The organism is Catenulispora subtropica (assembly GCF_039531675.1).
In the GTDB taxonomy this organism is placed as follows: Bacteria; Actinomycetota; Actinomycetes; order Streptomycetales; family Catenulisporaceae; genus Catenulispora; species Catenulispora subtropica.
The window spans coordinates 1-48,284 of record NZ_BAAAQM010000075.1 but is presented as its reverse complement, the minus strand read 5'-3'; the positions used below and the strand labels follow the sequence as shown (position 1 = coordinate 48,284).

At 72.3% G+C, this 48,284-nt stretch carries 43 protein-coding genes and 2 pseudogenes; 10 read left to right on the top strand and 35 right to left on the bottom strand.

Annotation, left to right across the window (positions count from 1 at the left end):
* Nucleotides 1–94 precede the first annotated feature (94 nt).
* From ABD466_RS40100 to ABD466_RS40080, 5 genes and pseudogenes are all read right to left on the bottom strand, one after another.
* Nucleotides 95–1,339: an IS256 family transposase gene (locus ABD466_RS40100; protein ID WP_344662533.1), complete on the bottom strand. Its 1,245-nt coding sequence runs from the start codon at nt 1,337–1,339 to the stop codon at nt 95–97.
* Between the two features lie 345 nt (nt 1,340–1,684).
* A complete protein-coding gene (locus tag ABD466_RS40095; RefSeq protein WP_344662532.1) occupies nt 1,685–4,222 on the bottom strand; it encodes a putative bifunctional diguanylate cyclase/phosphodiesterase in 2,538 nt (845 codons plus the stop codon).
* A 25-nt stretch (nt 4,223–4,247) separates the two neighbouring features.
* On the bottom strand, nt 4,248–5,081 hold the full coding sequence (locus ABD466_RS40090; RefSeq protein ID WP_344662531.1) for an SAM-dependent methyltransferase: 834 nt from the start codon (nt 5,079–5,081) through the stop codon (nt 4,248–4,250).
* A gap of 45 nt (nt 5,082–5,126) precedes the next feature.
* Nucleotides 5,127–6,530 (bottom strand): dihydrolipoyl dehydrogenase, encoded by a 1,404-nt coding sequence (lpdA, locus tag ABD466_RS40085; protein WP_344662530.1) that lies wholly within the window; start codon nt 6,528–6,530, stop codon nt 5,127–5,129.
* A gap of 130 nt (nt 6,531–6,660) precedes the next feature.
* Nucleotides 6,661–6,933: pseudogene (locus ABD466_RS40080) on the bottom strand (NADPH-dependent FMN reductase family protein); the annotation flags it as partial.
* Here ABD466_RS40080 and ABD466_RS40075 point away from each other — a divergent pair.
* From ABD466_RS40075 to ABD466_RS40065, 3 genes are all read left to right on the top strand, one after another.
* Nucleotides 6,932–7,219 carry a sigma-70 family RNA polymerase sigma factor family protein gene (locus ABD466_RS40075; RefSeq protein ID WP_344662529.1) on the top strand — a complete coding sequence of 96 codons (288 nt, stop codon included), beginning with the start codon at nt 6,932–6,934 and terminating at the stop codon, nt 7,217–7,219. The pseudogene ABD466_RS40080 and the gene ABD466_RS40075 sit on opposite strands and share 2 nt — an antisense overlap.
* 123 nt (nt 7,220–7,342) lie before the next feature.
* On the top strand, nt 7,343–7,978 hold the full coding sequence (locus ABD466_RS40070) for an alpha/beta hydrolase family protein (protein WP_344662528.1): 636 nt from the start codon (nt 7,343–7,345) through the stop codon (nt 7,976–7,978).
* Nucleotides 7,979–8,000: 22 nt separating this feature from the next.
* On the top strand, nt 8,001–8,699 hold the full coding sequence (locus tag ABD466_RS40065; RefSeq protein WP_344662527.1) for an HAD family hydrolase: 699 nt from the start codon (nt 8,001–8,003) through the stop codon (nt 8,697–8,699).
* On the opposite strand, the gene ABD466_RS40060 is transcribed toward ABD466_RS40065, so the two are convergent.
* From ABD466_RS40060 to ABD466_RS40035, 6 genes are all read right to left on the bottom strand, one after another.
* Nucleotides 8,686–10,905, bottom strand: coding sequence for a (Fe-S)-binding protein (locus ABD466_RS40060; protein WP_344662526.1), 2,220 nt, complete (start codon nt 10,903–10,905; stop codon nt 8,686–8,688). The two genes, ABD466_RS40065 and ABD466_RS40060, sit on opposite strands and share 14 nt — an antisense overlap.
* Nucleotides 10,906–10,925: 20 nt before the next feature.
* The gene (locus ABD466_RS40055) at nt 10,926–11,975 is read right to left on the bottom strand and encodes an electron transfer flavoprotein subunit alpha/FixB family protein (protein WP_344662525.1); all 1,050 of its coding nucleotides are present in this window, start codon (nt 11,973–11,975) and stop codon (nt 10,926–10,928) included.
* 31 nt (nt 11,976–12,006) lie between these two features.
* Nucleotides 12,007–12,786: an electron transfer flavoprotein subunit beta/FixA family protein gene (locus tag ABD466_RS40050; RefSeq protein ID WP_344662524.1), complete on the bottom strand. Its 780-nt coding sequence runs from the start codon at nt 12,784–12,786 to the stop codon at nt 12,007–12,009.
* Nucleotides 12,787–12,923: 137 nt separating this feature from the next.
* Nucleotides 12,924–13,253: a heavy-metal-associated domain-containing protein gene (locus tag ABD466_RS40045; protein ID WP_344662523.1), complete on the bottom strand. Its 330-nt coding sequence runs from the start codon at nt 13,251–13,253 to the stop codon at nt 12,924–12,926.
* Nucleotides 13,254–13,368: 115 nt separating this feature from the next.
* Nucleotides 13,369–14,304, bottom strand: a complete 936-nt coding sequence (locus ABD466_RS40040; RefSeq protein WP_344662522.1) for a hypothetical protein — start codon at nt 14,302–14,304, stop codon at nt 13,369–13,371.
* 51 nt (nt 14,305–14,355) lie between these two features.
* Nucleotides 14,356–14,835 carry a hypothetical protein gene (locus tag ABD466_RS40035; RefSeq protein ID WP_344662521.1) on the bottom strand — a complete coding sequence of 160 codons (480 nt, stop codon included), beginning with the start codon at nt 14,833–14,835 and terminating at the stop codon, nt 14,356–14,358.
* Nucleotides 14,836–14,921: 86 nt separating this feature from the next.
* Between ABD466_RS40035 and ABD466_RS40030 the strand changes: the two genes are divergently transcribed.
* Nucleotides 14,922–16,199 carry a permease gene (locus ABD466_RS40030; RefSeq protein WP_344662536.1) on the top strand — a complete coding sequence of 426 codons (1,278 nt, stop codon included), beginning with the start codon at nt 14,922–14,924 and terminating at the stop codon, nt 16,197–16,199.
* Between the two features lie 4 nt (nt 16,200–16,203).
* Here ABD466_RS40030 and ABD466_RS40025 read toward each other — a convergent pair whose 3' ends face one another.
* The 4 genes from ABD466_RS40025 to ABD466_RS40010 are packed head-to-tail and all read right to left on the bottom strand — an operon-like array spanning nt 16,204 to nt 19,861.
* Complete coding sequence (locus tag ABD466_RS40025; RefSeq protein WP_344662520.1) at nt 16,204–16,902, bottom strand: response regulator; 699 nt, start codon at nt 16,900–16,902, stop codon at nt 16,204–16,206.
* The gene (locus ABD466_RS40020; RefSeq protein ID WP_344662519.1) at nt 16,899–18,146 is read right to left on the bottom strand and encodes a sensor histidine kinase; all 1,248 of its coding nucleotides are present in this window, start codon (nt 18,144–18,146) and stop codon (nt 16,899–16,901) included. Before ABD466_RS40020 ends, ABD466_RS40025 begins: the two co-directional genes overlap by 4 nt.
* 30 nt (nt 18,147–18,176) lie before the next feature.
* Nucleotides 18,177–19,025: an ABC transporter permease subunit gene (locus ABD466_RS40015; RefSeq protein WP_344662518.1), complete on the bottom strand. Its 849-nt coding sequence runs from the start codon at nt 19,023–19,025 to the stop codon at nt 18,177–18,179.
* Complete coding sequence (locus ABD466_RS40010; RefSeq protein WP_425558859.1) at nt 19,022–19,861, bottom strand: ABC transporter ATP-binding protein; 840 nt, start codon at nt 19,859–19,861, stop codon at nt 19,022–19,024. The genes ABD466_RS40015 and ABD466_RS40010 overlap by 4 nt, the downstream gene beginning before the upstream one ends.
* Nucleotides 19,862–19,945: 84 nt before the next feature.
* On the opposite strand from ABD466_RS40010, the gene ABD466_RS40005 reads away from it, so the two are divergent.
* Nucleotides 19,946–21,007: a lactonase family protein gene (locus tag ABD466_RS40005; RefSeq protein ID WP_344662517.1), complete on the top strand. Its 1,062-nt coding sequence runs from the start codon at nt 19,946–19,948 to the stop codon at nt 21,005–21,007.
* A 208-nt stretch (nt 21,008–21,215) separates the two neighbouring features.
* On the opposite strand, the gene ABD466_RS40000 is transcribed toward ABD466_RS40005, so the two are convergent.
* The gene (locus tag ABD466_RS40000; protein ID WP_344662516.1) at nt 21,216–21,791 is read right to left on the bottom strand and encodes a DUF4352 domain-containing protein; all 576 of its coding nucleotides are present in this window, start codon (nt 21,789–21,791) and stop codon (nt 21,216–21,218) included.
* A gap of 131 nt (nt 21,792–21,922) precedes the next feature.
* Here ABD466_RS40000 and ABD466_RS39995 point away from each other — a divergent pair, with 131 nt between their 5' ends.
* The 3 genes from ABD466_RS39995 (at nt 21,923) to ABD466_RS39985 (ending at nt 25,732) form a co-directional block, all read left to right on the top strand.
* Nucleotides 21,923–23,905: an N-6 DNA methylase gene (locus tag ABD466_RS39995; protein WP_344662515.1), complete on the top strand. Its 1,983-nt coding sequence runs from the start codon at nt 21,923–21,925 to the stop codon at nt 23,903–23,905.
* A gap of 124 nt (nt 23,906–24,029) precedes the next feature.
* On the top strand, nt 24,030–24,491 hold the full coding sequence (locus tag ABD466_RS39990; RefSeq protein WP_344662514.1) for a hypothetical protein: 462 nt from the start codon (nt 24,030–24,032) through the stop codon (nt 24,489–24,491).
* On the top strand, nt 24,488–25,732 hold the full coding sequence (locus tag ABD466_RS39985; RefSeq protein ID WP_344662513.1) for a serine/threonine-protein kinase: 1,245 nt from the start codon (nt 24,488–24,490) through the stop codon (nt 25,730–25,732). Before ABD466_RS39990 ends, ABD466_RS39985 begins: the two co-directional genes overlap by 4 nt.
* Nucleotides 25,733–25,741: 9 nt before the next feature.
* Here the strand turns inward: ABD466_RS39985 and ABD466_RS39980 are convergent, their stop codons facing one another.
* The 7 genes from ABD466_RS39980 to ABD466_RS39950 form a co-directional block, all read right to left on the bottom strand.
* Nucleotides 25,742–26,761 carry an NAD-dependent epimerase/dehydratase family protein gene (locus ABD466_RS39980; RefSeq protein WP_344662512.1) on the bottom strand — a complete coding sequence of 340 codons (1,020 nt, stop codon included), beginning with the start codon at nt 26,759–26,761 and terminating at the stop codon, nt 25,742–25,744.
* Between the two features lie 61 nt (nt 26,762–26,822).
* On the bottom strand, nt 26,823–28,109 hold the full coding sequence (locus ABD466_RS39975) for a DUF445 domain-containing protein (protein ID WP_344662511.1): 1,287 nt from the start codon (nt 28,107–28,109) through the stop codon (nt 26,823–26,825).
* A complete protein-coding gene (locus tag ABD466_RS39970; protein ID WP_344662510.1) occupies nt 28,078–30,822 on the bottom strand; it encodes an AAA family ATPase in 2,745 nt (914 codons plus the stop codon). Before ABD466_RS39970 ends, ABD466_RS39975 begins: the two co-directional genes overlap by 32 nt.
* The gene (locus ABD466_RS39965) at nt 30,819–31,958 is read right to left on the bottom strand and encodes a metallophosphoesterase family protein (protein WP_344662509.1); all 1,140 of its coding nucleotides are present in this window, start codon (nt 31,956–31,958) and stop codon (nt 30,819–30,821) included. Before ABD466_RS39965 ends, ABD466_RS39970 begins: the two co-directional genes overlap by 4 nt.
* A 154-nt stretch (nt 31,959–32,112) precedes the next feature.
* On the bottom strand, nt 32,113–33,198 hold the full coding sequence (locus ABD466_RS39960; protein WP_344662508.1) for a prephenate dehydrogenase: 1,086 nt from the start codon (nt 33,196–33,198) through the stop codon (nt 32,113–32,115).
* A gap of 9 nt (nt 33,199–33,207) precedes the next feature.
* Complete coding sequence (aroH, locus tag ABD466_RS39955) at nt 33,208–33,570, bottom strand: chorismate mutase (protein WP_344662507.1); 363 nt, start codon at nt 33,568–33,570, stop codon at nt 33,208–33,210.
* A gap of 111 nt (nt 33,571–33,681) precedes the next feature.
* Nucleotides 33,682–34,662: a helix-turn-helix transcriptional regulator gene (locus tag ABD466_RS39950; RefSeq protein WP_425558861.1), complete on the bottom strand. Its 981-nt coding sequence runs from the start codon at nt 34,660–34,662 to the stop codon at nt 33,682–33,684.
* 108 nt (nt 34,663–34,770) lie between these two features.
* On the opposite strand from ABD466_RS39950, the gene ABD466_RS39945 reads away from it, so the two are divergent.
* Complete coding sequence (locus ABD466_RS39945) at nt 34,771–36,327, top strand: MFS transporter (RefSeq protein ID WP_344662505.1); 1,557 nt, start codon at nt 34,771–34,773, stop codon at nt 36,325–36,327.
* A gap of 72 nt (nt 36,328–36,399) precedes the next feature.
* On the opposite strand, the gene ABD466_RS39940 is transcribed toward ABD466_RS39945, so the two are convergent.
* The 6 genes from ABD466_RS39940 to xerD form a co-directional block, all read right to left on the bottom strand.
* A complete protein-coding gene (locus tag ABD466_RS39940) occupies nt 36,400–37,263 on the bottom strand; it encodes a pseudouridine synthase (RefSeq protein ID WP_344662504.1) in 864 nt (287 codons plus the stop codon).
* Nucleotides 37,264–37,309: 46 nt separating this feature from the next.
* Nucleotides 37,310–38,152, bottom strand: a complete 843-nt coding sequence (gene scpB, locus ABD466_RS39935; RefSeq protein WP_425558858.1) for an SMC-Scp complex subunit ScpB — start codon at nt 38,150–38,152, stop codon at nt 37,310–37,312.
* A complete protein-coding gene (locus tag ABD466_RS39930) occupies nt 38,149–39,096 on the bottom strand; it encodes a segregation and condensation protein A (RefSeq protein WP_344662503.1) in 948 nt (315 codons plus the stop codon). Before ABD466_RS39930 ends, scpB begins: the two co-directional genes overlap by 4 nt.
* A 79-nt stretch (nt 39,097–39,175) precedes the next feature.
* Nucleotides 39,176–39,751: a hypothetical protein gene (locus tag ABD466_RS39925; RefSeq protein WP_425558860.1), complete on the bottom strand. Its 576-nt coding sequence runs from the start codon at nt 39,749–39,751 to the stop codon at nt 39,176–39,178.
* Nucleotides 39,748–40,767: a ParA family protein gene (locus ABD466_RS39920; protein WP_344662501.1), complete on the bottom strand. Its 1,020-nt coding sequence runs from the start codon at nt 40,765–40,767 to the stop codon at nt 39,748–39,750. Before ABD466_RS39920 ends, ABD466_RS39925 begins: the two co-directional genes overlap by 4 nt.
* A gap of 364 nt (nt 40,768–41,131) precedes the next feature.
* The gene (xerD, locus tag ABD466_RS39915) at nt 41,132–42,052 is read right to left on the bottom strand and encodes a site-specific tyrosine recombinase XerD (protein ID WP_344662500.1); all 921 of its coding nucleotides are present in this window, start codon (nt 42,050–42,052) and stop codon (nt 41,132–41,134) included.
* A 201-nt stretch (nt 42,053–42,253) separates the two neighbouring features.
* Between xerD and ABD466_RS39910 the strand changes: the two genes are divergently transcribed.
* Nucleotides 42,254–42,805 carry a hypothetical protein gene (locus ABD466_RS39910; protein WP_344662499.1) on the top strand — a complete coding sequence of 184 codons (552 nt, stop codon included), beginning with the start codon at nt 42,254–42,256 and terminating at the stop codon, nt 42,803–42,805.
* Between the two features lie 79 nt (nt 42,806–42,884).
* Here ABD466_RS39910 and ald read toward each other — a convergent pair whose 3' ends face one another.
* The 6 genes and pseudogenes from ald to ABD466_RS39880 all read right to left on the bottom strand — a co-directional run.
* Nucleotides 42,885–44,000 (bottom strand): alanine dehydrogenase, encoded by a 1,116-nt coding sequence (gene ald / locus ABD466_RS39905; protein ID WP_344662498.1) that lies wholly within the window; start codon nt 43,998–44,000, stop codon nt 42,885–42,887.
* A 292-nt stretch (nt 44,001–44,292) separates the two neighbouring features.
* Nucleotides 44,293–45,501: an RtcB family protein gene (locus ABD466_RS39900; RefSeq protein WP_344662497.1), complete on the bottom strand. Its 1,209-nt coding sequence runs from the start codon at nt 45,499–45,501 to the stop codon at nt 44,293–44,295.
* 91 nt (nt 45,502–45,592) lie between these two features.
* On the bottom strand, nt 45,593–46,123 hold the full coding sequence (locus tag ABD466_RS39895; protein WP_344662534.1) for a GTP-binding protein: 531 nt from the start codon (nt 46,121–46,123) through the stop codon (nt 45,593–45,595).
* Between the two features lie 52 nt (nt 46,124–46,175).
* Nucleotides 46,176–46,592 (bottom strand): DUF742 domain-containing protein, encoded by a 417-nt coding sequence (locus ABD466_RS39890; protein WP_344662496.1) that lies wholly within the window; start codon nt 46,590–46,592, stop codon nt 46,176–46,178.
* A complete protein-coding gene (locus tag ABD466_RS39885) occupies nt 46,589–47,086 on the bottom strand; it encodes a roadblock/LC7 domain-containing protein (RefSeq protein ID WP_344662495.1) in 498 nt (165 codons plus the stop codon). Before ABD466_RS39885 ends, ABD466_RS39890 begins: the two co-directional genes overlap by 4 nt.
* A gap of 12 nt (nt 47,087–47,098) precedes the next feature.
* A pseudogene (locus tag ABD466_RS39880) lies at nt 47,099–48,284 on the bottom strand (hypothetical protein); the annotation flags it as partial.

Below are 48,284 nucleotides of genomic sequence, written 5' to 3'. Positions count from 1 at the left end.
ACCGCCGAGACGGGCTGACCACCTCACCGACCGGCAGCCGAAGAGACCCCAGGCGGGGGATGGCGTCCACTGGAGTGGTGTAAAAGTTCTCTGATCAGGCCGTCTTCTTGCCTCGTGGCAGTGCGGTCGGTCCGGTGATGACGGCGGTGGTGCCGGTGCCCAGCAGCTCGGCCATGGAGCTCTCGGATAGGTAGCGGCGGTCGGTGACCTGCCACTCGTCGTGGAGTTCGGCCAGGACGGCGCCGGTCAGCCGGGCTAGTGCGGCCGGGTTGGGGAAGACCTGGACGACGTCGGCTCGGCGTTTGACCTCACGGTTGAGGCGTTCCAGCGGGTTGGTGGACCAGATTTTGGTCCAGTGGGCTCTGGGGAAGGTGGCGTAGGCGGTGATGTCGGTCTCGGCGGCGATGAGCATGTCTTTGACCGGCGGGAACTGCGCGGCCAGTAGATCAGCGACGAGGTGTAGCTGGCTGTGGACGGTAGCGGCGTCGGGCTGGGCGAAGATGGTGCGGATGGTCGCGGCGACCATCTCGCCGGAACCGGGCTCGATCTTGGCCAGGACATCGCGGACGAAGTGAACGCGGCAGCGCTGCCAGGCCGCGCCGAGGAAGACCTGCGCGACCGCTGCGACCAGGCCGGCGTGGGCGTCGGAAATCACCAGCTGCACCCCGGTCAGACCGCGGGCCCGCAGGGAGCGCAGGAACTCCTTCCAGAACGCCTCGGTCTCGTTGTCGCCGACGGCGAACCCCAGCACCTCGCGGTTTCCGTCGGCGTTGACGCCGGTGGCGATGACCACGGCCTGGGAGACGATGCGGTGGTTGACCCGGGCCTTGCAGTAGGTCGCGTCCAAGAAGATGTAAGGGAACGGGCTGTGATCCAGCGGCCGGTCGCGGAACGCGGTGATCTCGCCGTCCAGGCCTGCGCAGATCTTCGACACCTGGCTCTTGGAGATCCCGGAATCGGCGCCGAGTGCCTTGACCAGATCGTCGACTGAACGCGTGGAGACGCCGTGGACGTAGGCCTCCATGATGACCGCGAACAGCGCCTGGTCGATGCGACGCCTGCGCTCCAGCAGGGATGGGAAGAAGGAGCCGGTACGCAGCTTGGGGATGTGCAACTCCACGTCGCCGGCGGCGGTGGTCAGGCCGCGGTCGCGGTGCCCGTTGCGCACACCGGTGCGCTCTGAGGTGCGCTGATACGGTGCTGCGCCGATCGCGGCGGTGGCCTCGGCCTCGATGAGTTCTTGCAGGATCCGCTCCAACACGGTGCGGACCATGTCGGTGTTGTCGGAAGAACGCAGTGACGCCAGCAGGTCCAACAGTTCAGACTGGGAGAGAGCCATCGCAGGGCCGCCCTTCGGGAAAATGAGCCTTCCCTTTGAAGGTCCTGCGATGGCTCCCTACGCGCTAGAGCCCAACTCAAGGTCAGTTACACCACTCCAGTGGACGTGACCAGGCGGGGCGGGGTCGTGAACACCACAACCGCCAGCCGAACCACCCACCCACCAGCCCGGACCCCGCACCATCAACACCCTGGCCGAAGGTCGTAATAAGCCCTTGATTGTAAAACCACAGACCAACCGCAGCGGAGCCCGGCCCTGCGCCCTCGCCCTCCGCCCTCGCCCCTGCTCCCCTCGCCCCTGCATCCAGCCGTCTTCAAGCCTTGCTCGAACCCTTAGTCGAGCGCTTTATCCGAGCCCTGAGTCACCCGGGCTCCCCGTGGCGACCGCCAGCCGCTCCAGCACCGCCGGGATCTCCTCGGCCGGGACCGGCGGCGAGTAGTGGAAGCCCTGCGCGTAGTCCACGCCCAGGGCTGCCAGTCGGCGGGCCTGGGCGGCGTTCTCCACGCCCTCGGCGGTGACCGTCATGCCGCTGGCGTGGGCCAGGGCGACCAGGCTGGTGATCACCGACTCGGCGAAGCGGTCGCCTTCGGGATCGCCGAGGTCGGCGACGAAGGAGGCGTCGATCTTCAGGGCGGTGGCCGGCAGGTGGCGCAGGCGGGCGAGGTTGGAGTAGCCGGTGCCGAAGTCGTCGACGGCGATGCCGATGCCGCGGGCGGCCAGGGCGCGCAGGGTGCCGGGGCCGGGGAGGCGGTCGTCCTCGGCGTCCATCAGCGCGGTCTCGGTGATCTCCAGGCACAGGCGCTCGGGCGGCAGGCCGGAGGCGGCCAGTGCGGCCGCCACGTCGTGGACCAGGCCGGTGTCCCGGACCTGGCGCACGGCCACGTTCACCGCGACCGCCGGGCCCTGCGGCCACGCCGCGGCGTCGCGGACGGCGCGCTCCAGCACCCAGCGGCCGAGTTCGACGATCGCGCCGGTCTCCTCGGCGACCGGGATGAACTCGGCCGGCCGGAGCAGGCCGCGCTCCGGGTGGCGCCAGCGGACCAGGGCCTCGACGAGGGGTGGGCGGCCGCCGGCCAGGCTGACGATCGGCTGGTAGTCCAGGAACATCTCGCCGGTCTCCAGCGCCGCCGGCAGCGCCTGGGCCAGGGCGTAGCGGTGCACTTCGCGGGCGTTGCGGTCCTCGTCGAACAACGCGTAGTCGGCCTTGCCCGCGGACTTCGCCCAGTAGAGCGTGATGTCGGCGGCGCGCAGCAGCTCGGTGGCGGAGGCCGCTTCGGCGGGCCGCTCCACGAGCCCGGCGCTGGCGGTGACGGTGACGCTGTGGCCGTCCAGCACGATCGGCCGGCGGACCTCGGCCAGGATCCGCTCCAGCACCGGGAACACCGACTCCGGGCCCTGGGTGCGGCGGAACAGGATCACGAACTCGTCGCCGCCCATCCGGGCCACCACGTGCCGGCGCGGGTCGGTGGCGGCCGACAGGCGGGCCGCGACCTCGGTCAGCAGCCGGTCGCCGGCGTGGTGGCCGAGGGTGTCGTTGACGCCCTTGAAGCCGTCCAGGTCCAGGAACGCCAGCCCGAGGCGGTCGTCGGGGCCGGCCGAGCGCAGCAGCTCGCCGACCGCGTCCAGCAGCCGCACCCGGTTCGGCAGGCCGGTCAGCGCGTCGTGGGTGGCCTGGTGCCGCAGCTGGTCGGTGGCCAGGCGGCGGGCGGTGACGTCCTCGTGCAGGCCGATCAGCAGCGCGACCTCGCCGTCGTCGTCGCGCACCGCGGTGGTGCGCACGTGCGTCCACACCTCGCCGCCGTCGGCGCGCCGGATCCGGGTGTCGGACTCGGTCTCCACCGCGCGCCCGGCCAGCAGGGCGTCGTACCCGTGCCAGTACTCGACCGGGTCGGCCGGGGTGATCAGGTTCCGGATCGGGCGGCCGCGCGCGCCGTAGGCGTCGACGCCGAGCATCTCGGCCAGCGCCGGGTTCACCTCCAGCACCTGGCCGTGCCGGTCGGTGATGACGATGCCCAGCGCGGCGTTGCTGAAGACGGTGCGGAACCGGGCCTCGCCGGCGCGGTAGGCGGTGAGTACGGCCTCGTGGATCGAGGCCTGTTCGGCGCGGGTGCGCTCGCGCAGGCCCTCGGCGAACGCGGCGGCCAGGCCGGCGCGCAGCGCGGTGCGGGTGGCCGGGCGCAGGAACGGCGGCAGGTGCCGGTCCAGCACCTCGACGGTGGCCGCGACGCACGCGCCCTGGAAGCAGTGCGCGTCGATGAGGACGCCGGCGGCCTGCTCGCCGATCTTGCGGGTCAGCTCGGGATCGTCCGGGGCGGCGACGACCTGCTCGGCCAGCGGGGTGACGACGCGCAGCGCGTGGTCGTAGCCCATTGGTGTGGCCGCGGCGGCGGCCAGGGCGGCGGCCCAGGCCTGGGCGAAGGCGACGGCCGGGCCGGGACCCGCGTCGGAGTCCGGGCCGGGGTCTGGATCGTGGTTCGGATCGTGGTTCGGATCGTGGTTCGGCTCACGGTTCTGGTGGTGGCCACCGGACCCGGGATGAAGAGCCTTGGCAGCGCTCGAAGCCGCCTTCTGTGCCGGCGGCGGCGTGGATATTCGTGGCGGATGGCCGTGTTCGCCGTTCGGTTCGGGGACCACGTGGGCGCGATGGTCGGCGGCGGCTTCGAACCCCGGCCCCGGATGCCGGCGGCCATGGTGCTCACCGGATTCGAAGGCCGCCTGGGCCGCGTGCGGATTGCTGCCGGCGCCGACCGTGATCCCCACGCCGACGGCCGTCGCGCCCTGCTGCGTTCCCCCACGGCCCCATAAGTCCGCCTCGCCGATGGCGGCCACGCCCGTTCCGGGCTCGGTGCCACCGATCCCGGCTTCCGCGCTGTGCGTCGTCACGTCGTGCCGCCTCTCGCCGACTCCGTCAGCCGGATGCGCCGGGCTTGACGGCCACGGCGGCGTAGGAAGCGTACCGGTCGGAGTGTTGCGCGGCCCGCTCGGCCTCCTCGGGCAGGGGCCGCCACAACGGCATCGGCACCACACCCGGCGTCAGCGGTGTGAAGCCGTCCAGGAGCGCCTCGATCTCGCCGGCGGTGCGCCAGGTCATCGGTTCCGGGGACTTCGCGTTCCACATCTCCAGCATGGCGATGGTCTCGCGCGGCTGGCCGTCGTGCGAGGCGTGCTGCAGGATCAGGAAGCTGCCGGGGGCGAGGGCGTCGCGCAGGGTGGCCACGATGCCGGCCGGGTCGTCCGCGTCGGCGACGAAGTGCAGCAGACTGCACAGCAGCACCGCCACCGGGCGGTCGAAGTCGATCAGGGCCCGCACCCGCGGGTCGTCGAGGATCGCGCGCGGGGAGCGGGCGTCGGCCTGGACGAACGCGGCGTCCGGGTCGCCGGCGAGCATCGCCACACCGTGCGCGACCGCCACCGGGTCGTGGTCGACGTAGACGACGCGGGCCCCCGGGCGGGTCTCGCGGGCGACCTCGTGCACCGGGCCCATGGTCGGGACGCCGGCGCCGATGTCCAGGTACTGGTCGACGCCGGCCGCGGCGGCGGTGCGGACCGCGCGGTGCAGGAACATCCGCACCTGGCGGGCCAGCTCCGGCATGTCCGGTTTGAACGCGATCGCGGCCTCGGCCACCTCCCGATCGACCGCGAAGTTGTGGGAACCGCCCAGGAAGTAGTCCCAGACCCGGGCCGAGCTGGGCTGGTCCACATTGATCGAAGCAGGCGCCCAGTCCCGTCTGCCGTCGGTCATGTCCGGTCCTTCCTCCGGGTCGGTTCCCCCCATCAACATACTGATCTACATGTTAATCATGTGTCCGGCAAGACCGTGGACGGCTTCCTTGACGGCCTCGCCGAGCGTCGGGTGCGCGTGGATGTTGCGGGCCACCTCGTGCACCGTGAGGTCCCACTGCTGCGCGAGGGTGAGCTCCGGCAGCAGCTCGGTCACCTCAGGGCCGATGAGGTGCGCGCCCAGCAGTTCGCCGTACTTGGCGTCGCTGATCACCTTCACGAAGCCGACCGCGTCGCCCAGGCCCGCGGCCTTGCCGTTGGCGCTGAACGGGAACTTCACGGTCTTGACGTCGAAGCCCTCCAGCCGGGCCTGCTCCTCGGTCCAGCCGAAGCTGGCGATCTGCGGCTGGCAGTAGGTGGCGCGCGGCACCATGACGAAGTCGATCTCCATGGTCTCGACGCCGCCGATGGTCTCGGCCGCCACGATGCCCTGGGTCTCGGCCACGTGCGCCAGCATCACCTTGGCGGTGACGTCGCCGATGGCGAAGATGTGCGGGACGTTGGTGCGACCGCGGCCGTCCACCGCAATCGCGCCGCGCTCGGTGAGCGCCACCCCGGTCTTGTCCAGGCCGTAGCCGTCGACGTTGGGCGCGAAGCCGATGGCCTGCAGCACCTTGTCGGTCTCCAGCACCTGCTGGGCGCCGTCCTTGCCGGTGACGGTGACCCGCACCTTGGGGCCGGAGTCGTCGATGGCGTCGACCCGGGTGCCGGTGAGCACGTCGACGCCGAGCTTGCGGTACTGGCGGGCCAGCTCCTTGGACACCTCGGCGTCCTCCAGCGGCACCATGCGGTCGAGGAACTCGACGATGGTGACCTTGACGCCGTAGCTGTTGAGCACGTAGGCGAACTCCACGCCGATCGCCCCGGCCCCGGCGATCACGATGCTCTCCGGCAGCGTGGCGCTGAGGATCTGCTCCTCATAGGTGACCACACGCTCGGACAGCGAGGTGCCGGGCAGCAGCCGGGTGCGGGTGCCGGTGGCGATGATGCAGTTGTCGAACGTGACGGTCTCGCTGGAGCCGTCGGACTTGGCGACGCTGAGCGTGCGGGAGTCCAGGAAGGTGCCGCGTCCGTCGTACTCTGTGATGTTGTTCTTGCGCATCAGGTAGTGGACGCCCTTGACCCGGCCGTCGGCGACCTGGCGGCTGCGCTGGTAGGCGGCGCCGTAGTCGAAGGTGATCGGGCCGTTCGAGGAGATGCCGAAGGTCTTCGCCTCGTGCTGGACGGTGTGCGCCAGTTCGGCGTTGCGCAGCAGGGCCTTGGACGGGATGCACCCCACGTTCAGGCAGACGCCGCCCCAGTAGCGCTCCTCCACGACCGCGACCCGCTTGCCGAGCTGGGCGGCCCGGACCGCCGCGGTGTATCCGCCGGGGCCGGCGCCCAGGACGACGACATCGAAATGCGTGCTCATGGCTTCGACTCTAACCGGCGGAACCAGGGGCACGCCTGGTGGGCGGTGGAGTTCGGGGTCCCGACGGGCGAAAGCCCCTGACCTGGGATAGAGTCCGGCCCCGCCGCCCGCCCCGGGGACCGGCCGGAGATCAGCCGGCGGCCCGGCCCGCCTTCAGCGCGGCCGCGGTGTCGACGCAGCGCCGGGCCTGGTGGCGGGCCGCTTCCAGGGCCACGTCGCCGGGGGCGCCGCCGCCGGCCACGTGCGAGGTGCCGTAGGGGTTGCCGGACTGGAACTGGATCGGATCGGTGTAGCCGGGCGGCACGATGATTCCACCCCAGTGATAAAAGGTGTCGGCGAGCGCCAGGATGGTCGTCTCCTGGCCGCCGTGCAGCGTGTCGGAGGCCGTGAACGCCGTCCGGATGACGTGGGAGGCGCAGGACATCGGGGCTCTGCTCGGGGTGCTCGCACCGGACGCGGTGGCGACCGGGGACGGCGGCGGGCTCGGGCACGCGGCACCGGAACCGATCGTCGGCGCCGCGGCGGTGGCGCGGTTCTTCGCCGAGCGCGGCGGGACGCCGGGGCCGGAGTTCGTGGAGTGCACCGTCAGCGCCCGGCCCGGGCTCGCGGCGCGGATCCACGGGGTCACCGCTTCGGTGCTGGCGTTCGCGATCGCCGGGACCGGATCACGCGGGTGTGGGCGGTGCTGAATCCGGAGAAGCTGCGGCTCTGGCTGGATGCGGGCTGAGGACTGGGCCGTGGGCTTCGCGAGGACGCACGACCCGGGCGCGTCCGCCGCGCTGGAGCCGCGTCCGGCGGCTACCCTCGCTTGCGTGCAAGAGCTGATCCCCACCCCGGCCGGTGACGCGCGGATCACCCGCTTCCCGGCGCCGGCGCGGAAGCGGCGGGCGGTGCTGGCGCTCGGGCACGGTGCCGGCGGCGGCATCGCGGCGCCGGATCTCCAGGCGCTGGCCGCGGGCCTGCCGGGCGCCGGCATCGACGTGGTGCTCGTCGAGCAGCCGTGGGTGGTCGCGGGCAAGAGGCTGGCGCCGGCGCCGAAGACGCTGGACGCCGGGTGGCTGCCGGTGGCCGAGGCCGTGCGCGAGGGTGCGCGCAGGACGCCGTTCCTGGTCGGCGGGCGCAGTGCCGGGGCGCGAGTGGCATGCCGCACCGGGGCCGAGAGCGGCGCGGCCGGCGTGGTGGCGCTGGCGTTCCCGCTGCATCCGCCGGGCAAGCCGGAGAAGTCGCGCGCCGACGAGCTCGTCGACAGCGGCCTGCCGACGCTGGTCGTGCAGGGCGCCACCGATCCGTTCGGGACGCCCGCCGAGTTCCCGCAGCTGCCGCGCACGCACCGCCTGGTGGCGCTGCCGGCGGGGGACCACGGCTTCAAGGTCAAGAAGACTGAGGAGCCGGTGCTGGACGCTTTGGTGGCTGCGGTCGTGGAGTGGATCGCCGCGCTGCCGCGGTAAGGAGTCCTCTACAGTCGGAGCCATGGACCATCCCCGCGCAATGCTCTTCGATTTCTCCGGCACCCTGATGCGCATCGAACCGGCGGAGCGGTGGGTGCGCGCCGTCACCGACGCGGCTGGGCTGGGCCTGGACGACGCCACCGTCGCGCACCGGGCCGCGGCCCTGATCGACGCCGGAGCCTGGTACGGCGCCTATCCGACCCGCATCCCCGAGCACCTGGCTGAGATATACGCGACGCGCGACCTTGACGAACCGCACCACCGCGCCTGCTACACGGGCCTGATCCGGGAGTCGGGGTGGCCGTGGGAGGAACTGGTCGACCCGCTCTACGAGCGCAGCTACGCCCCCGAGGCCTGGCTGCCGTACCCGGACGCGCTCGAGACGCTGAGCGAGGCGAAGGACCGCGGCCTGGCGACCGCGGTGATCAGCAACATCTCCTTCGACATCCGGCCGCACCTGGAGCGCTCCGGCCTGCTGGAACTGCTGGACGCGGTGGTGCTGAGCTACGAGGTCGGGCTGATCAAGCCGGATCCGGCGATCTTCCAGCTGGCCTGCGACAAGCTGGAGGTGGACCCGGCGTCGGCCGTCATGGTCGGCGACCACGAGGCCGACGGCGGCGGGTCCGCCCTCGGCATCGCCACCTACTTCGTGGACCTGGTCCCGGTCGAGGAACGGCCCGACGCGCTGATCAGCGTGCTGCGGGAGGTCACGGCGTCGTAGCGGCGCCGGAGTCGGGGGCGGCGCCAGGGGCGGGAACGGCACCGGGGCCAGGGGCGGGATCGGCACCGGAGCCGGGGTCGGCCGCCTCGGGCTTGCGCACCGACCGCAGCAGCACCTCCGACACGTCCGCGACCCGCACCGCCTCGTCCGCCTTCCCCTGCTGCTTGCGCGTGGCGACTCCGTCGGTCAGCATCACGATGCAGTAGGGGCAGGCGGCCGTCACCAGGTCCGGCGAGGTCCCCAGCGCCTCGTCGGTGCGGGTCTCGTTGATCCGCGTGCCGATCGTCTCCTCCATCCACATCCGCGCGCCGCCGGCCCCGCAGCAGAACGACTTCTCGCGGTTGCGCGGCATCTCGTTCAGCTTCACGCCGGGCACCGCGCCGAGGATGTCGCGCGGCGCGTCGAAGACCCGGTTGTGCCGGCCGAGGTAGCAGGGGTCGTGGTAGGTGACCGCGACGTCCACCTCGCCGGCCGGCCGGAGCCGGCCGTCCTTGATCAGGCGGGCCAGCAGCTCGGTGTGGTGCACGACCTCGTAGTGGCCGCCGAGCTGCGGGTACTCGTTGGCCAGGGTGTTGAAGCAGTGCGCACAGGTGACCACGACCTTCTTGGCGCCGGCGGCGTTGAGCGTCTCCACGTTCTGCGTCGCCAGCTCGTGGAACAGGAACTCCTGACCGAGACGGCGCGCGGCGTCACCTGTGCAGGTCTCGCCGGAGCCCAGGATCATGAACTCGACCCCGGCCTCGTGCAGCAGCTCGGCGACGTTGCGCGAGGTCTTCTTCGCGTTGTCGTCCAGCGACCCGGCACAGCCGACCCAGAACAGGTACTCGACGTCGTCCGGGATGCGCTCCTCGCCGTTCGCGCCGAGGACGCGGACCTCGAACGGCAGGCCGGCCGTCCACTCCAGGCGGGCCTTGGCGCCGCGGCCCCACGGGTCGCCGTTCTTCTCCAGGTTGCGGAGCATGGTGCCGGCCTCGCGCGGGAACTCGGCCTCGATCAGGACCTGGTAGCGGCGCATGTCGACGATGTGGTCGACGTGCTCGATGTCCACCGGGCACTGCTCGACGCAGGCGCCGCAGGTCACGCAGGACCACAGCACGTCGGGGTCGATCACGCCCCCGACGTCGGCGCCGCCGACCAGCGGGCGCTGGGCTTCCTGGAAGACGTCGACCGCGCTGGTCTCCAGGGCCGCCTTGGCCTCGTCGCTGCCGGCCAGCAGATACGGGGCCTTGGCCAGAGCGTGGTCGCGCAGGCTCATGATGAGCAGCTTCGGGCTCAGCGGCTTCTCGGTGTTCCACGCCGGGCACTGCGACTGGCAGCGTCCGCACTCGGTGCAGGTGGCGAAGTCCAGCAGGCCCTTCCACGTGAAGTCCTCGATCGCGCCGCGGCCGATCTTGTCGTCCTCGCCCGGGTCCTCGAAGTCCACCTTCTGACCGCCGGAGTAGACCGGGAGCAGCGGGCCGAGCGCGCGGGGGCGGCGGGAGAAGGCGACGTTGAACGGCGCGAGGAAGATGTGCAGGTGCTTGGAGTGGACGACCAGCACCAGGAAGCTCAGGACCACGCCGAGCGAGCCGAGGACGCCGACGGTCTCGAAGACGTCGTTGGCGGTCTTGCCGGCGCCGTGCAGCACGTGGCCGGCGGCCTGGCTGGCGAACGCGCCGTGCGGGAAGGGGAAGTTGCCGGTGTTGATCTGGGCGCCGCGGTAGAGCAGGAGCGTCCACATCACGTTGAAGATCATGAACAGCACGAACCAGGCGGCGGTGGTGTGCGAGCCGAAGAACCGCGATGTGCGGCCCGCCTTCTCCGGGTCCTGCCGCAGCCGGATCACCGCGAACCCGGCGAGGCCGGCGAGGACCGCGCAGATGAAGAAGTCCTCCAGGAAGCCCAGCCAGGTGGCGGTGCCGATCAGCGGGATGTGGAAGTCGCGGTCGAACAGGGCGCCGAAGCCCTCGACGATGGTGGCGCCGAGGATGACGAAGCCCCAGAACACGGCGAAGTGCGCCAGGCCCGGACCGGACCAGCGCAGGAGCTTGCGCTGGCCGAACACCTCCGTGATCACGGCCCACAGCCGCACACCCGGACTGTCGGCGCGCCCGGGCTCCACCGGCTGCATCGAGCGGCCCAGGCGATAGAGCATCAGCACCCGGCGTCCGGCCAACGCGAACGCCGTGAGCGTGATCGCCGCGCCGATGATGAGTCGTACAGCCACAGGGGCCTCCGTTCGGTCGGTTACGGGACGTCGTTCGCCTTGCGGGCCCGGATCTCCGCGAGGAGCGCGGGCAGGATCGTCTGCGCGTCGCCGACCACCCCGAGGTCGGCGAGCTTGAAGATCGGCGCGGCCGGATCGTCGCCGATCACGACCACGGTCTTCGCCCCCTGCATCCCGGCCCGGTGCCGCACCGACCCGGACAGGCCGCAGGCGAGGTAGAGCCGCGGGTGCACCGTCTTGCCGGTGAGGCCCACGCACGCCTCACGCGGCACCCACCCCAGGTCGGCGGCGGTGTGCGAGCCGGCCACGGCCGCCCCGAGCTCGTCGGCGACCTCGGCCAGGACGGCGAACGCGGCGCGCGAGCCGATGCCCCGCCCGCCGGCGACGACGATGTCGGCCCGGTCCAGCGGCGGACGGTCCCGCGGCGGCTCGGGGGTGGCGGTGATACGGGGGGCGGGTATCGGCGACGGTTCGACCGCCGCGGTGTGGACGACGGGTTCGGCCTGGTGCGGCTCGGGCACCGCCGCCTCGGGCCGGACGGTGATGACCGGCACGCCGCGCACGACGCTCGACTCGACGAGGTAGGAGTCGGCGAGGCAGCGCTGGATGGCGACCGGCTCGCCGTCGGTGCCGGGCAGGACGTCGATCGCGTTGGTGATGATGCCGGCGTCCAGGCGGACCGCCAGGCGGGCGGCGGTTTCCTGGCCGTGGTACGTCGCGGGGATGAGGATGGCGGCCGGATCGAGGCGGTCCGCCAGGTGGTGGAGGAGGTCGGCGTCGCTGGCGCGGGCCGGGGCGGTCGGGGTGGTCGGGGTGGCCGGAACAGCTGGCGTGACCGGCGTGACCGGCGTGGCCGGCTTGGCCGGCGCCGCCGGGCTGTCGGCCAGGCACCAGATCTCGGTGGCCCCGAAGCGGGCCAGGGTCTTGATCGCGTCATCGTCGGGGCGGTCGCCTCCGACCACCGCGACCGGCTCCCCCAGCCGTCGCGCCAACGTCAGCAGCGCACAGGCCGAACGCCGCACCGAGCCGTCGCGCGCGTCACGGTCGACGAGCGCCAACACTTTCGCCATCGGGCCTCCTTGCCTCGATGTCCGGAGGTGCTCAGAGGAACTGTCGTTCCGACAGGAAGTCGGCGATGCGGGTGGCGGCCGCGGTGGGATCGGTGCCCGGGACCGTGGCGGGTCGGGGGCCGGGTCGGGTGGCGCGGTGGACGGCGGTGGCGGCTGCGGCGAGGCCGACGCGAGCCGGATCGACGCCGAGGTCGGTGAGGGTCCAGGTGCGGACCAGCTTGTGACGGGCTTCGGCGACGGCTTCGAAGCGCGGGTAGCGGGGCTCGCCGCTGCGGTCGGTCACGGAGAGGACGGCGGGCATGCTGGCGACGAGGTCCTCGACGACGGTGCCGTCGTGGCGGCGGGCGAAGACCTCGTCCTCGTCGGTGTGGAGCCGGTCGCAGTAACAGAGGGCGGGGACGGCCAGGCGCTCGGCGAGCATGGCCGGGACGACGGACATGGCGCCGTCGGCGGAGGCGGTGCCGCAGAGCACGAGATCGAAGCCGAGGCGGCGGCAGGCGGCGGCGAGCACGAGGGAGGTGGCCGGGGCGTCGCAGCCGTGCAGGGCGTCGTCGAGCACGTGCACGCCCTCGTCGGCTCCCAGCGCGAGCGCGGACCGCAGGGCGGCCACCGCGCCGGCCGGGCCCATGGTGAGAGCCGTGACCTGCACGTCGAGCCGCCGGGCGGCGATCCGCACGGCCTGCTCCACCGCGTACTCGTCGGAATCCGCCAGCCGGCAGCGCACCGCCGACCGGTTCACCGTCAGGTCCTCCGCGTAGGACACCTCCCCTATCGCCTGCGGGACGTGCTTGGTCAAAACGACGATCTTCATCCCACACCTCGCAACTGAGGCGGGAGTGTAGAGGCCTGATGACCATACGAGAAGACCTCGGGACATGTTTCAGGCCCCACCTGCAGAGCGGGTGGGGCCTGAAGAGGCTGTCAGGGCTCGTGACAAGCCCGGAACCGTCAGTGCACGAGCACGTACCCGGCCTCGTCCACGGCGGCCTCGACGTCCTTCTCGGCCAGCGGCGCGGTGCTGGTGACCGTGACCTTGCCGCTGGCGAGGTCGACGTCGACCGCGGTGACGCCGGCGATCGCGCTCACTTCCTCGGTCACAGACTTGACGCAGTGGCCGCAGGTCATCCCGGAGACGGTGTAGACGGCGGTGGTCGCGTTCTCGGACACGGTGGTCTCCTTCGGCTCGGTGGCCGCGACGGCATCGGCGGACGGGGCGGCACAGCAAGAACAGCCGGCGGCGGACGCCGCATCGTTGTCGATCACAGTCAGCTCGGTCATGGCGTTTACTATACCCCCCTAGGGTATGTATGCCGAAGGGCGGGCCTGTGATCTCGCTCACAGCCCGCCCCCCCGCACAGCCCCAGGGGTCGGCAGCGTCCCGCCGCCCGCCAGGTCAGCCGACGTTCAGCGTCACCGCCGCCGTGTGGAGCGTCCCGCCAGTCTGGAACTGCAGGAACATCCGCCACTGCCCGGCCTTCGGCAGCGTGGCCTCGAAGTCCAGGTCAGGCCCACCGTTCGCGGTGGTCGCGGGCCCGCCCTCGGGGTGCAGGTGCGCCATCGCCATGTCGCCGGCGTGGAAGCCGGTCAAATGAGCATACGTCTCCAGATACGGCTCCAGGTCCGTCACCGGCTTCCCGTCCTTGGCGATCGACACCTTCAGCGGCATCGCCATGCCGGCCATCAGCTTCGAGGCGTCGACGGTGACGGTGTAGCCGTCGACCTCGGCCGTCGCCGAGGCGGCCGGCAGCGGAGCGTCGGCCGCCGTGCCCGGCGAGGTGACCTGCTTGGACAACGTCAGCGCCACCGGCTTGCCGTCGGCGCCCTTGGCGATGAAGGAGGCGTAGGCCCGATACGTCCCCGGCCCGGCGGCCTTGATCGGCGCGGTCCAGGTCCCGTCCGCGGCCATCGTCGGGTGGACGTGCTGGAAGCCGGTCAGGTCCGAGCGCACCAGGTAGAAGTGCATGAGCTTGGTCTGCTCCGGCTCGAAGGCGGTGACCGGCGCACCGTCCGGTCCCACGATCCGGAAACCGAAGCCGTCGGCCGCGACCGAGTCGGCGGTCGGCGCGAAGGTGTAGCCCTGGTCGCTGGTGGCCAGGCCCTCGCCCATGTACATGGGCTCGTCGCCGTGGTCCATGCCGGACATCGAGTGGGAGTGGTCGGAGGACATCGGAGACTCCTGAGGTGTGGACGAAGGGGACGAGGCCGGGGACTTCATGTCCATGCCGGCCATGGACGAGTGGCTCCGGGAGGAGCCGCAGGCGGTGAGAACGAGGGCGCTCGCGACCGCGGGGATCAGCGCCAGGGTGCGGGCACGCTTGAAAGAGCGCATGGGTGATGAGACCTTCCGGTTGATGTGGCAGGTGGCTGAGGAAGCCCTCTGTCACGTCCGGGAGATGCTCAGCTGGTGCAGGACCTGGACGCCGGTTCGAGGTGGACCGTGCGGCCAATGGGGACGAACGAGCTTGGTGCCATGCGGCAGGCGAGGCCGCCATGCGGTGATGGCGATGAGGAACGCCAGCAGGAACAGGCCCGCCCAGCTTTCGGGGCGCAGGGGGACGCAGGTTTCCCCCGCCTGCGCGTGGCCCGGCTTCGGCTGCGCGGGCACCAGCATCGCGGGTTCGTCGTGGATGGCGGAGTGCATGGGTGCGCCATGGGCAGACCCAGTCAATCCAGCCGATCCCGACCAAGTCGAGCCAGCCGGCCCGGGCCACATGGGCGACCCGGCCGACGTCATCGCCATCGCCGCCGGGGACATGCCGTGGCAGCCGGTGCCGCCGCCGGTGATCCCGTGCATCAGGAACAGCCCGGCCAGCACCGAGAACAGCACAAGCACGCGCTGCTTCCCGGCCACTCCGGTCATGATTCCCTCTCGCGCTCGATACGGGCTACCGGTATAGGGTAGCGCCATTGATCATCGATGACCACGGGGGCGGGGAGGCAGCAGTGGTGGGTGCGGTGGCACACGCGTTGAAGATCACGGGCTCGATGACGTGGGAGATCACCTGGGCCCTGATCCTGGGGTTCGCGTTGTCGGCCGTGGTCCAGGCAGTGGTGCGCAAGGGCACGATCGTGCGACTGCTGGGCGACGACCGGCCGCGGACACTGGCGGTGGCGTCGCTGCTGGGCGCGGCGTCGTCGTCATGTTCCTACGCGGCCGTCGCGCTGGCGCGGTCGCTGTTCCGCAAGGGCGCGAACTTCACGGCCGCGATGGCCTTCCAGTTCGGGTCCACCAACCTGGTCCTGGAACTGGGCGTGATCCTCTGGCTGCTGATGGGCTGGCAGTTCACCCTCGCCGAGTTCATCGGCGGCCCGATCATGATCGCGGTCCTGGCGCTGCTGTTCCGCAGATTCCTGAGCACCCGCCTGCTGAGCGAGGCCCGCGACCAGGCCGACCGCGGCGTCGCCGGCTCCATGGAGGGACACGCGGCGATGGACATGTCCGTGGCCGGAGAGGGGTCGTTCCTGAAGCGGCTGCTGTCCCGCGCGGGGTTCACGTCGGTATCGCACGTCTTCGTGATGGAGTGGGCCGCGATCCTCCGCGACCTGGTGATCGGCCTACTGGTCGCGGGCGCGATCGCGGCCTGGGTACCGGACTCCTTCTGGGAACACTTCTTCCTGTCCGGCCACCCGGTCCTGGCCGGCATCTGGGGCCCACTCGTCGGCCCGCTGGTCGCGGTCCTGAGCTTCGTGTGCTCGATCGGCAACGCGCCACTGGCCCTGGTCCTGTGGAAGGGCGGGATCAGCTTCGGCGGCGTGACGTCGTTCATCTTCGCGGACCTGATCATCCTGCCGATCCTGAACATCTACAAGAAGTACTACGGCAAGCGCGCCGCGTGGTTCCTGCTGTGGACGTTCTTCATCGCGATGGCCGGCGCGGGCTACGCCGTCGAGTTGCTGTTCAACCTGTTCGGCTGGATCCCGGACCGGGATGGCATGACGGTGATGAGCGAGGGTGTGCATTGGAACTACACGACGTTCTTGAACATCGCGTTTCTGGTGCTGGCGGCTGTGCTGTTGGTGCGGTTCTTCCGGACCGGGGGGATGGCGATGATGCGGATGATGGGTGGGGGGCCGGATGACATGGCGGGGCATGAGGGGCATGGCGGCCACGACAGCCATGACAGCCATGGGCATGACGGCCATGGCCATGACAGCCATGACAGCCATGACAGCCATGACAGCCATGACAGCCATGACAGCCATGAGCATCATGACCACCACTAGGAGCTCAGGACATCTTCTCCGAAGACTCGCCGGGTCGTACCATCCCGGTCTCGTAGCCGAAGACCACGGCGGCGACGCGGGTAGGTAGGCCGAGCTTGTCGAGGGCGTGGCCGAGGTGAGTCTTCACCGTTGTCTCGGCCACGGTGAGCTCCGCTGCGATCTCGGTGTTGGAGCGGCCGCGGACCACGAGATCGAAGACGTCGCGTTCGCGGGCGGTCAGGCGGTCCAGTTCGCGGGGCGGCTTCGTGGGGCGCTGGCGGCGCGTCGTGAACTCGGCGATCAGGCGGGCCGTGACCGGTGGGGACAGCAGGGCTCCCCCGTCGGCCGCGGCCCGGATGCCGAGGAGCAGTTCCTCCGGCGGTGCGTGCTTGAGCAGGAAACCGCAGGAGCCGGCGCGCAGGGCTTCGTAGACGTATTCGTCGAGGTCGTATGTCGTCAGCACGACGACCCGGGGCGCGGCTTCGACTGCCTCCGCCGTGATCCGGCGCGTCGCCTCCAGGCCGTCCATGCCCGGCATCCGGATGTCCATCAGCACCACATCCGGCTTCACCGTACGCGCCTGCACCACGGCGTCGAAACCGTCGCCGGCCTCGCCGACCACCTCCATGTCCGGCTGGCTGTCGAGCAACAGCACCAAGCCGGCGCGGACCAGAGTCTGGTCGTCGACCACCAGAACGCGGACGGGAACGCGGGCGGCGCTCATGCCGGCACCGGGATCCGGGCCCGGACCTCGAAGCCGCCGTCGGCCGTCGGCGCGGCGCGCAGTGAGCCGCCGTGGAGTTCGGCGCGCTCGCGCATGCCGAGCAGGCCGCGTCCGAGGCCGGGGCCGGTGCCGGGCCGCGAGCCCGGGCCGTTGGCGACGGTGATGGCGAGGTCGTCGGGGTCGTAGCGGACCGAGATCAGGGTCCTGGCTCCCGGAGCGTGGCGGGCGGCGTTCGTCACCGACTCCTGCACGATGCGGTACGCCACCAGGTCCGCACCGTCCGGCAGGACGCGCGCCGGTCCCCGCACCTCCACTGCCACGGCGAGTCCGGCCGCCCGGCCGATGTCAGCAAGCTGCTCCAGGTCCCGGAGGCCCGGGGCCGGACGGCGGGCCAGGACGTCGTCCGGCGCGCTGCGCAGCACACCCAGCAGATGTCCCAGCTCCCCCAACGCCTCGCGGGCCAGGCGCTCCACGACGCCGAGCACCTCGACCGGCTCGACGCGCGCCGCCGAACCGCCGCCACCCGACGCCACGGACTCACCGCTCGCGGTCATCGGTCCACCGCCCGCAGCCACCACCGACCCACCCCCGTCGGCCTCCGCAGCCGTCGCAGTCGCAGCCGCAGCCAGCGCCACCCGGGCCGAACCGGCCTGAACGACTATCGCCGTCAACTGATGCGCCAGCACATCATGCAGCTCCCGCGCGATCTGGTTGCGTTCAGCACGATGCGCCTCAGCGACCGCCCCCGCAGTGTCCCGCCGGTGCTGCGCCGACCCCTCACCCACCAGAAACGCGGTGCCGATCACCAGCAGCGGCACGCCGAACACCGCACGATGCGCCTCGAAGGCCACGATCGCGGCGGCCAGCAACGTCAGGACGCCCAGGCGGCGGGCCCAAGGATGCGCGGTCCGCGTGTAGGCGCCGATGCCGTAGGCCGCCGCGACCGCCGCCGCCAATGCCGCGGTCTTGTCCCCCGGCACCGCCATGTGCACGGCCAACGCCGCCGTCACCACGGCCGCGACCACGACCGGATGGCTGCGTCGCATCACGAACGGCAGTGACTGCACCATCCCGAGCACGAGATACCCGCACACCGCCGGCGGCGTGCCCGTGTGCCCGGGTGGACGCCACCACCAGGGCACATTCGGCAACGCCCACAACAGCAGCCCGAGCACCACCGCGATGTCGGCGCGGCGTTCGGTCACCAGGGGGAAGACCCGGCCTCGTCCTCGGAGTACCCGCATAAGCGCAGCGTACGGCGCCGGCCCCGCCACTCACACCACGTCCGTCCGGCGGAACAGCCGCCATGAGACACCGGCCAGGAGCACGATCGAGCCGACTACGCCGACCAGTCCGAGCAAGGCGGCCGGAGGAGCCCCGGAGCCCGTGAACCGCGACCAGAAGTTCGTCGGCAGAGTGCTGACCGACCGCGTCCCCGGTGGGAAGCCCATCCACGCCTCGACCCACGTCGCGGGGGTCCACCGTCCCCACCCCGGCAGAGTTCCCAGCGCCAGCAGTGCCACGACGCCCGCGACCGAGCCGGCGATGGTTCCGACGGTGCTCCGGGTGACGACGGCTGCGGCCAAACCGAGCGCGGCGAAGAAGCCGAGGATCAGCAGGGCGCGCGCCAGTTGCGACGCGCTTCGGGCCAGGCCGGTGGAGACGGCCTCGCCGGCGTGGGGCAACCCGTTCGCGGCGGCGATCAGCGGCCCGGCCGCAGCCAAGGCGGCCCAGCAGAGCAAGGCGATGACGACGAGCACCAGCCACGTGCTGACGAGCTTCGCGGCGAGGATCCGCGTGCGGAACCCGTTGTGGGACACCAGGTTCGTGATGGTGCGGCCGGTCCACTCGCCCCCGACATGGCCGCCGGCCAGCAGCGCGGCGAGGAACGCGCCGGGCAGGGAGGCCATCAGGCCCGCCGCTTCGGCTCCGGCGGCCGCGGGCGACAGCTGGTCGGCGACTCCGGCGGCGTGAAGCCGGCCCCGGTCTCCGAGGCCGAGATCGGCGTGGGCGTTGTCGGCGGCCCCGACGGCCAGCAACAGACAGAAGCCCGCCGCGAACGCCACGAGCGCCCATGTCAGAGGCCGGTTGAGCTTGCGCAGCTCGGCGGTGAGCAGTCTCATGGCGCATCCTCGGTGAGAGTCAGATAAGCCGTCTCCAGGTCCGGGCCGAGGTCGGCGACGCGTCCCTGCCGGACGACGCGGCCGCGGTGGACGATCGCGATCCGGTCGCAGACACGTTCCACTTCGGTGAGCAGGTGCGACGACAGGAACACGGTGCGGCCCTCGTCGGCCAAAGCGCGGAACAGGGCGCGGAAGTCGCGGATGCCCGCCGGGTCGAGGCTGTTGGTCGGCTCGTCGAGGAGAAGCACTTGCGGATCCCGCAGCAGGGCCGCGGCCAGGCCCAGGCGTTGGCGCATGCCCTGCGAGTAGCCCTTGACCTTGCGGTCGGCGGCTTCGGTGAGGCCGACGCGGTCGAGGACCGCCGCTACCCGGTCGCGTTCGCGCGGGATCGGCGGTCCGGTCCGTTCGAGGACGCCGAGGTTGGCGCGGCCGGTGAGCCAGGGGTAGAAGGCGGGTTCCTCGATCATGGCGCCGACGACCGTGGCCAGCCGTGGGTCGGGCAGGCCGCGTCCGAGGATCGTCGCCCGGCCTGAGGTGGCGGCGGCCAGGCCCGCCAGCACTCGCAGGGTGGTGGTCTTCCCGGAGCCGTTGGGGCCGAGGAAGCCGAAGACCTCGCCGGCGGGCACCGCCAGGTCCAGGCCGTCCACGGCGGTCACGGTGCCATAGCGCTTGGTCAGACCGGTGCACGCGATGGCCGGGACGGCCGGATGCGCCGCATCGGGCGGGTGGAGTCGGTCGGCCGGGTCGCGTCGGTCAGTCGGATCGGCAGGATCGGTCGGATCGGTCGGATCGGTCGGATCGGTCGGATCGGCAGGATCGGTCAGGTCGGTCGCCACAGCTCCAGCATCCCGGCCCGTTCAGGCGTCCGGGATCAGCCCTCCGATGAGCCGGGCCTCGACGTTTGGGCGAGAATACCGACCATGGTCGACTCTGTGAACTCGTATCTCTTGGTCGGTGGCTACGGCATGGGTGTCCACTGCCTGCGCTACGACGCCGACGGCACGCTGTCCCCGGTGTCCGTGGTGGACATCGCCGACCCGTCCTACGTCATCCACGACGGTGCGCGGGGCGTGCTGACAGCGGTGGTCGAGCAGGAGCCGGAAGGGCGGGTGGCGTCGGCGCGGTTCACCATCGCCGACGGCGCGAGCGATGTGCGCGATTGGACCGCCAGCGGCGGGGCGGCGCCGTGCCACTTGGCGCTGCACCCGGACGGGACGACGTTGTTCGTCGCGAACTACACCTCCGGCACCGTGTCCGTGTTCCCCGTCGACCAGGAGGGCCGGGTGACAGGCGACCAGCCGGCGCAGGTCGTCCGGCACACCGGGTCCGGGCCGCGCGCCGACCGGCAGGAGGGGCCGCACGCGCACCAGGTCGTGGTCTCCCCGACGGGGCGTTGGGTGCTGGCCGTCGACCTGGGCACGGACTCGGTGTACGTGTACGAGTACGACCCCGCGGCGGGACGCCTGGCGCATCACAGCGTCGTCGAGCTGCCCGCCGGCTCCGGTCCGCGCCATCTGGCCTTCCACGGCTCCGGCCGGTACTTCTACCTGCTCAATGAGCTGTCGTGGACAGTCATGGTGTGCGCCTGGGACGAAGGCGGAGGTGTCGGCAAGGCCGGCGCGGCCGTCGACAGCCGCGCCGCGCAGGACCGCGCGGCGTCCGACCACTGCTGGTGCGCCGCGATCCGCGTGTCGGCCGACGACCGGTTCGTCTACACCTCGAACCGCGTCGACGACACCATCGCGGTGTTCTCAGTCCTGGAGGACGGCGCCCGCCTGGAGCCGGTCGAGGTGGTGCCGGCAGGCGGCTCCTGGCCCCGGGACATCGTGCTGTCCCCGGACGGCGAGCTGCTGTTCAGCGCGAACCAGCGCTCGGACTCGATCACGGTGTTCCGTGTCGACTCCGGGACCGGGCGCCTGACTCCGGTCGGGGAGCCCTACACGATCACCACGCCGGCGTCGCTGCTGCCGATCTCCGGCTGAGGCCGCAAGCAGTCCGGGCTGTGGGCCAGCGGGCTCGCAGGCCCCAAGGCCCCCTGGCCCCCAGGCCCGTCGCAGTGGAGGGGGACCGCGGCGGTGGATGTGTCGCCACCGCCGCGGTGCTCCCCTCCGCTATCGGTAACCCGTCGCGCTGGGGAATCTCTTCCTGGCTCGGCGACCCCGGCCTCCCGCACGCGGATCACCACCCGGATCAGTGCCCGAGGTCGATCGCGACCTGACCGTCCATGACGCCGCCGCGGAACTCCAGCTTCAGCCCCTTGGCCGTTTTCGGGACCTCGAACGCCACCTCGCCGCGCTTGGCCTCGCCCGCGGCGACGCTGCCCTCGGGGACCGCCGGCATGCCGTCCTCGGCCAGGATGGTCTCGTCATAGGTCTGGTTCGCCCCGTCCTTCAGCTCGAACCCGAGCATGCTGGAGAAGTCCTGGGCCGAACCGCTCGTGTTCTTCACCTCGACGTCCAGCACCACGAACATGTCGCCGTCCTTGGGCTTGTCGAAGTCGTTCTTCGGGGTGAAGGGCACATCGGCCTTGTGGACGGTCACGATCCACTTGCCGTTCTGCACCTGGTCGCCGACCTTGAAGGTCTTCGCCGCCGGAGCACTGGTGCTCGGGCTGGCGGACCCGGCGGCCGACGTGCCGCTCGTCTGGACGCTCTGCGCGTCGCTCCCGACCTTGGTGGCCTGCGTGCTGCTCTGGCACGCCGCCGCCCCGGCCGCCAGAAGGGCCGCTGCCGCCGTCGCGCCGATCGTGCCGAACTTGCGGGACATCTGTGTACTCCTTTGAGGAACCCACCTTGCGTGGACAAGAAAAGATAAGCAGATCACTGTGAACACTGTCAACAGACACTCTCGAGAAGTTGGTAGTCGCATCTGTGAACGCGACCGGCTAGGCTCGGCCCATGACCGATCGCGTTCCGACCGCGCCCGTGACAGCGCCCGTGACCGCGCCCGTGACCGTGACCGCCGCGCAGATCGCCCGGCTGGCAGGCGTCGGGCGCGCCGCCGTGAGCAACTGGCGCAAACGGCACCCGACGTTTCCGGAACCCGTCGGCGGCACCGAGGCGAGTCCGGCCTTCGCACTGGAGGCGGTCGAGGAATGGCTGCGCGCCGAGGGCAAGCTGGCCGCGCTGCCCGACGCCGAGGTGCTGTGGCGGGCGGTCGACACGCCGGGGGACGCGGCGCGCACCGCGCGGGCCGTCGCCGACCTGGCCGGAACCCTGCTGAACGGCTCGGAGCCGGCGGCGGAGCGCTGGGACGCGGAGACGCTGGCCGCGGCCGCGCGCACGGCGGACGCCGGCGGCGCGCAGGCGGCCGTCGAGGCCTTGGCCGCGCGGTTCGCCGACGGCCACGGGCGCGAGGTCGACACCGGCGGGGCGACCGAGGCGCTCGCCGGGCTGGTAGTCCGGTTGGCGCTGCGAGGGCTCGACGCGTCCGCGCAGGATACGGGTTCGAAGACGGCGTCCGGGCCCGAGTCCGGGCCTGACTCCGGGCCCGGCTCCGGGTCCGGGCCAGCGTCAGGTCTCACCGTCTACGACCCCTCGTGCGGAGCGGGCACCCTGCTGGTCGCCGCCGCCCGCGAAACGTCGGACAGCACCCTGATCGGGGCCACGGCCGACCCCGCGCTGGTCCCCTTGGTCGGCGCGCGCCTGCGGGCGGCCGGGGCAGCGAGCGCGCTGATCACCGCGGGCGACGCCCTGCTGGACGGGCACGCCGACGGCGTGCAGGCGGACGTGGTGGTGTCCCAGCCCCCGTCGGCGCAGCGCGACTGGGGCTTCGACGAGCTCTCCTACGATCCGCGCCTCGAATACGGGATGCCGCCGCGCGGCGAGTCGGAGCTGGCCTGGGTCCAGCACGCGCTCGCTCGGCTGCGGCCCGGTGGCATGGCGGCCCTGGTCCTGCCGCCGGCCGTGGCGGCGCGGCGGACCGGACGGCGGATCCGCGCGGAACTGCTGCGGCGGGGCGCGCTCCAAGCGGTGGCGGCCCTGCCGGTCGGAAGCTCGGCCCCCTACGGGATCTCGCTGCATCTGTGGGTGCTGCGACGCCCCGGCACGGAGGCGCCGCTCGGCCGGGTGCTGTTCGTGGACCAGGGTGACGCCGAACGCGGATCGCTCACGCCGGACACGGCGACCGGGCAGCGGATCGAAGAAGCCTGGCGGTCCTTCCTCGACGACCCCGGCTTCGGGGGCGAGCCCGGGGTCAGCGCGGTGCTTCCGGTCATCGGCCTGCTGGACGACACGGTCGATCTCAGCCCCGGACGGCATGTACCGCGGCCGGACACCGGCCTGGGCCGGGGGCACCTGCTGGAGCAGCGAGCGGCGGTGGAGGCCGCGGTGGCGCGGCTGGGCGAGCTGACTCCGGTCGTCGGAGAGGCGGACCGGCCGGGTTCCGACTCCGGGACCCGCGGCGCCTGGCCCACGACGACGGTCGGCGACCTGGCGCGTGCCGGTTGGCTCGCGCTGCCGGGCGCGGAGGATCCGCTGCGCGCCGGCGACGTCGTGGTGCCCGTGCTCGGCGGCCAGACCGGACAGGCGCGGGTGCTGGACGCCGACGCGGACGCGGCGGAGGTCGGAGCGCCGGCGGCGCGGGGTGTCGGGGTGCTGCGAGTGGACCCGGCGCGGCTCGACCCGTGGTTCGTGGCGGGCTTCCTGCGCAGCGACACCGCCGCCCGGCAGGCCTTGAGCCACGCGTCGACCAGCAGCCGGATGGACGTGCGCAAGGTGCCGCTGCCGCGGATGCCGATGGAGCGGCAGGCCGAGTACGGCGCGGCGTTCCGGCGGTTGTCCGAGTTCGGCGACGCGCTGCGGGTCGCCGCTGAGACCGGGGAGCGCCTGGTCCAGGGGCTGACCGACGCCCTGGCCGAGGGGACGGTGATGCCCGGCTGAGCTGCCGGGCGCGGCATACCGAGGGCATGTGTCCTGGCTCACGTCAGGGCTCTGCACTGCCTTCCGGGTGGCAAGCTCCTAATACTTTCATGCGCGGGTTCCAGGCCGATAATCTGGCCGCACCATGATCCCGTCGCCCTCCCCCGCGTTCCCGTCGCGGCGTACGCTGTGGCAGCGCGTCCTTCGGGTGGTGTGGGCGTCGTTCCCGGTGTGGTCGGTCGGTTTCCTGGCGTGGGTGCCGTCGCTCCAGCTGGCGATCGATCGGCAGGGCCGGAAGGCCTGGGCGGTCTTCGCCGGCTTCGCCGCCGGCGAGGCGGCCGCGATCTGGATCGACATCGCGACGTCCGAGACCAAGGCGGACAAGACCATCGTGGCCACGTGGCCCGGCGTGCTGTGCATGCTGACGCTGATGGTCGCGCCGACGGTGCACTACTGCTTGGCGACACGCGGTCCGCAGCCGCCGTATCAGGCGGTTCAGACTCAGCCGTACACGGGGCCGTACACCTCGCCGGAGGTCAGCCCCGAGCAGGTCCAGGCCGGCCTGCGGGAGCTGCGCGGCATCCTCGCTCGCCGCGAGGAGCCGTGACGGGCGCGCCCGGCCGCGTCATCGCCGGCCGCTACCGGCTGGACGCCCCGCTGGGACGCGGCGGCATGGGCGAGGTCTGGCGGGCCTGGGACCAGCGGCTGGAGCGCGACACCGCGGTGAAGCTGATCCGTGCCGAGCAGGCCGCGCTGTTCGGCGACCGCGACGTGCTGAGCAAGCGGTTCGTGCGCGAGTGCCGCGCGCTGGCGCGGATCGATCACCCGGGGGTGGTGTCGATCCACGACGCCGGCCGCGACCCGGACCGGTCGGGCGGCGAGCTGTTCCTGGTGATGCAGTACATCGACGGCGTCCGGCTGGCCGACTGGCTGGTGGAGGAGGAGCCGGTGCCGTGGCAGCGGGCCGCGGCGCTGGGCGCGCAGATCGCGTCGGTGCTGACCGCTCTGCACGCCATCCCCGTGGTGCACCGCGACCTGAAGCCGGCGAACGTGATGCTGCGCGCCGACGGCACGGCGGTCCTGCTCGACCTCGGCATCGCCGGCCTGCTCGACCCGGACGCCAGCCGCCTGACCCGTACCGGCGAGACGCTGGGGAGTCCCGCGTACACGGCGCCGGAGCTCGCGGTGTCGGGGACCTCCGGCCCGCCGAGCGACGCCTACGCGCTGGGCTGTGTCCTGCACGAGGCACTGTGCGGCGAGACCGTGTTCCGGGCGCCGACGATCTACGCGTTGTATGAGAAGCACGCGAAGGAGGCGCCGAGGCCGGTCCGCACGGTCCGCCCGGACGTCCCGGAAGCCTTGGACGCGCTCATCCTCGCGCTGCTGGCGAAGGAGCCGGCGGCTCGGCCGCCCGCGGTGGAGGTGTTCCGGACGCTGGCGGCGATGCTGCCGGCCGGGGAGGACGAGGCCGAGCGGCCCCACGACCCGTGGCGGCCGTTCCGGCGGCCGATGGCACCGGCGCCGAGGCTGCTGGCGCAGCGGGGAGCGGCGCCGAGCGACGCACGACCGGCGCCGCCGGCGCCGGCGGCGCCGGTCGCGGAGCCGCCTCCCACCGTCTCAAGCCTCGACATCGACCTCGACGCCGCCTTGGCGCACGCGGAGGCCCTGGTCGGCGCGGCCCGTTACGCCGAGGCCGCGAACGTGTTGGCGGCCGTGATGGGCACGGTGCACCAGGCTTACGGTCCCGACAGCAGGATCCTCAGAGACCTGCAAGCGCAGCATGCGAACATCGTGCGCCTCGGCGCTGCGGAACGTGCGCCGAGGCAGCGGTCGACGACGCGGCCCTGAGACGAGCGCTCACCGCGCGTCCCACGCCGCCAGCAGCTCGCGCTCCCGCTCGTGTTCCAGACCGTGCGGCCGGTTCGGCCGGTACGAGCGCCGCACCTTCCCGTCGTCGGCCGTCAGCCAGGCCCACGTGTCGGCGACGGTCTCGCGCAGCGGACGGCAGCGCAGCCCGGCTTCTTCGGCCCGGGAGGTGTCCTTGTCCCAGGGATGCTCCTCCGGCGGCACCCACAGCGGCAGCTCCGACCACATGGCCACCTTCCTGGCCATCAGGAAGTCGCCGTCGACCCACTCCAGGCCGGCCCGGGAGTCGGTGACCTCGATGCAGGCCTGGAGGAGCTCCTCGTAGGTGACGGAGGCCGAGGGGGTGCCGGCCACGAGATACGGGCCCTGCAGCTCCTGTTCGAGCGCGTTCAGCGTGAACAGTGCGACGTCGCGGACGTCGATGGGGCGGACGCGGTAGGCCGGGTCGCCGGGAGCCAGCACGCGTTCGTCGCGCGCGCCGCCGGCGTCCGCCATCCGCAGCAGCAGGGCGGGCAGGCGTCCGACGTCCTCGTGCGGCCCCAGGAGCAGGCCGAGGCGCAGGTGCAGGACGCGGCCGGGGAAATCCCGGTCGACCGCGCGCTCGCAGCCGGCCTTGAGGACGCCGTAGTCGCCGTCGTCCGGGCCCGCGTCCGGCGAGCACTCGTGGACCGGGCTGTCGTCGGAGACCGGGGAGCTCGGCCACTCGGTGAAGACATTGCAGGTGGACGCGAAGACATACGCGGGCGCGCTCGAGGCCAGGGCGCGGGCCGAGCGTCCGACGACCTGCGGGACGTAGCCGCTGGTGTCGACGACGGCGTCCCACGGACCGTGGCCGGCCAGGCGTTCCAGGTCGGCCTCGGACTCCCGGTCCCCGCGCACGGACTCGACGCCGGCGACGTCCGGGGCGGAGCGGCCGCGGTTGAACACGGTGACCCGGTGGCCGGCGGCCAGCGCCTCTTCGGCCAGGGCCCGGCCCAGGAACCGGCTGCCGCCGATGATCAGCAGTCTCATGGCTCCACCCTGACAGCGGCGCGCGGGCCGGGGCCACCCGATCCGCTCTGAGCGGAATCGCTCAGAACGCCAGCTGCGACAGCGTGTAGATCGCCAGACCCGCCAGCGACCCGACGACCGTGCCGTTGATGCGGATGAACTGCAGGTCCCGGCCGACCTGCAACTCGATCTTGCGCGAGGTGGCCGGACCGTCCCAGGCCGCGACGGTGTCGGTGATCAGCGATGTGATCTGGTCGCGGTAGGTGGTCACCAGGTGCACCGCGACCTCGCGGATCCAGCCGTCGGCCTTCTCCTGCAGCTTGGTGTCGGTCTCCAGGCGGCGGCCCAGGCTCTGCAGACCCTCTCGGGCCCGGGTCTGCAGGTCGCTGTCCGGATCCTCGGCGGCCTCTATCACCGCCTGCCGCATGGCGGTCCAGCCGGAGCCCACCACGCCCTGCAGTTCGGGGTGGTTGAGCAGATCGGTCTTGAGCTTCTCGACCTTGCGGCCGGTCTCGGGGTCGGTCTTCAGCTCCTGCGCGTAGTCGGCGAGGAACCGGTCCAGGGCCTTGCGCAGCGCGTGGTTGTGGTCGTCGCGGACGTTCGCGGCCAGCTTCACCAGCTCGCGCTGGATGCGGCGGGCGACGGCGTCGTCCAGGAACCGCGGCGACCACAGCGGGGCCTCGCTGGACACCGCCCGCTCGATCGCCTCCGGGTTCGCCTCCAGCCAGTCGTGGGCCCGCACCACCAGCATGTCGACCAAGTCGTGGTGGCCGCCGGAGGCCGCGAACCGCTCCAGCAGGCCGCCCAGCGGCGGCGCCAGGTCGATCTTGGCCAGCCGGTTCGTGACCGCCTCGCCGAGGATCTTCTGGATGTCCTCGTCCCGCAGCACGGTCAGCACCCCGCGCACCGCGGCGGACAGCTCCTTGGTGACGCGCGCGGCGTTCTCCGGCTGCGTCAGCCACTGGCCGGTGCGCTTGGAGATGCCGAGCGCCGACAGCCGGCTGCGGATCACGTCCTCGGACAGGAAGTTCTCGCCGACGAAGGTGCCCAGGCCCTCGCCGAACGCGTCCTTGCGGTTGGGGATGATCGCGGTGTGCGGGATCGGCAGTCCCAGCGGGCGTTTGAACAGGGCGGTAACCGCGAACCAGTCGGCCAGGCCGCCGACCATCCCGGCCTCGGCGGCCGCCTCGACGTAGCCGGTCCAGCCGGTGACGCCGTGGTTCTGCAGGACCTTCATCGTGATGTAGACCACCGCCGCGCCCAGCAGGAACCCGGTCGCGACCGACTTCATGCGGCGCATACCGCGCCGCTTCTGCAGTTCGCTGGGCGTCAGCGGATCACGCGGCCGGGCTGTTCTCACGATCGCCATTGTGGACCAGTGAGCGGACTTGCGCCGATCCGACGGCACGGTAGCGGTCGGGATCACAGGTGAAGACGATGATCTGCGCCCCCTCGCCGCTGCCGCCGGCATGCGCGAGCAGGGCACCGAGGGTGCGCCGCCGGCCGGGGTCGGCGGCCCCGAGGGCGTCGTCGACGATCACCGGCACGCCGCCCTCCGGACTGACCAGAGCGGCGCACGCGAGCCGCACACACATCGCCACCGCCTCGCGCGCCCCGGTCGAGAGCTCGCCGTAGGGGTCGGTGCGGCCGTGGAGCGTGCGGTGCGAGATCCGCAGTTCGGTGTCGACGGTGACGCCGAAGGAGGCCCCGAACACCAGCCGCCCGAACTGCTCGACCCGCTCCTTGAACGGGCCCTGATAGGCCCGGGTGGCCTCGTCCCGGCGGCGCAGCAGCGTCTCGCGCAGCAGCCTCGCGGCCTCGGCCCGGGCCGTGACGGCGTGCCGCTCCCGGTCCGCGGCGTCCCGCCGGGCCTCGGCCTCCCGCTGCCGGTCGGCCAGATCGTCGCCGACGGTCTCCAGCCGGCCCGCCAGCCGTTGCAGCTCGGCCCGCGCCTCGGCGATCTCGGCCTCGGTGCGCTCCACGACACCGCGGGCGTTGGCCAGCAGCAGCGCGACCTGCTCCGGCTCGGCCTCGCGGTAGGCGGCGTCGTGGACCGCGCGGTCCTCCACCGCGGCGGCCAGCGCCTCGGCGGCCTCGCCGTCGCGGGCCTCGACGGCGTCGTCGGAGGCGGCGGCGCGGGCGTCGGCGAGCCGGGCGCGCGCGGCCTCGTGTTCGGCGGCGAGGTGGTCGGCGAGGCCGCGGAGGTTCTCGGCGACGGCGGCCAGGCGGATGGTCTCGGCCTCGGCGGACCGCAGCGCGCCGGCCGCGAGGCCGAGGTGGGCGGCGGTCTCCTCGGACTCGGCCCGGCGGTGCTCGGCGACGGTCTCGGCCTCGTGCCGGCCGGCGGGCGGCAGGCTGTCCGGATCGCGCCGGTCGAGGTGGTCGGCGATGCGGGCCTCGAGGCGGGCCTGCTCGTCGGCGAGGGCCAACGGGTCCTTGCTGAGCTTCTGCAGCGCGCTCTTGGCGGCCTGGAGCGAGGCGCGCGCCTCGACGTGGCGGTGCAGGCGGACGCGAGCGGAGGCGAGGTCGCGGACGCCGGCCTGGGCGCAGAGGGAGGTGAGGGAGGACTCGGCTTCGTCGAGCTTGGCGCGCAGCTCACGCTCGCTGGCGCCGGGAGTGAGGGTGACCCGCAGGACGCCTTCGGCTTCGACGACGAGCGGATCGGTGATGCGCCGGGCGACGGGTTCGCCACCAGGGACGGCCACCGCCGTCTCGACCAGAGCCACCGATGATGTCGCGGTGGAGGCCGCGGCATCGGGCTTCCGGGCTTCGGGCACCCCGGCCGGACCGGAGAGCGTCACCGCCGCCTCGCCCAACCGCTCCACCCGCACCGTCGCGGCCGTGACCTCGATCGCGGTGCGCGCGTCGCGCACAGCCCGGTCAGCGGCGTCGATCTCGTCGACGAGCCGGTCGTCGATCTCCGTGGCCGCCAGTTCGGCCTGGGCGACGGCCACGTCCCGGCCGGCGTCGTCCAATGACTCGCGGTCGGCCTTCACGCGTTCCAGTTCATGCGCGTCGCGCATCCACCGGTAGTCCGCGTCGGCTTCCTGGTAGCGGCGCAGCGCGAGGCGATGGGCCTCGTCGGCGGCCTGGTGCATCGCCAGAGCGCCGTCGCGGCGTTCGTCGGCCGCCGCGCGCACCGAGGCGTGCTCGGTGATCTCGGCCCGGACCTCGGCCAGCTCCGCCTCGTGGTCGCTCACGCTCAGCACCAGCGCCTGACGCGCCTCCCACGCCCGGGCGGCCAGCTCGGCGTCCCGCTCGGCCCGCTCGACCAGCGTCGTCGCGTCGTCGCGGCGCCGACGGCGCGCCTCGACCTCGGCCGCCTTCTTCCGGAACTCCTCGGCCTCGCCGCGGTCGGTCGCCAGGCGGCGCTGCAACTCCGCCAGGTGACCCGACACCACGCCGTGGCGCTCGGCGTCGGCCTCGACCCGGGCCAGCGTCTCGGCCAGCTCGTCCGCTTCCCGCACCGCCGCTTCGCGGGCGTCCAGGGCTGCCCGGTACTCCCCCGTCGGCTGGTGGTGCTTCGGCGTGTAGTAGCGCGCGAACTCCTTCTCGACCCGCTGCACCAGCGTGTCCTCGGCGCCGTCGGTGGGCCCCGCGCCCCCGGCGGCCGCGTCCAGAGCGGCGCGCAGCGACACGCTGCCGGCGATCCGGTCCACGTCGAACGGCTTGTCCTGCAGCACCCGCAACGCCTTGAACAGGTCGTAGTCCGTGGCCTGATGCAGGATGGCCTGCACCCGCTCGTGCGCCTCGCGGCCGGTCAGCGTCTCCGGTGACGGCGCCAGCACGCGCAGTTCCGTCAACGGACGCAGCCATCGCTTGCGATACACCAGGTGGTGGTCGCCGACCCGGAACTCGGCCTCGACCTCGGGATGGGCGTCGGTGTGCCGCGGCTTGACGGCGCGCACCGCCTCCTTCTTCGACGAGTCCAGCTCGTCCAGCAGCAGACCGAAGGCCTCGATGGTGCTGCTCTTGCCCGACTCGTTCGGCCCCTCGACGACCGTGACGCCCCGCTCGGCGAACGTCAGCTCCCGGTCGGCGACGGCGCGGAAGTCGGTGAGCCGGATCCGCAGCAGTCTCACGAAGCCCTCCCGGAGAGCGTGACGAGCAGGGCCAGCGCGTCCGAGGCGCGCCGCGCCGCCTCCTCGTCGGCGCCCGCGGCGGCCGCGCGCAGATCCTCGACGGCGCGCGCCGCGAAGCCGCTGAGTCCCAGGGAGCTGAAGTCGGCGTCGTCGGGGCGCACGTCGAGCCGCGACCGCGAGGAGTCCACGACGGCGGCGAACAGGTCCTCGGCGGTGCGGCGCAGGTCGTCGTAGGACGCCTTGTCGGTCACCGAGAGCGCGCCGCTCAGCAGCAGTTTCACGATCGTGCGCTCCTTGTCGGGCAGCGCTGTCAGATGCTCGCGCAGCCGGGTGACATCGGCGCCGCCCCGCAGTTCCCACTCCACCGACTCGAAGCGCCAGGTCGCCACGCGGTGCGCAGTGACCACCGGCGGCCGGGAGAGATCTGCCTCGTCGATCTCGACCACCAGCACGTTGCCCGGGTCCGACTCCACGAACGCCGTCGGCTCCGGCGCCCCCGAGTACCACACCCGCGGCGCGACCTCAGTGGTCGAATGCCGGTCGCCGAGCGCGACGTAGTGCGCCTTGCCCGCGGCCAGCGCCGCCCGCACCCCGGCCAGCCGGATCGCGGCCACCGGATCGGCCTGCGGCGCGACCGCGTCGACCGCGCCGTGCCCGACCGCCACCCGGACCACGCCCGGCGGCGCCGGCTCCAGGCCGGCCAGCACGTCGCCGAGCAGGTCCGACGTCGGCCGCTTGGACCGCCACGGCGCGCCGACCACCTCGAACCCGGGCCGCACCTCGACCGGCTTCTCGTCCCGCAGCACCACCACGTTGTCCGGGCACGCCTCGCGGAACCGGTCGGCGTCCCAGATCGACGCCGCGTTCAGCGGATCGTGGTTGCCCGGCAGCAGGAACACCTTCAGCGGCAGCCCGCGGAGCTTCTCCAGGGCCTGCCGCACCGTGCGGGCCGACTCGGCGTTCGTCTCGAACACGTCGCCGCCGACCACGATCGCCTCGCAGCCCTCGGACACCGCCAGCCGACCCAGCGTGCCCAGCACATCACGCCGCGCGGCGTCGAACTGTCCCTGGCGCTCGCGGTCCAGGAACCGGCGGCTCATGCCGAGCTGCCAGTCGGCGGTGTGCAGGAATCGCATAGGTGTCCACCGTAGACGGTGCGACTGCCCGCCCGTCACCCACCGCCACCCGTTACGGAGACGCTACGCGTCGCTGTGCTGATGGGCGTGGCGCGGTCCGGGCGAAAAGGGTGGCGAACCCGGGGGCGAATCAGCGGACGAGTCGGAGGGCGGATCAGGCCTGCACGGTCCAGCCGGCGGCGCTGAGACTGGTGGCGAACCGGTCCGCGACCGTCGGGTCCACCAGCAGCTCCACCAATCCCGCCTCGCGGCCCGGGGAGTGGTCGATCCGCACGTCCTCGATGTTCACCCCGGCGCTGCCGGCCGCGGCGAACAGGCGCGCCAGCTCGCCGGGCCGGTCGGAGATGAGCACCGGCACCGGGGTGTAAGAGGCCGAAGGCGACCCGTGCTTGCCGGGGATGCGGGCGTGGCCGGCGTTGCCGCGGCGCAGCAGGTCGGCCAGGTCCGCGGCACCGCGCTTGGCGGCCTCGGCGTCCGGGCCGGCGACCGCCCGCAGGGCGTCGACGGCGGCGGTGAGGTCGGCGGCGTAGGCGGCCAGCACCTCGGCGATCGCCGGGGCGTTCGCCTGGAGGATGTCCTCCCACAGCTCCGGCGCACCGCCGGCGATGCGCGTCAGGTCCCGGATACCGGTACCGGAGATCCGCACCGACTGCTCGCGGGCGTTCTCCAGCCGCGCCGCCATCAGCGCCGCCACCAGGTGCGGGGCGTGCGAGATCAGGGCGACGGCGTGGTCGTGCTCCTCGGTGTCCATCACCACCGGCACCGCCCCGCACAGGGAGACCAGCTCCAGGGCCTGGTTCAGGGCGTCGCGGGATGTGGTCGGGCCCGGGGTCAGCACCCAGGGCCGGCCCTCGAACAGGTCCGCGCGCGCGGCCAGCGGGCCGGAGCGCTCGCGCCCGGCCAGCGGGTGGCCGCCGATGAAGCGGTCCATGGCGGCGCCGGCGGACTCCGCGGCGCCGTGCACACGGGCCTTGACCGAGCCGACGTCGGTGAACACCCGGGCCCACTGCTCCTGCTGCGCCTTGGCCAGGGCCTCCCCTATCCGCGCCGGGGGGACCGCGAGGATCGCGATGTCGACCGGCTGGGTCGGCAGCGCGGCGCGGCCCGCGCCGAGCGAGGCGGCGGTCCGTGCGGCGGACTCGTCGGCGTCGTACAGGAACACGTCGACGCCGCGGCGGGACAGCGCCAGGGCGATGGACGTGCCGATCAGTCCGGTGCCGACGACGAGGGCGGAACGCATGGGGGAACCTTACTGCGCGATGTCCCTGCGCAGTGCGGCGGCGCCGCCGAGATACACGTGCTGGATCTCGTCCTTGGAGCGCAGCGTGTCCACGTGGGCCAGCAGCCGGACCACCCGCGGCATGGCGCCGACCACGTCGATCTCCGCGGCGCACATCAGCGGCACGTCCACGATCCCGAGCTCGCGCGCGGCCAGCGCCGGGAACTCGCTGTGCAGGTCCGGGGTCGCCGTGAACAGCATGCTGATCAGGTCGTCGACCGTGAAACCGTTCTGCTCCAGGACCGCCTTGATGAGCTCGGTGACGCCGGCCAGCAAGTGGTCCCGGTCATCGTGGTCCAGCTGGATCGCGCCTCGCACCGCCCGCACTGCCATGCGACCACCCTACTGATCGCCGGCCCCGGCGTCTCGCGCGTCGGTCCGGTGTCCCGCCGGTCGAGACACGACGGGTGCGCCGACGTCGGCGCACCTCGCATCGTGCGCTGCTCAGGCCTCGCGCGGCCGGTCCGCGCAGGGTGACAGCGGCGACTCCATCTCGGACAACGGCGGCGCGTCGAAGCTGTGGCCGCACTCGTAGGTGGCGCCCCCCGGCAGGCTGTCCTGGCGCAGCACCTCGAAGCGCTCGCGGGTGTGCTCGTCGTTCGGGGTGTAGACCATCATCCGGGTGCCGGGGGTGGCCGCCACGTCCAGCGTCGTCACCACCACGCTCAGCTCGCCCAGCGCCGGGTGCCGGAAGACCTTCACCCGCACGCCGCCGTCCGCCACACCGTGCTCGGCCCACAGCTCGGCGAACTCCGGGCTGGCCGCGCACAGTCTCTTCACGAACTCGTCCCAGGCCGGCTCGCCGACATGGCGGCCGTAGCGGGCGCGGAAGTTCGCGACCATCCGGCCGAGTTCCTCCTGGCGGTTCACGAACGGGTGGCAGCACTTCGGGGCGGTGAAGACCTGCCACATGCTGTTCCGCTTGTCCTCCGGCGCGTTGACCAGGAACGGGAACAGCAGCGCGTAGGACTTGTTCCAGGCCAGCAGGTCGCTGCGGCCGTTCACCACCGCGGCCGGCAGGGGGCGCAGGCCGTCCAGGATCAGCTGGACCTCGGGGTCGAGCCGCCTGCACCCGGTCAGCGCGGGCACCGCCGCGACGTCGGCCAGCCGGTACAGATGCTCGGTCTCGGCCTGGTCCAGCTTCAGGGTGCGCGCCACCGCGTCCAGCACCTGGACGCTGGCGTTGATCTGCCGGCCCTGCTCCAGCCAGGTGTACCAGGTCACCCCCACCCCGGCCAGCTGCGCGACCTCCTCGCGGCGCAGGCCCGGGGTGCGGCGCCGGGTGCCGGCGGGCAGGCCCATCAGCTCCGGGTCGAGGCGCTCACGCCGGCTGCGCAGGAAGGACGCCAGCTCAGAGCGCCTGCGCGGGGCCGTGTTCGGAGCCGCCGTCCGCAGAGAGGCCGCCGGGGGGATACTGGTGTCGATGCTCACGACTACCACTATGCCTCGGGCGGCATCCTGGTGCCAGGTACTGCTGGTAATAGGATAACTAGACTCCTGGTACCCCTATAAAGCACGCCCCATCCTGGTGTTGTGACCGAGACGCTGAGCAAGTCGATAGCCGGAACGACCGGCGAGAACACCACGATCCCGTCCTCCGCCGCGCAACCCCGGGCCAGGAAGAAGGTCAAGCCCGACTCACCGGCGGGCCAGGCCCCGAAGCGCCCGGGCCTGATCCTGGCCACCATCCTGGTCGGCTACTTCATGGCGCTGCTGGACGGCTCGATCGTGAACGTGGCCCTGCCGAGCATCCACGAGAAGCTGCACGCCTCCGGCGCCGGCCTGCAGATGGTCGCCGCCGGCTACATCATCGCCTACGCGGTGCTGCTGGTGACCGGCGCGCGCCTGGGCCGGATCCTGGGCCACGAGCGGCTGTTCAAGGCCGGACTGGCCGGGTTCACCATCGCCTCGCTGGCCTGCGGCATGGCCCAGAACACCGGTGAGCTGGTGACGTTCCGCGTCATCCAGGGCGTGACCGCGGCCGTGATGCTGCCGCAGGTGCTGAGCCTGATCCAGCAGACCTTCCAGGGCGAGGCCCGGGCCAAGGCGATGAGCGCCTGGACCGCGGTGCTGGCCAGCGGGATCGTGGTCGGGCAGGTGCTCGGCGGCGTGCTGGTGACCGCGAACCTGTTCGGCTGGTCCTGGCGCCCGGTGTTCCTGGTGAACGTGCCGATCGGCGTGGTGCTGTGGCTGGCCGCGCACAAGACCCTCCCGTCGGTCCGCCCGCAGAACTCCGCGGCGAACAACAAGGTCGACCTGGCCGGCGTCCTGACCCTGTCGCCGACCATCCTGGCCCTGGTGGTGCCGCTGGTCCTGGGCCACGACGAGCACTGGCCGGTCTGGGGCTGGATCATGCTGGCCGCGACGCTGCCCCTGCTCGGCGTCTTCCTGGCGGTCGAGCGCCGGGTCGCCGCCCGCGGCTCCTCCCCGATCCTGCCGGGCCGGGTGCTGCGCATGCCGGGCATCAAGCCGTCGCTGATCCTGATCTTCCTGGTGATGGTGGTCTACGCCGGCAACCTGTTCGCCACCGCGATCCACCTGCAGGGCGCCCTCGGGTTCAGCGCCCTGAGGACCGGTCTGGCCTTCGCCCCCTGCGCCCTGACCTTCGGCCTGGTCAGCTACTACTGGCGGAAGATCCCGGCGCACCTGATCCGCCGCCTGGCGGTGGTCGGCCTGCTGATCGCGGTCGCCGCGATGGCCGCCCAGATCCCGATGTTCAAGGACGGCGGCTACGGCGGCGCCTGGTTCTACGTCGACCAGCTGGTCTTCGGCCTCGGCGTCGGCCTGGGCAACGCCCCCACCATGACCCTGGCGCTGCTCAACGTGCCGGTCTCGGACGCCGCCGACGCCTCCGGCACCCTGGCCACCAACGCGCAGCTGGCGCAGGTCGTCGGCATCGCGACGCTGGGCACGCTGTACCTGTCGGTGGCCCCGGGCCACGCGGTCCACGCCGCCGGCCACGCGATGGCGGTGCTGTCGGTGGCCGCGGTGGCGGTGACGCTGGTGGCCGTGGGCTTCGCCCACCACCTGCACCGGCACGACAAGCGGCAGCGGCTGATGGCGGCTGCGGCTGCGGCGACCGCGGCGTAAGGGTCCTGCCCGAAGCTCGGAGGGGAACGAAGCGCCCCTGGGAGACGACTCCCAGGGGCGCTTCGGCGTCTTCTACAGCCCCACGGCCTTGTAGATCGCGCCGACCTCTTCCTTGTTCAGCGGACGCAGCCGCTCCGGCTTCTGGTCGCCGAGCGAGATCGGGCCGAACTTGGTCCGCACCAGGCCGCGCACCGGCAGGCCGACCGCGTCCATGATCCGCCGCACGATCCGGTTGCGGCCCTCGTGGATGGTGATCTCCACCAGCGCGTTCTTGCCGACCGAGTCCAGCAGCCGGAAGTGGTCGACGCGGGCCAGACCGTCCTCCAGGTCGATGCCCTCGCGCAGGCGCTTGCCGAGGTCCCTCGGGATGACGCCGTAGACCTGGGCGCGGTAGACCTTGCGGATCTCGTAGGAGGGGTGCGCCAGGCGGTGCGCCAGCTCGCCGTCGTTGGTCAGCAGGATCAGGCCCTCGGTGTCGACGTCGAGACGGCCGACGTGGAAGAGGCGCTCGTTGCGGCCGCGGACGTAGTCGCCGAGGTTGGGACGGTCCGCGTCCTCCATGGCGGAGACCACGCCGACCGGCTTGTTGAAGGCGAAGTGGACGATGCCCTCGGCGGTGGAGATGCGCATGCCGTCCACGCGGATCACCGCGGTCTCCGGGTCCACGCGCATGCCCTGGTGGCGCACGATCTCGCCGTTGACCTCGACGCGGCCCGCGGCGATCAGGTCCTCGCTGACCCGGCGGCTGCCGACGCCGGCCTGGGCCAGCACCTTCTGGAGGCGGACGCCTTCCTCGTTGGGGTCGGCGAAGGGGTCGTAGTCGCGCCAGTCGCGGCCTCCCGCGGTGCCGCCGCCCTTGGCACTGCCGCCCTTGGCGCCGCCTCCCCGGCGAGGAGCGGGCTTACCGGGCTGGGAACGGCGAGGAGGGGTGTTCATGGCGTCCATTGTCCCCCATCGGCGACCCCCGCTCGCCCGCCGCGGGTCAGGCGAGCGTCTCGGCCTCTTCCATGGACTCCACCGACGGCAGGAGCGGCGCCAGCTCCGGCAGCTCCTCCAGAGACTGCATCCCCATCTTCTCCAGGAAGAGCGGTGTGGTGCGGTACAGGATCGCGCCGGAGTCGACGTCGGTGCCGGCCTCCTCGATCAGGCCGCGGGTCAACAGGGTGCGCATGACGCCGTCGCAGTTCACGCCGCGCACCGCCGAGATCCGGGAGCGGCTGACCGGCTGGCGGTAGGCGACCACCGCGAGCGTCTCCAGCGCCGGCTGGCTGAGCTTGGCCTGCTGCCCGTCCAGGACGAACTTCTCCACCAGCGGCGCGCACGCCGCGCGGGTGTAGAGCCGCCAGCCGCCGGCGACCTGGCGCAGGTCGAAGCCCCGCTGCTGCTCGGTGTACTCGGCGGAGAGCTCGTGCAGCGTCTGCACCACCTCGTCCCGCGGCCGCTCGGTGATCTGGGCCAGCACGACGTCGGCGACCGGCTCCTCGACCACGAGGAGGATCGCCTCCAGGCACTGGCGCAGGGGCGGGAGCGGGGCCATGTCGGTGGAGAGCTGCCAGGTGGCGTCGTCGAGTCCGGCGATACCCGGATCGGCGGACTCCACGCGCGGGGACGGGAGCGGAGCCTTCGGCCCGGTGCGCTGCGCGGGGAGGCCGACGGGGGCGTCGGCGACTTCGACGGTCTCGGTGATCCCCGCGTCTTCGGCGACCGCGGTGACCCCCTCAGCCGCAGCCTCAGCCTCGGCGCCGGCCTGGGTCTCGGCAGCCTCGGCGTCCTCGGCGTGGACGGCGTACTCCGGGCGCTCGTACTCCCAGTCGTCGTCGCTCATCCCAGCTCCTGCTCTTCCTCTTGCTCGTCCTGCTCCGGCGCCTCGTCCTCGACCGGCGCGCTGCGGTCGAACTCGTCGACCGCGACCTTGAGGTCGCCCTCCTCCGTCCCGGTCCACGACACCGTCAACTCCGCGAAGGCGTCGGGCTGGTCGAACATCACCGCGGCCTCGCGGAACAGCTCCAGCAGGCCGAGGAAGCGCGCGACGACGGTCAGCGTGTCCGGGGCGTCCTCGCACAGCTTCTGGAACGACGCCCGCCGGAACTCGCGCATCTTCGCGATCAGCACCGCGACCTGCTCGCGCACACTGACCTTGCTGCCGTGCAGGTGCGTGACCGAGACCTCGGGCGGCGTCCGCGGCGTCATCGCCTTCACCGCCAGCGCGGCGAACTGCTCCGGCGTGAGGTTGATGATCACCTCGGGCAGCAGATCGGCGAACGAGGGCTCCAGCTTCACCGCGCGCGGGAACATCCGGCCGGCTGTGGCGTGCCGGTGGCCGAGCTCGGTGGCGACCTGCTTGTAGGCCTTGTACTGGAGCAGGCGCGCGAACAGCAGGTCCCGGGCCTCCAGCAGGGCCAGGTCGCCCTCGTCCTCGACCTCGGCGGCGGGCAGCAGGCGCGCGGCCTTCAGGTCCAGCAGGGTGGCGGCGATGACCAGGAATTCCGAGGCCTGGTCCAGGTCCCAGGCGTCGCCCATGGCCCGGATGTGGGCGATGAACTCGTCGGTGACCTTGGACAGGGCCAGGGTGGTGACGTCGAGCTTGTGCTTGGCGATCAGCCCGAGCAGCAGGTCGAAGGGGCCCTCGAACTCCGGCAGGCTGACCTGGAAGCCGTCGACGCGCGCCGCGGTGTCCCCGGTGTCGGGGGACGTCCCCTCCGGCGGTGCGCCCTCAGCCGGGGCCTGCGGCTCGGCGACCGCCTCGGCCTGCTCCACTTCCACGCTCACCCCGTGAACTCTAGAGGACCCGCCAGCCGTGCCCCGCAAGGCACCCCCGCGGGCCGGGCGATCCGGGCGATCCGGGCGGTCAGCTGTCGGACAGCCGCTTGACCAGGATGCTGTCGCGCCCCCGCGCGTCGAGGTCGGCCAGCAGTGCGGCCACCGCCTCACGGACGATGCGGCCGCGGTCCACCGCCACGCCGTATTCACCCCGCAGCGTGATGCGGGCGTGCTCCAGGCCGAGCAGTTCGTCCGGGGACACGTACACGGTGATCTTCTCGTCATGCCGTTCGCGGCCGGTGGGACGGCGCGGGGCGGTGACCTTGCGGGCCGGCGGCGCGGGCGGCGGCTCCGGTGCGGGCTCGGGAGCGGCGGCCGCCGAGGCCGGCCCGGTCTGTGCGGCCGGCGGCGCCTTCACCGCGGCTTCGGTCGCCGAGGCTCCGGCGGGCGCCGCGGGTCCCGCGGGCGCGGGCACCGTCTTCACCGGTCCCTTGCTCCCGACCGCGCTCGGCGGCGCGGCCGTGGTGTGCCCCGGAGCGTTGGGCCCACCGGGCCCGCGCTCGCGGGCGGGGCGCTGGTCGGCTTCCTCACCCCGCCCGTTGTGCATCAGGGTCCCGTTGCCGGCGGTGGTGCGGAACAGCTCGTCAGCGGCGGGCATCCTCACCCGGCGTGGCACCGGACCAGCACCTCTCTCGCCAGCTGGCGGTAGGCGGCCGCGCCCACCGAGGCCGACGCGTACGAGGTGATGGGCTCGCCGGCGACGGTGGTCTCCGGGAAGCGGACCGTGCGGCCGATCACGGTGTGGAACACCTGCGGACCGAAGGCCTGCACCACCCGGGCGAGCACCTCGCGGCCGTGCACGGTGCGGGCGTCGTACATGGTGGCCAGGATGCCGTCCAGCTCCAGCTCCGGGTTCAGCCGCTCGCGGACCTTCTCGATGGTCTCGGTGAGCAGCGCCACGCCGCGCAGCGCGAAGAACTCGCACTCCAGCGGGACGATCACGCTGTGCGCGGCCGTCAGGGCGTTGACCGTGAGCAGGCCCAGCGAGGGCTGGCAGTCGATGATGATGAAGTCGTAGTCGCCGATCACCGGCTTGAGCGTGCGGGCCAGCGCCGACTCCCGCGCCACCTCGGTGACCAGCTGCACCTCGGCCGCCGACAGGTCGATGTTCGACGGCAGCAGGTCCATGCCCGGCGTCACCGTCTTCAGCAGCACGTCCTCGACGTTCACGCCGCGGTGCATCAGCAGGTTGTAGACCGTGCGGTCGAGCTCCATCGGGTTCACGCCCAGGCCCACCGACAGCGCGCCCTGCGGGTCGAAGTCGACCAGCAGCACCTTCTGCCCGTACTCGGCCAGCGCCGCGCCCAGGTTGATGGTGGACGTGGTCTTGCCCACGCCGCCCTTCTGGTTGCACATCGCGATGATGCGCGCCGGCCCGTGCTCGACCGGGGGCCGCGGCACCGGGAAGCGCGGCATCGGCCGGCCCGTCGGCCCCACCCGCTCGCGGCGCTGGGTCGCCGGGTCCGGCGCCAGCGTGGCGGCGTAGTCCGGATCGGGCTCTATCTCGGCGTCGGGGTCGAATCCGTCCTGGTAGCGGAGTTCGTCCTCGATGATGCCGTACGGATCGTCGAACTCCACCCCGGTCCGGGTGGCGTCGGAGGCCTTATCGGTCGTAGTCATCATGTCCTCGGAACGCTGTGTGGAACGAGGAGCAGGCGAGGTCCCCGTCTGAGACGCCATCGCGCCGGTGGTGCCGTCATCGGCGGCGGCGGCCCCGTCGGCCACCCGTCCGGCAGCAAATGTCGACTCATTCACAAGTCGTTCTACCTCCTTACCGACTTGCCCACTCTCATCGCTGGAGTGACTCTATGGGGCCGGTGTCATTACAGCAAGGCAATGAGACACAGGCGGGGCGTTTCAACCCGGTTTCCGCTGGAAAACAGGAGATAAATCACCCGAACCGGTAAGCGTCGCCGGTATCTGTCATCTCATATCAGGACGGTCGGTCACGGGGGAGTCTCAGTACTCGTCAGCCTACCCTTGTTCAGCCGGTCAGGGCCCTGGGATGACTGGACGCGTACACCTCACGCAACCGGTCGACGGTCACCCGGGTGTAGATCTGGGTCGTCGTGGCCGAACTGTGACCCAGCAACTCCTGCACGGTGCGGATATCCGCGCCGCCGTCCAGCAGATGAGTGGCGAATGAGTGCCGCAGGGTGTGCGGGGAGACGCGGCCGGCCAATCCCGCGCGCGCGGCCACCGCGCCCAGCACCGTCCACGCACCCTGACGCGTCAACCGCCCGCCCCGCGCGTTGAGGAACAAGGCACCGGCATTCCCGGCTTTCGCCTTCCGCGCGAGTTCGGGGCGCAACCGCACCAGATAGTCGTCGAGCGCGCGGCAGGCGTAGGAGCCGACCGGGACGAGGCGCTGCTTGCCGCCCTTGCCGTCCAGGATCACGGTGCGGTCCTCGCGGTCGACGTCGTCGACGTCCAGGGCCACCGCCTCGGACACCCGCGCGCCGGTGCCGTACAGGAACTCCAGCAGGGCCCGGTCACGCGGCGCCAGCGCCTCCCCGCCCCCGGTCGCCGCCAGCAGCCGCTCCACGTCGGCCAGCGGCAGCGCCTTCGGCAGGCGCAGCGGGACCTGCGGCGGCGGGACCTCGTCGGTGACGTCGGCGTCGACCCAGCCCTCCGCGAGCGCGAAGCGGTGCAGCCCCCGCACCGCCGACATGGTCCGGGCCGCCGAGGAGGCGGCGCCGCCCCGCAGACTGGCCAGGAACGCCCCGACATCGTCCCGTGTCACGGCATTGAGGCTGTTCCGACCCAAGCCGTCAAGGAAAACCCTGTACCGGGCCAGATCACGGTCATAGGCCGATAAGGTGTTGATGCTCAGTCCGCGCTCCACCGCCAGGTGTTCGAGGTGGGCCCGCACGCGGAAGTCGAGGTCGTCGGCCACGGCGACCACGCTACTGCAGGCGCTGATCCATCAGATTTCTGATGCGTCAGCGTGTTGGTGGGGATTCTCCTGATGTTTCCCCGGGGCTTCGCCTGCGGGACCTTACGTGTAGGGCTGGCGTGGCGTAGAAACGTACTCCGGCAAAGTGCCGGACGTGCGATGATCACGCATCGTGACTACTGGGGGTAGCAAGTGGATGTCAATCAGCTCATGGCCAGGCTCGGGCGAAACGGCCTCGTCATCGCTGCGGGGGGTCTGCTGGCGTTCATCGTCAGCTTCTTCCCCTGGTACGGGTACTCGGGCAGCGGCGCCTCGGAACTCAAGGCGATGGGCGTGAAGACCAGCGTCAACGCCTGGGACGCCGGGTTCGCCGCCTGGTTCTCGGTGCTGCTGCTGCTGGCGCTGGCCGTGGTCGGTGTGCTGGCCGCGCAGGGGATCGTCAAGTGGGCGCCGCTGCTGCTCGGCTTCGTCGAGGCCGCGGGCGGGCTGCTCGCCGCCGTGCTGGTGCTGCTGCGCTGGCTCACCTACGACACCGCCTCCGGCATCGGCGGCAGCGTCGGCGCGATGTGGGGCACCTACGTGGCCCTGGTGATCGCGATCGCGGTGGCGGTGTTCGGCTACCTGGACTTCGTGGCCAAGGGCGGCGACATCAAGAACATCGGCGCGGTCTTCCAGGGCGGCGGCCAGGGCAACCAGGGCGGCGGCGGCGACCAGTACGGCCAGGGCGGCGGCGGCCAGTGGGGCCCGCCGTCCGGGCAGTGATCCGCGGCGTTCTCGGGCGAAACGGCGAAGGGCTCCGGAGTGTCTCCGGAGCCCTTCGCCGTTCGTGCGCGCGCCGGACTCAGGCCAGCACCTCGTCCAGCTTCAGCGAGTCGAGCCCGTGCGCCTCGCCGACCTGCGGGTAGGTCAGCTGGCCGTCGTGCGTGTTCAGGCCCAGCGCCAGGGCGTGGTCCCGCTGGCACGCCTCCTTCCAGCCGAGGTTCGCGATCTCGACCGCGTACGGCAGCGTGACGTTGGTCAGCGCGAAGGTGGAGGTGTAGGGCACCGCGCCGGGCATGTTGGCGACGCAGTAGAACACCGACTCGTGGACCTTGAAGGTCGGCTCGGCGTGCGTGGTCGGGTGCGAGTCCTCGAAGCAGCCGCCCTGGTCGATGGCGATGTCGACGAGCACCGAGCCCGGCTTCATGCGCGAGACCAGCTCGTTGCTGACCAGCTTGGGGGCCTTGGCGCCGGGCACCAGGACCGCGCCGATCACCAGGTCGGCCTCCAGGCAGGCCTGCTCGATCTCGTAGGCGTTGGAGGCCAGCGTCTGCATCCCGCCGAACTGGACGGCGTCCACGTGGCGCAGCCGGGCGATGCTCTTGTCGAGCAGCTTCACCTGGGCGCCCATGCCCTTGGCCACCATCGCGGCGTTGATGCCGGACACGCCGCCGCCGATCACGACCACCTTGGCGGCCTGCACGCCGGGCACGCCGCCCATCAGCACGCCGCGGCCGCCGTTGGCCTTCTGCAGGGTGGCGGCGCCGACCTGGGCCGCCATCCGGCCGGCCACCTCGGACATCGGGGCCAGCAGCGGCAGTGAGCCGTCGGGCAGCTGCACCGTCTCGTAGGCGATGGCGGTGATGCCGGAGTCGAGCAGCGCGTCGGTGCACTCGCGGGAGGCGGCCAGGTGCAGGTAGGTGAACAGCACCTGGTCACGGCGCATGCGGTGGTACTCCGCCGCGATCGGCTCCTTGACCTTCAGGATCAGGTCGCCGGTGGCCCACACCTCGTCGGCGGTGTCCAGGATGGTCGCACCGGCGGCGGTGTACTCCTCGTCGGAGATGGACGAGCCGAGGCCGGCGTCCTTCTCCACGAAGACCTCGTGGCCGTTGCGGACCAGCTCGTGGACCCCGGCGGGGGTGATGGCGACCCGGTACTCGTGGTTCTTCAGCTCGCGGGGAATGCCGACCTTCATGTCGACCAGCGTCCTTCGTTCGGTTCGGTACGGCGCCGACCTCGCTGTCGGCCCCGGCTGTTGCGGAATGCGTTGATGCATAAAAGCGAACAGACACCCGGAAGGCGATGGAATGCGGCTAGTGACCGACTCGTGCCCAAGGCGTCGAGCCGAGTTTAACCCCGCGTGGCGGACTGAACCGGTGACAGGATGTCAAGCCAGGGGACGGAAATCGTACGGGGTGCAGCGCACGGCCCCTGGCGATCGAAGGTCCTCGAGGTCACGAGCCTTCGTTCGCCAGGGCAGCCAGGGCTCAGCCCTTGACGCACACCACCTGCTTCAGCTCCGCCACGATCTCCACGAGATCGGACTGCTGCGCCATCACGGACCGGATGTCCTTGTAGGCGCCGGGGATCTCGTCGACCACTCCGGAGTCCTTCCGGCACTCGACGCCCTTGGTCTGCGCCTTCAGATCCGCGACGGTGAACTGCTTGCGCGCCTGGGTCCGGCTCATCCGCCGCCCGGCCCCGTGCGACGCGGAGTTGAACGAGGCCTCGTTGCCGAGCCCCCGCACGATGTAGGAGCCGGTCCCCATGGATCCCGGGATGATGCCCAGGTCACCGCCCCCGGCCCGGATCGCACCCTTCCGGGTGACGAGCACCTCGACGCCGTCGTAGGTCTCCTCGGCCACGTAGTTGTGGTGGCACGAGATGGCCTTGTCGAACGTGACCTTGGGGAACTCCTTGCGCAGCACCTCGGAGAACAGCCACAGCATCACGGCCCGGTTCCGCCGCGCGTACTCCTGCGCCCAGAACAGGTCCCGCCGGTACGCCGCCATCTGCGGGGTGTCCGCCAGGAACACCGCGAGATCGGGGTCGGGCAGGTCCCGGTTCTGCGGAAGGGTCCGGGCGACCTCGATGTGGTGGGCGGCGAGCTGGTTGCCGATGCCCCGGGAGCCGGAGTGGAGCATGAGCCAGACGCATCCCTCGGTATCGAGGTTCACTTCGAGGAAGTGATTGCCTCCGCCGAGGGTGCCCATCTGCTCCGAGACCCGGCCCCGCTTCCCCCGCGTGACGGAGCGCTCCAGGTCGTCGTACCCCTGCCAGAACTCGTGCCAGCCCCGCAGCGGCTTCTTCGCCCCGGGCTCCTGCACCGCCTCCAGGCGGACCGCCTTCTGGTGCACGCCCCGCCCGACCGGGATCGCCTGCTCGATCCGGCTCCGCAGCTTCGAGAGATCGTCGGGGAGCCGGTCGGCCGTCAGTGACGTCTTCACCGCGGACATCCCGCAGCCGATGTCGACGCCGACCGCCGCCGGCGACACCGCCCCCCGCATCGCGATGACCGAGCCGACGGTCGCGCCGATCCCGGTGTGCACGTCGGGCATCACCGCGACACCGTGGGTCCAGGGCAGCCCCGCGACGTTTCGGAGCTGTTCCAGCGCCTGCGGCTCCACAGACTCCGGATCGGCCCACATCCGGATCGGCGAGCTCGCCTCGCTCGAACCGGGAACGGTCGTGTACATGCTTCTACCCTGCCTCTTTCGGTCAGTACCCCGCTGGATGACGGGAACTATGAGGCCACGGGTGCGGGTGGTGCGGCAACAGGATTTGCGGTCAGAACCCCCGCGCCCGCGTCAGCGCGTGCTCCAGCACCACGATCAGCGACTCCCGCACCGAGTCGCCGCTGCGCGCGTCGAACGCGACCACCGGGACCTCCGGCGCCACGTCCAGGGCGGACCGGACGGCCGGCAGCGAGTGGGACAGCACGCCGTCGAAGGCGTTCACCGCGATCGCGAACGGGGTGCCGTCGCGCTCGAAGTAGTCCACGGCGGGGAAGCAGTCGTCGAGGCGGCGGGAGTCGACGACGACCAGGGCGCCGAGGGCGCCGGCGGTGACGTCCTTCCACATGAAGCCGAAGCGGTCCTGGCCCGGTGTGCCGAAGATGTAGAGCTTCAGCGTGGGGTCCAGGGTCAGGCAGCCGAAGTCCATCGCCACCGTGGTGGTGGTCTTGCGGGGGGTCATCGACACGTCGTCGATGCCGGCCGCGACCTCGGTGATGGCCGCCTCGGTGGTCAGCGGCTCGATCTCGCTCACCGCGGCGATGGCGGTGGTCTTGCCGACGCCGAAGCCGCCGGAGACCACCATCTTGACCGGTTGCGGGGGGCGGGGCGTGGTCGCAGGCTCGCCCGCGGCTCTGTCAACCACGGCCGGGGCCGCCTGACGTGTGGATTGCGCGAAGGCCATCGATCACCCTTCTGAGAATGTCCAAGTCTGAGCTGCCGGCCGCGCGGGGCACGTGGACGGTCAGCAGCCGGCGCGTGTGCAGGTCGCCGACCAGCACGCGGACCACGTTCAGGTGCAGGCCCAGGCGGGCCGCGAGCTCGGCCAGGGACACCGGGACGCGGCAGGCCTCGATGATCGCCCGCCGCTCGAAGGCCAGGTGCGGCTGGGCCAGCTGGGCCAGGGCCTCGGGGGTGGCCACGAGCTGGGTCTCCATCGGCAGCGACTGCTCCTCGGCCACCACGCGGCCCTCGGTGAGCAGGAACGGCCGCACCGCCGAGACCGGCTCGCCGCCTTCGCCCGGCCCGGTGCCGCCCCCGACCGCTTCGCTCACCCCTGCCCACCGCCCGGTCTGCGTGCGGGCACGCCCATCCCGACGGTGTTCTTGAGCTCCATGATCAGCGCCGGGCTCAGCACCGTGCCGACCCGGTTGGCGAACAGCGTCATCTCGTAGGCCACGTTGGCCAGCTTGGCGTCGGCGGTGGTCACCGCGCCCAGTACGGCGCCGCTGCCGATCCGGGTGATCAGGAGGTAGCCGCCCTCCATGTCGATGATCACCTTGTTCAGGGCGCCGAGCCCGTAGTTGCCCCCGGCGCCGGCGGCCAGGGAGGTCATCCCGGACACCACCGCGGCCAGGCGCTCGGAGGCCCCCTGGTCCTGCGGGCGCGAGACGGCGATCAGCAACCCGTCGGACGACACCGCGATGGCGTCGACCACGCCCGCGGTCTCGTTGGCGAAGCGGGCGACCATCCACGTGAAGTCCGCGGCGTCGGCCGCGAGACGCTGCTCGTCGCTTTCCCAGGGGGCGGCACTGCTAGAGCCGATCATGGCGTCGTCCTCCTATTGGTCTTCCCCGTCCCGCTCCGGCGCCGGGCCCGCGTGGCGGGCCGGCAGCCGGTGGGCCGGCATGTCGTCGGCGCTGTCGTGGAGCGCCCGTTCCACCCCTGCTTCGTACTCCAGCAACGCGTCCCGCACGGCCACCGCGTCCTGCGGCTGGACCGGCCCGGTGACCGCGGACAGCGGCGCGGTCGGCCAGTCCGGCTGGGCCGGGGTCTTGCGCACCCGGCGCGGCAGGGCGTTGTCGGAGGCCTGCGGGGTCGTGGCGCTCTGGGGCGCGGCGCCCGGGGCGGCGGCGCCGCCCGGGGTGGTCGGGGCGCCCGGTCCGGCGCCGAAGCGCGGCGGCTCCGGCGGCGGCTGCGGCAGGTGCGGGTGGACCAACGGTGACGCCTCCGAAGGAGGGGCCGCGGAGGCCGGCGGCACCACCGGCGACCGGCGCGACGGCAGATGCTCGGATTCCCGGCGCGGTTCGGGCACCGGCTGGTGCGGCAGGTTCGGCAGCCCCGGCTCGCCGGCGGCGTCCCGGGCCCGGCGGCGGCCCAGACCGCCGTCCGGCGGGACCGGCGCCAGCGGGCCGAGCGAGTAGCGGGCTCCGGGGGCGTCCGGCGGAACCGGCAGCGCGAGCGCGTCGAGTCCGGACACCTGGAGCGAGGAGCCGTCCAGGCCGGCCGGCGGCACCCGGCCACCGGGCGCCTGCGCCGGGAACGGCTGGGACGAGGGGAAGGCGGTCTCGGGGAAACCGGCGGGTGCGCCCGGGACGGCCTGGCCGTCGGCCGGGGACGCGGGGTGCGGGCTCTGGTGGAAGCCGGCGGGTGCGCCCGGGACGGCTTGGCCGTCGCTCCCGGCACCGGGACCGGCCGCACCGTTCGACCCGGCGCGCGCGGAGGCCGACCCGGCCTCGGCGAATCCTGCGAAGTCGGTGCCGAAGGACCCGGAGCCGGCGAAGTCGGGCCCGGAGACCCCGGCTCCCGCCGCCGCGGCGGCACCCGGTTCGGACGCCGTTCCGAACGACTCCGCCACGGGAGCCGCGGGCGACACCCGCCCCGGGATCCGGCGCGGCAGCCCGTCGGGCCCGGCGGGCGCCACGCCCGAGGACGGCCACCCGTCGAGCCCCGGCAGTTCGCCGGCCGGCTGCGGCCGGGCCTGCAACCCGCCCGGCACCTGCTGCTGCGCCGGCATCAGCGCCGCG

Excerpts from the sequence above, each read along its gene's own strand:
- ABD466_RS39960 (WP_344662508.1), bottom strand. The coding sequence starts at position 33,198 with ATGCGTTCCGCCCTCGTCGTCGGCACCGGACTGATCGGCACGTCCATC.
- ABD466_RS40020 (WP_344662519.1), bottom strand. The coding sequence starts at position 18,146 with ATGCGGGTACTCCGAGGACGAGGCCGGGTCTTCCCCCTGGTGACCGAA.
- ABD466_RS40055 (WP_344662525.1), bottom strand. The coding sequence starts at position 11,975 with ATGGCGAAAGTGTTGGCGCTCGTCGACCGTGACGCGCGCGACGGCTCG.
- ald (WP_344662498.1), bottom strand. The coding sequence starts at position 44,000 with ATGAAGGTCGGCATTCCCCGCGAGCTGAAGAACCACGAGTACCGGGTC.
- ABD466_RS39920 (WP_344662501.1), bottom strand. The coding sequence starts at position 40,767 with ATGACTACGACCGATAAGGCCTCCGACGCCACCCGGACCGGGGTGGAG.
- scpB (WP_425558858.1), bottom strand. The coding sequence starts at position 38,152 with ATGAGCGACGACGACTGGGAGTACGAGCGCCCGGAGTACGCCGTCCAC.
- ABD466_RS39990 (WP_344662514.1), top strand. The coding sequence starts at position 24,030 with ATGATCCCGTCGCCCTCCCCCGCGTTCCCGTCGCGGCGTACGCTGTGG.
- ABD466_RS39980 (WP_344662512.1), bottom strand. The coding sequence starts at position 26,761 with ATGAGACTGCTGATCATCGGCGGCAGCCGGTTCCTGGGCCGGGCCCTG.
- ABD466_RS39910 (WP_344662499.1), top strand. The coding sequence starts at position 42,254 with ATGGCCAGGCTCGGGCGAAACGGCCTCGTCATCGCTGCGGGGGGTCTG.
- ABD466_RS39900 (WP_344662497.1), bottom strand. The coding sequence starts at position 45,501 with ATGTACACGACCGTTCCCGGTTCGAGCGAGGCGAGCTCGCCGATCCGG.
- ABD466_RS40045 (WP_344662523.1), bottom strand. The coding sequence starts at position 13,253 with ATGACCGAGCTGACTGTGATCGACAACGATGCGGCGTCCGCCGCCGGC.
- ABD466_RS40025 (WP_344662520.1), bottom strand. The coding sequence starts at position 16,902 with ATGAGCGCCGCCCGCGTTCCCGTCCGCGTTCTGGTGGTCGACGACCAG.
- ABD466_RS39940 (WP_344662504.1), bottom strand. The coding sequence starts at position 37,263 with ATGAACACCCCTCCTCGCCGTTCCCAGCCCGGTAAGCCCGCTCCTCGC.
- lpdA (WP_344662530.1), bottom strand. The coding sequence starts at position 6,530 with ATGAGCACGCATTTCGATGTCGTCGTCCTGGGCGCCGGCCCCGGCGGA.
- ABD466_RS39895 (WP_344662534.1), bottom strand. The coding sequence starts at position 46,123 with ATGGTGGTCTCCGGCGGCTTCGGCGTCGGCAAGACCACCGCCATCGCC.
- ABD466_RS40090 (WP_344662531.1), bottom strand. The coding sequence starts at position 5,081 with ATGACCGACGGCAGACGGGACTGGGCGCCTGCTTCGATCAATGTGGAC.
- ABD466_RS39965 (WP_344662509.1), bottom strand. The coding sequence starts at position 31,958 with ATGCGATTCCTGCACACCGCCGACTGGCAGCTCGGCATGAGCCGCCGG.
- ABD466_RS40000 (WP_344662516.1), bottom strand. The coding sequence starts at position 21,791 with ATGTCCCGCAAGTTCGGCACGATCGGCGCGACGGCGGCAGCGGCCCTT.
- ABD466_RS40075 (WP_344662529.1), top strand. The coding sequence starts at position 6,932 with ATGACGTGGGAGGCGCAGGACATCGGGGCTCTGCTCGGGGTGCTCGCA.
- ABD466_RS39885 (WP_344662495.1), bottom strand. The coding sequence starts at position 47,086 with ATGATCGGCTCTAGCAGTGCCGCCCCCTGGGAAAGCGACGAGCAGCGT.
- ABD466_RS40100 (WP_344662533.1), bottom strand. The coding sequence starts at position 1,339 with ATGGCTCTCTCCCAGTCTGAACTGTTGGACCTGCTGGCGTCACTGCGT.
- ABD466_RS40035 (WP_344662521.1), bottom strand. The coding sequence starts at position 14,835 with ATGACCGGAGTGGCCGGGAAGCAGCGCGTGCTTGTGCTGTTCTCGGTG.
- ABD466_RS39995 (WP_344662515.1), top strand. The coding sequence starts at position 21,923 with ATGACCGATCGCGTTCCGACCGCGCCCGTGACAGCGCCCGTGACCGCG.
- ABD466_RS40015 (WP_344662518.1), bottom strand. The coding sequence starts at position 19,025 with ATGAGACTGCTCACCGCCGAGCTGCGCAAGCTCAACCGGCCTCTGACA.
- ABD466_RS39975 (WP_344662511.1), bottom strand. The coding sequence starts at position 28,109 with ATGGCGATCGTGAGAACAGCCCGGCCGCGTGATCCGCTGACGCCCAGC.
- ABD466_RS40050 (WP_344662524.1), bottom strand. The coding sequence starts at position 12,786 with ATGAAGATCGTCGTTTTGACCAAGCACGTCCCGCAGGCGATAGGGGAG.
- aroH (WP_344662507.1), bottom strand. The coding sequence starts at position 33,570 with ATGGCAGTGCGGGCGGTGCGAGGCGCGATCCAGCTGGACCACGATGAC.
- ABD466_RS40065 (WP_344662527.1), top strand. The coding sequence starts at position 8,001 with ATGGACCATCCCCGCGCAATGCTCTTCGATTTCTCCGGCACCCTGATG.
- ABD466_RS40040 (WP_344662522.1), bottom strand. The coding sequence starts at position 14,304 with ATGCGCTCTTTCAAGCGTGCCCGCACCCTGGCGCTGATCCCCGCGGTC.
- ABD466_RS40005 (WP_344662517.1), top strand. The coding sequence starts at position 19,946 with ATGGTCGACTCTGTGAACTCGTATCTCTTGGTCGGTGGCTACGGCATG.